Source organism: Luteibacter sp. OK325 (assembly GCF_003050935.1).
Classification (GTDB): Bacteria; Pseudomonadota; Gammaproteobacteria; order Xanthomonadales; family Rhodanobacteraceae; genus Luteibacter.
Map to the genome: position 1 here is coordinate 168,236 of NZ_QAOX01000007.1, position 57,435 is coordinate 225,670.

Consider the following 57,435-nt stretch of genomic DNA (forward strand, 5'->3'; position numbering starts at 1 on the left):
CTGGCTTGGTGGCGTCGCGCTGGCGGCGCTTGCGCTGGCCGGTTGTTCGTCGGTCTCGCGAGGTAGCCTGGAAACGGTTCGACTCGCTATCCAGGGCGAGAAAGTCGAAGCTACCGCCGCTTCGGTGGCGGCGATCCCCTACTTCCAGTTGCAAGTGAATGCACCCGGCGGCGAAGCGATCCTGATACTTGCCCGGGCAGAGCACGGACAACTGGGTTGGTATGGCAGCGGGCACGATATCGTGTACACCCGCGACGGGCTGGTGGTGAAAACCGTCGGTCTGCCACAGAACCTCGACGACTCGGCATTTCCTGCGGAGAACCCCTTCCGGAAGGGCCTGCAGCACCTGCGTACGCCCCTTGAGTACACGCGGCGCATGGACTGGTCGCCAGGATACCGTTACGGCGTCATCGTGAATGCGCGTCTGGAGCCGAAAGGCCTGGAAGACGTCGATATCCTCGGTACGGTGCGCAGCTTGCGGCGTGTGGATGAGGCACTCTCGGCGCCCGGGTTGGGTATCCACATGACCAACCGGTACTGGATCGATCCGGCCGATGGGTTCATCTGGAAGAGCAGGCAGTACGTGGCACCCGGCGTGCCGCTCGAGCTGATCCAGCTGCAGCCTTACCGGGAGACAGTTCCGTGAGCCGCGGCGGATACTGCGCGTTGGGTCTGCTGCTGTGCCTTCACGCACTGCATGCGATGGCGCAAGAACCAGAAGTGCTGCACGTGACTGCCGAGGGTGCCGTGGGCCGGCCCGGTCTGGCCGTCTATCCGTCCCGTGCCCGCTTGTCCGACGTCGCGCAGGCTGTTGATGTCGATCCTGAAGCGTATGTGCTGGGTGCCGCCTGGCTGCAGCCGGACCTGCAACGCGACCAGCTGCGCCTGCGCGCTGGCCTCGTCTACGAACTGGGTGCCATCCGCCGGCAGGCGATCGCCGCCGGGAACGATCCGCTGGCGGAGAACGCTGCCGCCTTCCAGGCATGGGTGTCCGCGCGCACCATCACCGGCCGCCGTCCCGGCGTGGCGCTCGATCCCGGGCGCCTGGACGTGACGCCCGCTGACAACTGGCCGGTGCACGAAGGCGACACGCTTTTCTATCCTCGGCGACCGTCCGATGTCCGCGTGGTCGGGGCCGTCGATAAAGCCTGCCGTCTGCCGCAGGTGCCGATGCAGGACGCGCGCCGTTATCTGGCGGCGTGCCCTGCGTCACGCGCCGCCGATCCCGATCTGATCTACGTCGTGCAGCCCGATGGTGCGGTGTTCGAGCAGAACATCGCGCTGTGGAACCGTGCCGCACCGCGTCCCCTGGCGCCTGGCGCCTGGATCTACGTGCCCTTCCGCCGGCGCGCGATCGCAGGTGCCGCCGACGAAGGATTCAATCGGGACGTAGCCGGTTTCATCGCGACCCTGTTGTTGAGCGACGAGGGGTGGCACTAATGCGTCGGCATCGCTGGTGCCGTGCGGGTCTCGCCTTGTGGGCCAGCGGCGCATCCGCCGTGTATGCGCAGGAAGCCTATACGCAGAGCGACTTCGGTGGCGTGGGTCTGTTGCAGACGCCGACGGCGCGCATGGCGCAGGAAGGCGAGTTCAGCTTCGTCCTCAGTCGCACCACGCCGTATACCAACTACAACGTATCGATCCAGCCACTGCCCTGGCTGGAGGCGTCCTTCCGTTACACCAACGTCAGCAACCGGCCGTACGGTCCGGTGGGCCTCAGCGGCAACCAGACCTACAAAGACAAGTCGATCGACGCCAAGATCCGTCTATGGGAAGAGAGCCGTTGGCTGCCGGCGCTGGCGGTGGGCGCACGCGACGTCGGCGGCACAGGCCTGTTCTCCAGCGAATATGTCGTGACCAGCAAGCGGGCAGGGCCGTTCGATTTCAGCCTGGGCCTGGCCTGGGGCTACATGGGCGCGCGTGGCGACATCGCCAATCCGCTGAATTTTCTCGACGAGCGGTTCAGCACGCGTCCCACCGGCGGCACGGGAACCGGCACGTTCAGCGTCAACAAGTTCTTTCGTGGCCGACCGGGCTTCTTCGGTGGCATCGAGTACCGGTCGCCGTTCGAGTGGCTCGTGCTGAAGGCTGAACTCGATGGCAACGATTACAAGCATCAGCCCCAGAACAACAACCAGCCGCAGCGCTGGCCGGTCAATCTGGGCGCGGTGTTCCGCCTGAATCGCAATGTCGACCTCACGCTCGGTTACGAGCGTGGGAACGTCGCGACGGCGGCCGTGAACCTCCACACCAATCTCGCCAATCATGTCGATCCACCGAAGTCTTACGATCCCCCGCCTGAACCGGTTGCGTTCGAGACAACGCGGGTCGATACCGCACAGGCGGCAGCAGGCGCATCGGATGCGAATGCGGACACCGGCACGAGTGCCACGCGTCAGGCGCCCGAACAGGTGAACTGGACGGACGTCGCGCGGACCCTGCACGACAACGCTGGCATCAGCGTCAGCAGCATCGGTCGCCGCGGCTCCGAACTGGTCATCCATGGCCAGCAGGACCGGTTCTTCTACGCTGCCGAAGGCGTGGGGCGCGCCACCCGGATCATCGACAACCGGGTCGACGACAGCATCGGCTGGCTCACCGTGTCGAGTGAACGCAACGGCCTGAAGACGGTGGAAACCAGCGTACACCGCCCACGTTTCATCGAACTGCTCGATCACCGGATCGACCTGGACACCTTCCGCCGCAGTGTCGAACAGAACCCGGTGACCGCCCAGGAGGAAGAAATACTGTTCCGCGAACCGGTAAGGCGGTTCACTGGCGGTTTCTCACTGGGATACCAGCAGAACGTCGGCGGGCCGGATGCCTTTGTCCTCTACCAGGTTTACGGGGCTGCCTCAGGCACGTTCAATATCAACCGTAACCTGTGGGTCGATGGCGTCGTCGCGCTCAATCTCTTCAACAACTACGACAAATTCAAGTACGACGCACCGAGCAACCTGCCACGTGTGCGGACCGATGTTCGCCAGTACCTGACCAGTTCCGACCTCACCATGCCGAACCTGCAACTTACCGGTACGCATCGTTTTGGCCAGGACCTGTATGGACTGGCCTATGCCGGCATGCTTGAAAGCATGTACGGCGGTGCGGGCGGCGAGATGTTGTACCGGCCGTTTGGCGAGCGCTGGGCGGTCGGTGCGGACGTCAACTGGGTCAAGCAGCGAGGGTTCGACCAGGACTTCTCGCTACGCCGCTACCACGTGGTCACCGGTCAGGCGACCGGCTATCTGGACACCGGATTTCATGGGGTGACCGTGGCGGTCAGCGTGGGTCGTTACCTGGCGGGAGACTGGGGCACGACCATCGATGTATCGCGCGAGTTCTCCAATGGCGCGCGCATGGGCGCGTACGCTACGGTGACGAACAAGTCTGGCGGTGACGGCTATGGCGAGGGCAGCTTCGACAAGGGTATCTATGTGTCGATTCCGTTCGACATGCTCCTGCCGCACTCGTCGCGAAGCCGCGCAACGTTGTTGTGGCAACCGTTGCTTCGCGACGGTGGTGCTCGCCTGAACAAGCGTTACACGCTGTATACGATGACCAACGACCTGGACGGCGACCTGTTCGACAAGAACCTGGAGAAGATCGCTCAGTAACCGAACTTGCCTGCAGCGACAGGTCCGCGTCGGTTCCGTTGTAGAAGCCGATTCATCGGCGATAACCAGGTCGCCGAAGCGCCGGATCGCCGATGAATCGGCTCCTACATGGGGGCCTGGGGATTAGCGCTGCAGGGAGCGTCCCCGGCCGATGCCGTAGTAAGCGATGCCAGCTTCCTCGACGACGCGCGGATCGTAGAGATTGCGACCATCGAAGATCGCGGGTGTCGTCAAGGCCGCCTTGATGCGGCCGAAGTCCGGACTGCGAAAGGCCTTCCATTCGGTCACCAGCGCAAGCACGTCGGCGCCGGTCAACGCGTCGTACGCGTGGTCGCAGAGGACCAGATCATCGCGCTCGCCATAGATGCGTGCGGTTTCTGTGCGGGCTTCCGGGTCGTATGCGCGGACCCTGGCGCCGGCGTCCCACAGGGCTTCGATCAGGCGACGGCTGGGCGCCTCGCGCATGTCGTCGGTGTTGGGTTTGAACGCCAGGCCCCACAGGGCTACGGTCTTGCCTGCGAGATCGCCATCGAAGTGGCGCTGGATCTGCGCGAAGAGCCGAGTTTTCTGATCGGCGTTGACCGCTTCGACCATGCCCAGTAGTCGCGCGTCGTAGCCATGGCCGCGCGCGATGCGTTCAAGTGCCTGCACGTCCTTCGGGAAGCACGATCCGCCGTACCCCGCGCCCGGATAGATGAAGTGGTAGCCGATGCGTGGATCCGCACCGATACCCTGGCGTACCAGCTCCACGTCGGCGCCCACGCGCTCGGCGATGTTCGCGATCTCGTTCATGAAGCTGATCTTGGTCGCGAGCATCGCGTTGGCCGCGTACTTGGTCAGCTCGGCGGAACGCGGGTCCATCACGACCATGCGATCGTGATTGCGGTTGAACGGCGCGTAGAGCTTGCGCAGGTGTAACACCGCCCGTTCGCTGGAGGATCCAACCACGATGCGGTCGGGACGCAGGCAGTCTTCGACGGCGTCGCCTTCCTTGAGGAACTCCGGGTTGGAGACTACATCGAAATCGATGGCAGCACCGCGTTCATTCAGTACTTCCCCCACCGCATCACGCACGCGATCGGCGGTACCCACTGGAACGGTCGATTTGTTGACGATCACCGCGTAACGATCCAGGTGCTTGCCGATGGTGCGCGCGACACTCAGCACGTACTTCAGGTCGGCGCTGCCGTCTTCGTCCGGTGGCGTACCCACCGCGATGAAGATAATTTCGCCATGGGCAATCGCCGGGGCGGGGTCGGTGGTGAAATTCAGCTGCCCCGACGCGTGGTTGCGTTTGACGATGGATTCCAGGCCGGGTTCGAAGATCGGGATTACACCATTGCAAAGCCCATCGACCTTGGCCTGGTCGACGTCGACGCAGACAACATCGTTGCCCATTTCCGCGAGGCAGGCACCCGTGACCAGTCCGACATAACCGGTGCCAAAAATAGTGACCTTCATCTGTATCGCCTGTTTAGCATGGATGAGTGAAGCCAGTCGCTTCGGCTATAGCTGGCGATCGCGGTCCAGGCTGTATTGCGCGTTAGCCGCGTTGCTGATCAGGCCGGACAGGGGAAGCAGCTGGCTGATGAAGCGGTTCCAGCGGGTGATGCCCGCAGGTCCGACGAAGACGACGTCGCCCGGTTTGACCGAGAACTGAGCGGCTACCGCGAAGGACGACGGCGAAGTGTTATCGAGCTGGTAGATCGACGCCGGTTTCTTCTCCATGTCTTCGACACCACGGATCACATAGACCGACTTGCCGCTGGAGCTGGTCTGGTTAAGGCCGCCGGAGCGCCCCAATACCTGCGTCAGGCTGAGATCGCTGGTCTTGAACGAGATGGCCTGGGGGCGGAGCACTTCGCCCAGTACATACGCTTCGTGGCGATCGTTGTACGGAAGGTAGACGTTATCGCCGCCCTTGAGGTAGATCTCTTTGGAGCCCTCTGGCGAACGCGACAGGGCGTCCAGGTCGATGTGGTACTCGTGATTGTCACGGCGCAGTACCACGTCGGACAGATCGGCCAGCTGCGCGTTGACGCCCGCGGTGCCGATGGCCTGCGCAAGGGTCAGTGGTGTCACCGTGATGTTCTGCGGATCGGTCTTCACGAATGCGCCGCCGAGGGTCACCCGTTGGCTGGCATAGCTGACGATGCTGATGTCGACCTGCGGCTTCTCGATATACCTGGTCAGGCGGTCGGTGATCGCCAGGCGCAGTTCTTCGACCGTCATGCCCGATGCATTCAGCAGGCCGACATACGGATAGAACAGCGTTCCGTCAGGGCGCACCAGGCGGCCATTGGCAGCGGTCTGTTGCTGCGAACCTGCCGGTGAGGTGAGTTCCGGATGCTCCCAGACGGTGATGTAGAGCGAGTCGCCAGGTCCTATGCGGTACGAATCGGGCCGATAAGCGGTGAGACCGGGGTCTACACCGGGCGCGATCGCACTGGCGCGGTCCATCGCGATCAGCTTCGGCGTGATGGGGATGAGCTGGTATCGGCTTCCCGTCGCGCTCTGCTTGTCATTCAACTCGCCGGTTTTCATGTGCTGGCCGGGCGCCAGGATGCATGCATGCAATAACAAACTGCACCCGGCCAGACCGAGAGTCGGCAGGAACTTCATCGTGTTCAGGATCCTTCAGTCACAGCGCCCTTTGTCTACGGGGCATCGACGTACTTAAACCGATCAAACATTAACGACTCGGGAATGTGATTGGACATTTAGACGTCCGTGGCTTCGTTCAGGATTGTCAATGCGTGCCGCTGGTACCGCCCGTTCCTCCTGTTCCGCCCGTGCCACCGGTGCCGCCCGTACCACCCGTGCCATCGTTTCCCGTGCCGTTGGTGTCATTCGCGGTAGCGCCTGTTGCAGCTGCCATCGCGGCGGTTCCGGCACCGACGCGAGCTGGTGCAAGGGCGCCTTTCGATGCTTGCCGTGCCTGTTCAGGATTCGCAATACGAGGCTTCTGCTGGCTGTTCTGCGCCGCATCGGATGGGTTCGCAGGTGTCGAAGCGCGCTGGCTCTGTGCCCATACCGGCGCGGCGATGGCGAGGATGATGCTCGCAACGATCAGACGTCTCATGGTGGTCGTCTCCTGTTGGATAAAAAAGATTCTCGACGCGCATGCGTGGATCGGATTCGTGCGCATGCAACGTGTGTTCATTCACTGCCTTCTATCGTCGATGGTCAAGGAAATGAGCTGAACAAAGAATGTTCGAACTTCTTTTTGTGACGCGACTCGCAGATTCCGCGTCGTTGGATTGCCCGCATTTACGTGGCGGCGCAGCATCGGTCCAGTAAGAAGCAAATGCGGTCGTTATGTGAGTCGAAACCGGCGCGACGCCAGTTTCCGTCGAAAGCGTGTTGAGCCGGATGGTGTCCCAGGAAAAGGACATGCCGGCTCTACAGGGGGCACGTACCTGGGCACTCCGGCATCACCGGAAGTTGTCGCGTTGGCAGAAGGTACATGTCATGCAACTGACAAAATTCAATGCATTACTGGATATCGAGCTCCGTGTGAGCGATCCGATTAGTGCGACCGGCGCGGGCTACCTTGCCTACTTCATCTGGTTCGATACGTTCCGGATGAGCACCTTTTACGCCGTGGCACTGGTCATTCTGTTGCTTGTGACATTCACCGCATCCATCGCTCTTCGGGTTTATGAACAGCCATTGGGTGAGCGTCCTCTAAGCCAGTATTGCTGCATTGCCGCATCGTGGGCGGCCGGCTTCGCAGGCTTGATTGCGCTGGCCTATCTTCTGAAAGTCGGCGAGTTTTACTCGCGCGGATGGGTGTCATTGACGTTCATCCTGGGCCTTGTATTCATGGCGCTTACACGACTTATCGTTCTCACGGCTTTGCGTTACCTGCGTCGTCAGGGTATCGGCATGGGACGCTGCCTGTTGGTCGGCGCTACCGATGCCGGGATCCATATGGTGGATCAGCTTGAGTCCAACCTCGGCCTCGGCATGAAGATCACCGCGTACGTCAAGACCAGCTACGACCATGGCGTTCCGGCGGGCATACCGATGGCTGGTTCGTTGCAGAACATCGATGAAATCCTCGACCGCGGTGAATGGGACCAGGTGCTTGTCGCGTTGCCCGTCAGTGCCAATCGCGCTATCAGCTATACGCTGGATCGCGTGGAGGAGCGCGTGATGACGGTGAAGTTCGTGCCTGACCTGCTGGGTCGGCAATTGATCAACCACCGTACGGAAGACTGCGCCGGCGTACCTATCGTCACGCTTCGCGAAAGCCCCTTGCTCGGCCATGCGTGGATACTGAAGGGCTTCGAGGACCGGTTGATCGCCGGCGCAATTCTTCTCCTCATTGCCCCGGTCATGCTCATGCTGGCTCTCGGCGTGAAGCTTTCCAGCCCGGGCCCCGTGCTCTATCGCCAACGCCGCGTGGGACTGGATGGCAAGGAGTTCGAAATGCTGAAGTTCCGCTCCATGCCGGTGGATATGGAGAAGAACAAGGCCGTTCAGTGGGGCAGTGCGCAGACCAAGACCACCACGCGCTTCGGCCGTTTCATCCGGCAAAGCAGCCTGGACGAGTTGCCCCAGTTCATCAACGTGCTGCGGGGTGACATGTCGATCGTGGGCCCGCGCCCTGAACGCCCCATGTTCGTGGAGAAGTTCAAGGGCGAGATCTCCGGCTACATGCACAAGCACCTGGTCAAGGCGGGTATCACCGGCTGGGCGCAGATCAATGGCTGGCGTGGCGACACGGACCTGGTCAAGCGCATCGAACACGACCTCTACTACATCAACCATTGGTCGCTCGGGTTCGACCTGCGCATCATTCTGCTGACGATCTTCAAGGGCTTCGTGCATAGCGAGGCGCCGACGCCGGCGGCCCAGCCTGCCAACGCGACGGCAGCGGTGGCGGCCGCCGCGAACTCAGCCAACGAGAAGTCGATCTAGGTCGGTCCGGTACAGGGCGACCGCGATCCAATTATTCCTGGTGAACTGGGGCAATCGTTTGAAGTTTCTGATCTGTGGCGGTGCGGGATACGTGGGTTCGCACATGGTGCGTTACCTGGACTCGAAGCAGCACGAGGTGGTGGTTTATGACGACCTGTCGACGGGCCATCGTGAGGCGGTGAGCCCGGACGTGGCTTTCGTTCAGGGTGATATTGGTGACGCCGCCGCGTTATCGCGATTGTTCGCGGCGCATCGGTTCGATGCGGTGATTCACTTCTGTGCGCGATCGCTCGTCGGCGAGTCCGTGGTCAAACCCTATCTGTATTACGGCAACAACGTGGCAAATACGCTGGTGCTACTGGCTGCCATGCGCGATGCCGGTGTCGACCGGTTGGTGTTTTCGTCGACGGCGGCGGTTTTCGGTCATCCGCAGGCCGATGCGATCGATGAAACGCATCCGACCGAGCCGATCAACCCTTACGGCCAGAGCAAGCTGATGGTAGAGCGGATTCTGGCTGATGCCGCACGGGCTTATGGCCTGCGTTCCGTGGCCCTGCGTTACTTCAACGCGGCGGGAGCCGATCCCTCAGGCTCGATCGGCGAGGGGCACGACCCGGAGACGCACCTGATTCCCAACGTACTGAAGGCCGTGCTGGGGCAGGGCGCAGCGTTGAAGGTGTTCGGCGCCGATTACGACACGCGCGATGGGACCTGCGTTCGCGACTATATTCACGTGAATGACCTCGCCTCGGCGCACTTGCTCGCGATCGAGTATCTGGCTGACCACGCGGGGGCATTCACGTTCAATCTGGGTAATGGCGAAGGGTTCAGCGTGCGCGAGGTGATCGCCGCGGCTGAGCGCGTGACCGGACGCCCGGTGCCGCATGAGCTCGCGCCGCGGCGCGCAGGCGACCCAGCCACGCTGGTGGCGTCCAGCCTCAAGGCGCGCGAGCGCCTCGGCTGGCAGCCGCGAATCACGCAACTGGACGAGATCCTCGCCAGCGCGTGGCGGTGGCATCTGCAGCCTGGCTATTGATCGTGCAGGCCAGACCCCGGATCCAGCTCGATTTCATCGATGCCCTTCGCGGGGTCGCGATTATCGGCGTGCTTCTCAGCCACGCGCAGCGCAACGTGGAGATCTACCAGGCGATGGGTCGTCCGGCGTTGATGTCGCCGTGGCTCAGTCGCTATGCGGAACAGGGCGCGCGCGGTGTCCAGCTGTTCTTCGCGATCAGTGCGTTGACTTTGTTTCTCTCCGCGGGCAAGCGCGTCGGTGAGTCGGAGCCGTGGGTGAACTTCTACGTGCGGCGCATCTTTCGCATCGCGCCGATGTTCTACCTCGCCTTCGGCGTGTACTGCGTGGCGCCGGCCTTGCTGAAAGGGCAGCAGTGGCCACCGCTGGCGACGATACTCGGAACCCTGAGCTTTACCAACGGCTGGAATCCGACCTGGTTGCTGGGTGCCAACGACGTCGTGCCCGGTGGCTGGTCGATCGGGGTCGAGATGTCGTTCTACATCGTCTTCCCGCTGGTATTCCTGGCACTGCGGAATCTCCCACGAGCCCTCGCTGCACTGCTGTTGGTTCTGGTTCTGGACGTCATCGCATGGCCGCTGTGGCTGCGGCATGCGCCGATCGAGGATGCGGGGCTGTGGGCGCGCTACGTGTTCGTCTGGCTGCCTAACCAACTGCCGATCTTCCTGTTCGGCATCTGTGCCTATTTCGTCCTTTTTGGCCACGTGGGGCGGCTGACGGCCTTCTTCCACGAGGGCGATCGACGGCAGAATGCGTGCTTGTTCATGCTCGCTGTGGCCGTCCTGTTGATCGCGCCGCAGTGTCTCGACGATCCACGTGCCGTTTTCCTGTATGGCGCCGCCTTCGCCCTGCTGGCCTTGTGCCTCTACCGGCAGCCGTATCGCTGGCTGGTGAACCGGCCGCTGCAGCACATCGGGAAGATCAGCTTCAGCGGTTACCTCACGCATTTCTTCATGCTGCAGGTAGCGCGCAAGCTGCTGGCGAAGATCCATGCGGGCGATCGTTTCAGTCCCGATCTGTATTTCCTCGCCACCGTGCTGCTGGCACTGGTGGGTACGGTGCTTGTTTCGAGCGTGACCTATCGCCTCGTGGAGGTGCCCGGTCAGGCGCTCGGCAAGCGCCTGATCCAGGGCCTGGCGTCACGTCGGGCAACGACGAAAGTCGATGCCGTGGAGCGCGGCGAGGGTGAGCGGAGCGCCGGTTAAGTCAGCTTTGCGATGAGTTCCAGGGCATTGGAAACCGGCTTGCCGTTGGCAAAGCATGCCTTGGCCAGGGCGTTGACTTCGGCCAACGAGGGGCGGTGTTTCCTGAACTGCTGGAGTGTCCGTGGATTGGCACGCGAGGCCAGGGCCTTGTCGTTGTCCGCATAGATCCGGTTCTCACCCAGTTGCGTCCGGGTAGCCAGCTGCATGTCCACACCAGGCGATTGTGGTGATACGACGATATTGTCGTGGATGGCCGTGTTGCTCGGCACGCCTTTCCAACTGGTCGCTTTGAACACCGTGACCTGGCTGTCGGCAATGGGCTTTTCAGGAATGATGATGATGTTGTTGTATATCTGGCTGCCGTCCACGGGCCCGGAGATGCGCAGCGATGCCGTACCTGTCTTGCGCAGCGCGTCGTTGATGCTGACGTTGAAGCGCACGATCGTACCGGTGTTGCCGATATCGCCACCACTGCGCCCGTCGTTACACACCAGTGCCATGCCGCCGGCGTTATCGTGGCTGTAGTTGTACTGGATGATCGTATGCCGGCAGCGGAAATCGGCATCGTACGCCTGGCCGTCGGCATAGGCCTCGTGGTCGCTGACTTCGTTGTACTGGATCAGGGTGTTGTCGCAGTCGAAGGGCCAGATACCGGCGGCCGCCTCACCACGTGGCAGCACGCCACATCGGCTGACCGTATTGCGTTCGATGAGCGCGCCATCGCAGCCCCTGACCAGGATGCAGTCGCCAGGAACTTCGCTGATGCGGTTGCCTCGCACGATCACGCCCGTGGCCAGGCCAGCGGTGCGGTTACCCGCGCCCAGGAACAGGATGCCGTCGCGCTGGCTACGCTCGATCGTGTTGTCGGCGATCATCAGGTCCTGGTATCGCGTGGGTCGCGCGCTGCTCTTCGCCTCGATCAGGATCGCGCTGCCGCCACCCTGCTGCTTGACCGGGACGCCGTTGACGTCGTGGATGTGCAGCCCCTGCAGCACGATGCCATGGGCGATGCCGAAATCCTGGTGGAACAGGTGCACACCGGCACGCCGCGAACCAGGCTGTGGTCCGCGGTTGGAGACTTCCAGGTTGCGCAAAGTCCAGTACTCGACGTTCTGCAGGCGCACGGTGGACGGGCTCCTGCCATCGGCATGCAGGTGGGGCAGCCTGCCCTCGCCGTAGGCGTCGACCACAACCGGCGCACCCGCCGCGCCGGAGCCCTTCGGCAGGAACGCGCCGGCGTAGTCGCCATCGCGCTTGAAGAAGATGCGGTCGCCCGGGCCGAACGTCACCTGGTTGAGTCTGTCCAGGCTTCGCCAGGCCTGGCTCGCGCTGCTGCCGTCATGCTGATCGTCGCCCGACTTGCTGTCGAGGTAGTACTGCTTGCCGCCCGTTGCGGCGCGGGCCATGTCGAGGGGCAGGGCGGCGAGAATGCCCAGTGCCAGGAGGGATTGCTTGAGAAAAATGCGACGTTGCACGGAATGCCTCCGTTATCGGCGCCGTTCGCTCAGGGAGTAGCGATAGACGCCCCCATGCTTCTTCAGCATATACGCGAAACCGGCGAGGTGCTTGATGGTCAGCCTCGAGAACTTGCGTGTGCGCCGCTTGTAGTCGTGCACGACGGAAATCTTTCGGCAGTAATAGTTGCGTAGGCCCAGCTTGCGGGTGCGTACACAGAACTCGGCATCTTCGGGGCCGAAGAAGATGCGGTCGTCGTAGCCCATCAACAGCGCGGCGACCTCCTTGGTGAAGGTCTGGTTCGCACCCAGCACGTAGTCCACCTCGAGCGGATCGTCGCTGGCGTCGAACTGGGTGTCGAGCATCAGGTGCCTGTCCAGCTCGCGCTTGACGAAGCCGAGCTTGCGGCTGGCCGGGATGCGCGCCGCGATGGGTTGGTAGAAGCGGGGAAAGCGCCGGGTGGAGTCCTGGCGACTACGGTCGACATTGAGTAGCTCGAAGCCGACCACGCCGGCATCGGGATGCGCCTGGAAGAATCCCTCGACGATGGAGCCAGGATCGGTGGTCAGGAAGATGGTGTCGTTGTCGAGCGTCATGCAGTACTTGCCGCGCGCCAGGAACAGGCCACGATTGCGCGCAGGGCCCACGCCGTAATTACGGTCGAGCGGAAAATAGCGAACCTGGGGAAGGGTGGCGACGAACTCGGCACTGCCGTCGCGTGAGCCGTTGTCGACGACGATCACTTCGTCGCGATCGAAGTCGACCTTGTCCATCAGGGACAGCAGGCAGCGCTCGAGATTCTCTCGCTCGTTCCAGGTGATGATGATGATCGACAATCTCACGTCTGCCTCGCTCATGGCGATGCTCCAGGGGGGGATGAGGGGGTGATGACCGCGTTGGCCTTCACCACGAAGTTGTCCGGTATGACCACGGGCCCGAAGATGCAGGCACCCGTGCCGATGGTGACGTTGTCGCCGATGACCGGCGTGCCGTCGCCAGGCCAGCGGTTGCCTATGCAGACCCGGGCGTACAGGGTGCAGTTGGCGCCGATCGTCGTCTTGCCGTTCACGATGATTCCGAAGGCGTGATAGATGACCAGCCCGGGGCCGATCGTCGCTGTCGTGGGCAGGTAGCACTTGAAGACGAACTCGGCGACTTTCTCCAGGACGCGAAGCGGCGTATGCAGCCAACTGCCGCGAGCGGTTGTGATCAGCCGATAGCTGAGGATCACCCAGAACGACTGGTCGAGCATCCACCACACCATGCCATGAAAGCCGGGTAGCGATCGAAGGCGACGGACGTCGGCACGGAAATCGTCAAGCATGGGTCGCATCCGGTTCGGGCTGGGCAGGCTTCGGTTGTAGCCATCGGGTTCGTGCCGTCCGTGCTTTCTCGGAAGCGGCATGTCGGATCTGGACGCGACGGATGTCATTCCGGGCATAGAACATGCCGACGAAGAACCAGAAATAGGCTTCGTATCCGCTGAACTCGATGAAGGCCAGCATCAGATAGCACAGCAGGAAGGCCTTGATGTTGCGTTGCTGGCCTTCGGCGGGAGTGAACACGATGTGCGCCGCCATTACCAGGAACAGCAGCAGCGACTGGACGCCGCCTTCGAGAAGGAACTGCAGATAGATATTGTGGACGTTGTTCTCGACGAAGGTCAGCCCGGAGATCTGTTCCATCACGGGCACGCCATTGCCGACGCCATAACCCAGCAGGTTCCGCGTCAGGGCGGTGCCGGCACTGGTCCACAGCGCGAGGCGGCCGACGTTCTTGTGTTCGAGTTGGGTCTCCGCCTGCAGGTTGAAGCGGTCCAGTACCGGGATGTCGATGACCGAAGACAACACCAGGCCGCCCAGGAGAACCACCATGGCCACCGCGAGGAAGCTGTAGAGGTAGTAGTGACGTGTCTTGCGCGTGCGGTACGCGGCGATGCCGATCGATACCGCCGCGCCGACCAGCCCGGCACGGGAGAGCATGGTGGCGCTGGTCAACACGGCTATCGCGGCGGCGATGGGATACACGCGCGTGCCGAGCAGAAGGATAGACAGCAATGCCAGCAGGCTGGCCTCGATATTGCGTCCGCCGGTGGACATGTAGAGCACGCCGGAGGCACCTTCGCTGCGCGCGTACACCGCGCCGAGCTGGCCGGCGTAGACGATATCGCGCAGGATGACGAAGGTGAGGCAGCACCCCAGCATCCAGATGAATATCCTGCGCAGCTCCATGTCGGCCAGCTTGCGTCCGAAGACGACGCCGAGGAAGTACGACGTCGCGACGAAAAGTATCAGTGTCGAACGGAGACCTCCGCCGTACGTCGCGGCCGCCGCGAGTGAGGTTGCGATCATGGCCGCGATGAAGGCCGTGCCCGGGTTGAGCTTCAGGTACCGGGCTACCGGCAGGTAGAGCACGGGCATCAGGAGCAGGAGGATGTGATAGACATTGACGTGCGACTTGCTCGTCGTGCTGTGTCCCAGGGGAATCTGGACGAACAGCATCGCCATGAGCGTGAGGGCGGCGGCACGTGTCTTGTTGATCAGCATCGGATCAACCTATCGCCACGCCGAAGAACTTGTGCAGGAGCACCTTCAGCGTCGACTTATAGCCTCTCACCGAGATGTTGCGGGCGATATCGCCCAGCGGTGGCCTCTCCCGGTTCATCACATACTGGATATTGCGGTGGTTGCGCTGCTGGTCGGCGCTCATCAGGCCTGTGTGCTTGGCGATGAAGCGCTCGCTGCCCTCGGCGCGCTTGCTCGAATTGCGGATGCGCGCGCGTGAGCGGTCGTCATCGACGAAGGAGAGCAGCGGGCGCGTCCGCACAGCGGGGCCGTAGCGGTCGGCGAGGCGGATCCACATGTCGTAGTCCTGCCAGGAAGGCATCGATTCGTCGAAGCCGCCCAGTGCGCGCATCCGCGACAGTTCGGTGAGTACCTGGTTTCCCGCCAGGTTCGCATATAACAGCGCAGGCAACGTAAGCGTGTCGACCCGTGCCAGTTCCGACTCGGCGTACCGACGCTCGTACAGCGACGCCATCTGCGCATCGGTCTGGAAGTACCGGAAACGACTGCAGGCGAAGGAGGGCGAGTAACGGCGATAGGTGTCGACCAGGGTCTGGATTCGCTGCGGGTGGAACAGGTCGTCGTCGTCCAGCCCGGTAACGTAGGTGCCCACCGCCTCCTCGATGCAACGATTACGGGCGCGGCACGCGCCCTGCGGCGTGTCGTTACGAAGGTAGGTGAACTTGCCGGGATAGCGGCTGGCATACCCGGCCACGACATCCGCTGTATCGTCGGTCGAGGCCTCGTCGCAGATCAGTACCTCGATCTCCGGGTAGGTCTGTGCCAGTACGGAGTCGACCGCCCGTCGCAACAGCGCCGAGCGATTGCGGGTGGGAATGTAAACGCTCACCAGGGGCATCGCTTTCTCCATCTCAGGCGCCCACCGTGTTCACTTGCCGGTTGAGCAACGTATGCCGACTACGCCAGATCACCCATAGCAGTGGCGGTGTAGCCACGGCGAAACGCACGACGCTGACCTTCCAGTCGTCGCCGGGGTACAGCGCGACGGCAAGCATCAGGAAGGTATAGGGCACGAAACTTTCGACCGTCCAGGAGCTGAAGAACTCGCCAGCGGTGAGGGTGATGATCTTCGAGGAGAAAAAGTAGTACGACAGGATCGTGGCCAGGACCTGGCTGATCGCCAGCGCAACCGCCATGATTTCGAGCGAGCGCGACAACGCGCCGGCGACGCTGACCAGCAAGGTCACGCCACAGATCTTGAGGTTCCAGCCGAATTCGACATCCGAGCGGCCCAGGCTCTGGCTCAGCGCACCGATCAGCGAGCCGAGCGGACGCAGCATGCCGAACAGCAGCATCAGCGGTATGAGTTCCGCCACGCCGGTGTAGCGGTGCCCATACAGGATCGTCACCGCCGGTGGCGCGAACACCGCCAGCATGATGAACACGCTGCTGCTGAAGACCGAAACGCTGCGCAGGCCGACCAGGTAGATCCGGCGTAGCGCCTGCGGATCATCCTGGAGCGTCGCCAGGCGAGGCAAGGCAAGGCGCTGCACCACCGGCATGATCAGCTTGGTCGGTTGCAGCACCAGTTCCTTGGCAAGCGAGTACACGCCGAGGGACGCGAGCCCGAGAAATTTGCCCAGGATGATCTGGTCGGCCTGGCTGCGCAGCTGGTTGATGACTTGCGAGCCGAGCTGGAATGCGCCGTAGCGCAGTGCCTGTCCGATGATGCCGCGATCGAAGGCGCGCCCGGGATGCCAGTCTCGTTGCGCGACGGCAACAAAGCACGCCAGGCGCACCAGGCTGTTGACGATCATCGCGTACACGGCCGCTTCGATCGATGCGCCAAAGGCGAGCACCAGCACCAGCAAAGTGACTAATCCGGACAGGCGTCCGATGACCTCGATGCGCGAGAGCCTGGGCAACTGGAAGGTCTTGATCAGGCTGGCCTGATACTGCGCGGCCAGCCCCAGCAGCGCGAAGTTGACCGTGGACAGCCGCAACAGGTGACCCAGTACGTCCGAACCGTAGAAATAGGCGACCCCGTAGGACGCGCCGAACAGCACCAGGGCGGACACCAGGCCCAGCCCGGCGCTGATCATGAACAGTGAGGTGCGCTCAGGGCGGCTGATGTTCTGACGATGGATGAGGTAGCTGCTCAGGCCCATGTCCTGCAGCAGCATGGCGATCGAATTGACCACGTTGACGATCGCCAGCGCGCCCAGCAGGTGCGCATCGACATGGTGGGCGAGCACCGCGATCTGCAGGAGCTGACTCGCTGCGCTGACCATGGCCGAGCCGGCGGTCCACAAGGCATCGCGTCGGGCGGAGGGCATCGTGGCGTCCTCCTAGGTCAGCTGGGCGGCGAGCTGGTCGTGCAACCGGCTCTGGTTGAAATGGGTTTCCACGGTGGTGCGGGCACACTGAGCGATCGCGGCGAGGTCGTAGTCGCCGCGCTGGATGCGCGCGAGCTTGTCCGCCAGTGCGTCGACATCGCGCTCGGGTACCAGCCAGCCCGAGCGGCCGTCGTCGATCAGCTCGGGAATACCGCTGTGTACGGTGGACAGGCAGGGCACGCCGCTGGCCATGGCCTCCATCAACGATACCGGGATGCCTTCCTGGTCGCCATCCGCCGCGGTGACGCTGGGCAAGGCGAACACGTCCGCACGCCCGAGCGCGGATTGCACATAGGCCTTGTCGCGTCGACCACGGATGACGATATGCTCGCCGAGCGCCTGTTCGGCGACGAAGCGCTCGAGTCCTGCCTGCAACGGGCCATCACCGATGACCTCCAGCTCGACCAGGATCTGCCGTTGGGCCAGTCGCGCTATGGCCTGGCACAGATAGAGCACACCTTTCTTCTCGACCAGCCGAGCCACGGTGACCACTCGCAGCGTTCTTCCTTGTGCGGGCGCGCCGGCCGTCGGCGGCACGAAGCGGAAGCTGTCCAGATCGACGCCCATGCGGTGTACGTGGATCTTGTCGGGCGCACAGCCGAGCGCTTCGAGCCTGAGCCCCCAGCACGTGCTGATCGGCAGCATGCGTTCCCCGCTGGCAAACAACCGCTGGTAGTCGCCGGCGTGCCGTGCGAGCACGCTGTGTTGAGACAGGTCGTAGCCGTGGAACACCGTGAAGATCGGTCCCTCCAACAAGCCCAGGGCGCGCAGGTTCGCGGCCAGTACGCCGGTCGGCCCGAAGTGGGCGACGATGGCGTGCGCCTTGAGCGGCTGGTTCAGCCGTCGCGCCGCGCCCGCGAGCGCCAGGGTCTTCGCGGAGTGGCCGTAGCGGCGGACGGACAGCGCACGCCGCACCCGGCCCCGGAGCAGGCCGGGCAGCACCTGGCGCAGGCGTTGCAGCAGGATCTGCCGGCCGGTCGATGCACTGGCGGCGTGATCGAAGATGAAGGTGGCGCGATCCATCAAGCCGCGCGTGGCCACCACGTCCCCGGGAGCAGGCACCGGCCCCCGGCTGATCGCCAGGATCCGTACGTCGAAGCCGCGGTCGAGCAGGCCCACGATCTGGTCGATGACGAACGTTTCCGAATACTTGGGAAACTCGGGAAGGACGAACAGGATCGACATGGTCAGGGTCCGATCGCGAGCGTGGCGAGCAGGGACTCCCGCGCGAACGCCTTCTCGCGTGCCACGGCGGCCGCGACCCTGCCGCGCAACGTTTCGTCCTTGAGCAGTTCCAGCACCTTGATGCGCAGGCTGCCATCGAGCAGGGAAGGGACCGGCATGGCCAGATCGTCCGCGCCAAGTCGCTTCATGATGCCCTCGGACTTGTGCTCGTAGTTGATCGCCACCGAAGGAGTGCCGAAGTTCATCGAGATGATCGCGCTGTGCAGGCGCGTCCCGATCGTCAGGACGCAGGCTCCCAGCCGCTGGCCCAGCTCGACATCGTTGAGTTCGTTCATCTCGACATGGAAAGCTTCCGGACGGCGCAGGCGCGCACGTACCTTGAGCGCGATCATGCGGTCGTCCTTGGGATAGCCATCGATCGCGGTGCATGTGGAGAAGGCGGCGATCCGGTAGCCGGCGTCGATCACGGCGTCGAGCAATTCGGCGAAAGCGCTTTCGTACTGTGCCTGGGTCACGCCGAGGCGTTTGTCGAACGGCGCCAGCTCGCGGAATGTCACGGCAACCGTCGGTTGCGCGGTATCGACTGCCACCGGTATCCCTGGATGTACCAGCCACGCTGTATCGGACGTCCAGCAGACCTTGTCCTGTGGGATGGCGCTTTCCCGCATATAGCGCGCGCTCACTTCTTCGCGCAACGCGAGGGCGTCGACCCGTGCCATCACGTCCTGCGATACCTTGCGGAAGAACGCTTGCTCGAAAGGACCCACGCTGTGGCCGATCAGGTACGTCGGCCGTCCCGCCAGCAGGGCACAGCTGGCCTGGTCGTACTGGGTCGCGCCGTAGAGGTCGACAAAGAATGAACCGCCGACCTGGACCACCAGGTCGTATGCCTTCAGCGATTCGATGTACTCGCGATGACGACGCGGAAGACGCAGGAATCGGGTCCACCATCGTCGGCGCAGGTGTCCATGCAGCAACCGCGGCACCAGTCTTCGCAACAGCAGCGAGCGAATCATGCCGAAGCGGTGCCGGGCCGCATTCTGGTAGTAGCCGTTCAGCGTATCGGGCAGCAGCGCGCGGCCGAGCAGGTATTCGGAACTGGTCGGGAAACGACTGGTCACATCGATCCGGCTTCCCGGGAGCGCGTCCTCGAGGCATTCCAGCAGGCCGCGCAGGATGGCGCAGTCACCGCGGTTACCGCAGGTATGATTTCCGACGATCAGGATGCGCGACATAGAGCTCGATTCATGCATTGCCTCGGTACTCATGAGGCGGTTCAGGCCGGGTCGGCTTTGTACTTGTAGTAGGCGTATGTGGAGTAGCCGGACGTGCGGCGTTCCACGGCATTGAAGATCGCACCCTTCAGTTCGACGCCATTCTGTTCGAAGCGCTGTTTTGCCAGGGCCAGTTCGCGCGCCTTGTTCAGGCCAAAGCGGGCGACAAGAAGGCTCGTGCCGGCGTGGTGGCCGATCACGGCCGCGTCGGTCACCGCGAGGATGGGCGGGGTATCGATGATGATCAGGTCGTAAGCCGGCACGATTTCCTGGATGAGCCTGGTGAAGTTCTCATGCATCAGCAACTCGGACGGGTTGGGTGGTACCTGTCCACGGCTGACGAAATCGACGTTCGGCACCGGACCCGCCTGCACGACCTCCGCAAGCTCCGCGCCGCCCACCAGGATGTCGGACAGACCCCGTCCGGCCCTGATGCCCAGGAGCTGGTGCAATGTTCCGCGACGCATGTCGCCATCAAGCAGCAAGACGCGACGTCCGGCTTGCGCGATCACCGTGGCAAGGTTCGCCGAGACGAAGGTCTTGCCGGCGAAGGGGCTGGAGCCCGTGATCATCAGGATGTTGTTCTTTGCCTCGAGACTGGCGAAATGCAGGCTGGTACGCAGGCTGCGAATCGCTTCGATGGCGAGGTCGGCGGGATCGCCAACCGCAAGCACGGGGCCGCGACCGCCGTGACCGTGACGGCTCTTGGTCGAGCGGACGCTCTGGCCGGAGCTCAGTGGGATCGACGCGTACACGGGCAGACCGAGGTCTTCGATCAGCGCGGGGTCTTCGATACCGCGATTGAGGATCTGCTTGAGGAACACGAAGGCCAATGCAAGGAAGCCGCCCAGGAAGGTCGCGATGATGACGATCAGGGCCTTGCGGGGTTGCACGGGTTGGGTCTTGTCCACCGCGGAGGTGTCGACGATGCGGACATTGCCGACCGTGCCGGCACGTGCGATGTCCAGCTGCTGCGCCTGGTTGAGCAGGCTGGTGTAGGTGGTGCTGCTTACCTGCACGTCGCGATTGAGCTTGAGCAGCTGTTGCTGGGTGTCGGGAAGGTCACCGACCTGCTTCTGCATCTGGTCCTTCTGCGACTGCAACTGTCCCATCTGTTGCTGGAGCGCCTTGTACGCCGGGTGATCGTGGGTGAACCGGCGATCGATATCGGCTTCCTGCAGATGTAGCTGCTGCATGTTGTTCTCGACCGCGACGATCTGGTCGAGCAAGCCCTTGGTCTGCATGCTGAGATCGACCGAGTGCGATTTGGTCTGGAACACGTTCATCGCCGCCTGCGCCTTGTCCAGTTCCAGGCGCACCTTGGGCAACTGGTCCTTGACGAATTGCAGCTGGCTGGCCGCCTCGGCGGAATTGCGCTCGACGTTCTGGCGAACGTATGCGGCGGTGATGTGGTCGAGCACGTGCTGCGCGAGATCGGGGTCGGTGTTGTTGTAGGTCAGGCCGATGATGCCCGAATCGCTGCCTTGCTCGAGCGCCACGACGTCGGTCTGCAGGTGGCCGATCGTGGTCAGCGTGGGTTGTACGACGACATCGAAGCGAGTGCCCGGATGAGCCGTGAGCTGTTTTACCTGGATCGTCACGCCCCTGGCACTGACCAGTTCGCCGACTTTTCCATCGAGGATGCGCTTGCCGTCATCGTCGTACAGGCTGAACCTGTGATCGTCCTCGGCGCGCAGTTCCAGTTTTCGCGTGGTTGTCGTATCCGGTAGATCGAGCTTGAAGATGTCCAGTACCTCACCGCCCCATCCATAGCGGCTCAGCCCGAAACGCGTCGGTCCGAGCTGGCCGGGTTTATAGCTACGCGAGAGGTAGTCGCCCAGCACCGGCATGCGCTGCGGTTGCGTCTGGATGTCCAGGTGCAGGTCATCGACCGCCTGACCGATCACCAGGCGCGAGGTGATCAGCGCGATCTCCGTCACCGCCTGTGATGCGGTGGTTCCCAACGATTGGGTCAGATCGCTCAGACCCGGCAGGGTGGGTGTTTTCTGCTCAACCTGCACAACCGCCGTCGCCTGGTACACCGGCGCGGCAAGCAACGTGTACAGCACCCCGACCACAAAGAACGTCCCGGTAATAGCAACGATCATCCACTTGTGGTCGAGCAGTGTGCCGAGTAACGCGTTGAGATCGATGGTGTCGTCGTCATGCGCCTGATCAATCTTCGTCGTCATGCGGCAGCATTTTTCCTGAATATGAATGGACGTCTAAGTGTTTATAACGGGTCCACGATGAATGGGTGGAAAAGCAGGGAAACAGCTTGTTTTTCGCTCCGCTGATGTTGCGCGCAGCCGTACGTCCGCGCTCTTCGAGCACGCAACACGCCACGCATCGTTGAAGATGCGTCAACAAACCATGGGAGGCGGGTGGGAAACACGATGTCCATCGCCTGCATCGATCCGGGGGGTTGGGAATCGATGGCAAGGTCAGCATAGACGGCACGTCGTGCACCTAAAAGCGACGAGGGTCATTTCTGCGACCTGCATCAAGTTAACGATGCATCCATGGCGAGAATGAGGCGGAAAGGTAATCAAAGCGTTATTTTCGACACTGATTTTGTCGACAGGACGCTAATAACTCATTCACTTTTCAGTTAGCTTTGCTGCGTCGCAAGGCCGGTGAAACGCACGCATAGATTGGAAAAAGGCGCAATTTCCACGGATGAGGTGCAAAGTGTGCTGCACCGCGACCACGATCCCGCCGACGAGCAGGCGTCAATCGACCCGGCGTGGCTGGATGCGCCCCCGGCTCAGGTCGATCACCCTCGCCGCGATGGCATCGAGGCGATCGAGAGGGGCCAGGACGGTCAGTTCGGCACCGTCGGCGACGAAGGCTTCCTGCTCGATCGTGCCTTCCATGTCGCGGATTCGCGCAGTGACCAAGGCGAGTTCGGCGAAGTCGCAGTGAATGAACAGGCGGCCCATGGCGACGATCGCCACGCGCGGCGCGAGGCGAAGGCATTCCGCAGCCGTGCCGCCGTAGGCCCGGGCAAGTCCACCGGCACCGAGCTTGATGCCGCCATACCAGCGCGTGACGACGACGACCACGCGATCACAGCCCTGGCCATCGATGGCTTGCAGTATCGGCCGCCCGGCCGTTCCGCCGGGCTCGCCATCGTCGTTGAAACGGTAGGCGTCGCCGACGCGGTAGGCCCAGCAATTGTGCGTGGCTGTCACATCACCCACGGTGTCGACGAAGGCGAGCGCCTCGGCGGTGCTGCCGACTGGAGTGGCCTGGGCGAGGAAACGGCTCTTGCGAATGTCTTCCTCGTGCCGCCATGGCGACGCGAGGGTTTCAAGCGACGCGCTCAATGATTCAGGTCGCGCAGGTCTTGGGGCAGGTCGTAGTGCGGATAGCGTCGACGCAGGTCGTTCAGTTCACGCAGGGCCTGTGCGCGATTGCCGCTGCCCAGGAGGCGACGGATTTCCCCGACACGGTCGTCCGGACCGAGGTTGCCGGGGACGATCGCGTCGGTCGCTATCTTGGCTGCGATGTTCTCGCGAAGCATGCCTGACGGGGCCGGTGCGGCCGCCTCGTATTGCTGCGGCGACGGGGCGGGAGCGGAGGTTACCTGCGCTGAGACACTGGGGGCGGTGCGGTATGCCTGTGCCCGCTGCGCGGGCTTCGCCGCTGAAGCGGCTCCCACATTCGCCGCTGGAGCGGCTCCTACATTCGGTGCTGGAGCGGCTCCTACATAGGCAGGAGACGTCTTGCGCAGGTCTCGTGTGGGAGCCGCTTCAGCGGCGATGCTTTCCACTGTGCGAGGCGCGCGCATGTCCGCCGCGGCAGGCATGGCAGCGGAAGGTGCTGTTGGGGCCGGTACGACAGGGGGCGGTACCGAAGCTGTCGGGAGCGCGGAAGGTGCCGGCTGCAGCTCGCGCACCTGCCAGGCGACACCGACGGCGAGCACCAGCACGGCCGCCGAGGCCAGTGCGACGGGCCAGCGGGGACGGCGGCTCACCTGTACCGCGCGCGTGGCCTCGGCGAGCACCGCCGCGTCGAGGGACGCGTCTGGCTCGACCTTCGGCAGGCGTGCGTACAGCGCGGCGAGCTCGCGCTCGTCGGGCAGGTCGTCGTCGCTGGTCGGGGGCGTGGTCTGGGTCATGTCATTCGGCAACGAGTTCGCGGATCCGGGTCATGGCGTAGCGAAGCCTCGATTTTGCGGTTTCGCGTCCTACGCCGGTCACGGCGGCGATGTCCTCCAGGGAAAGTTCGTTCTCCATGCGCAGCACGAAGGTGGTGCGCTGTTCGTCGGGCAGGCTCTCGATCGCGCGCTGCATGCGTCGACGTAGTTCGAAGTCCGACAGTGCGTGTTCGGGTTGATCGCGTTCGGGCGCGGCCTGCGCGGCGAACGCGGCTTCGGTCTCCTCGGCACCCGCCTGAGGACGTTGTTTGCGGAAGCTGTCGATGGCCAGGTTATGGGCGATCTGCAGCAGCCACGTGCTGAACTTCGCCTCGACACGATACCGCTGACGGGCCGCGATCACACGGCTCCAGGTTTCCTGGAAGAGCTCATCGGCGACGGCGCGATCCTTCACTGTCTTCATCAGGAACCGGTAAAGCGGGCCCTTGTGGCGTGCATAGAGCTCGGTGAAGGCAGCCGCGTCCCCGCCCGCCCAGGCGAGCATCAGTCCGCCATCGTCGGCCAGGGGTGCATCCATGGCGGGGGAGGTTAAGGCATTCAATGGGGTTTGGGCGATGGGCAGGGTCGTGATTCCATTGATCGCCGATGAATCGGCTCCTACACAGAGCAAGCCGGCCTGTTCCTGTAGGAGCCGATTCATCGGCGAAGGGTGCTCGCCTCAACGAATGAACGCACCAGCCACAGGCTGCTCAGTCTGCATCCCCCCAGCCAGGGCGGCCAACCTCGCCATACCCGCACGATAGCCACCCTCGTCCTTCCCAACGGACCCGCGTGCCAACGTCGTGACTTGGTCGTAACCAAAGCCGTCGATATACTTCCCACCGCGCAGGTTCTCGGCGAAGGCTGCCACCGCGGCAGCGAAGCGCAGGCGTTCGCTGGGCGCCGCGGCCGCGCGTGCCGACAGTGGCTCTTCGATCAGCTTGCTCGCGCCACCGTCGGGTGCCTTGTAGCGGAGGCGAAGGAAGGCCAGCTCGCCGCCTTTGGATGCTGCCGCGTCACTGCCGTAACGAAGCGGATCGATTCGTGCGCCCGGTGCGCCCTTGAGCGTGATCTCGTAGAGGGCGGTGACATTCGCGCCGGCACCGATCTCACCGGCGTCGACCGCGTCGTTGTTGAAGTCCTCACGAGCCAGCACACGTTTCTCGTAGCCGATCAGGCGGTATTCGGCGACCACGCCCGGATTGAACTCGACCTGGATCTTCACATCCTTCGCGATCGTCATCAGCGTTGCCGACATCTCGTCGACCAGGACGCGCCTGCCTTCGTCGAGGCTGTCGATGTAATGATGGCTGCCGTTGCCGACGTCGGCCAGTTCAACGGCCATCTCGTCGTTGTAGTTACCTTCGCCGAAGCCGAGCGTGGTCAGCGCAACACCGCTCTTGCGCTTCTCGACGATACGATCCTTGAGTGCCTGCACGCCGGTCATGCCGACGTTGAAGTCGCCATCGGTCGCGAGGATCACTCGATTCACGCCACCCTTGATGTAACCCTTCGCCGCCTGCGCATAGGCCAGATCGATGCCCGCCGCGCCGTTGGTGGAACCGCCGGCGCCCAGCGCGTCGATAGCCGCGGTGATGGTTGCGTGCTGGTCACCGGGCGTCGATGGCAACGCAACGCAGGTCGCGCCCGCATAGGTCACCAGTGAAACGCGGTCCTGCGCGCGAAGCTTCGGCACGACCTGTTTCAGCGACGCCTTCAGCAAGGGCAGCTTGTCTGGCTCATCCATCGACCCGGACACATCGACGAGGAAGACCAGGTTGGCGGCGGGAATGTCGCTGGCCGGCACCTTGTAGCCCTGGATGCCCACCATCAACAGCTGGCGGCTGGGATTCCACGGTGCGGGTGCGAGTTCGGTGGTCACGCTGAAGGGGCGCGAGCGATCGGTCGGCGGTGCATAGCCGTAGTCGAAGTAGTTGATGAACTCCTCGGTGCGCACCGCATCGGCGGGCGGCAGGCGTCCTTCATTGAGCATGTGGCGCACGTTGGTATACGAGCCGGTGTCCACGTCGATACTGAAGGTCGAGACCGGGTCGTTGGTGGCAAGGTGTACCGCGTTGGCATCGCGGTGCTTGTAGTTGTCACGGTCCATCGGCTGCGCTGGCATCGTCGCGACGATCATGCCCCCCATCGACGCCGGCGAACGCTGCACTTTGGCCATCATCGGCGCGGCCGGCGCCGGTGCCGCTGTGGCTCTCAGGGCGTCGGCTTCGGCAACGGGCATCGCCATCGGCATCGGCATCGGCAGGGGGCGCCCGGGCGCGTAGCCACGCACGGCCCGCTCGCAGGAAGCGTCGTTGGGTACCGGTAACGCTGGCTCAGGCGCCACACGCGGGCGGGGCAAGCCGTTGGAAGCGGCGCTTCCCGCGGCGGCAACCAGGCCGGCGAACAGCAGGGGTAGGGTGATGCGTAGCGTATTCATCGTGCGTGGCCTCGTGGGGGACATGCAGATGAAACGTGGCCCTGGCGAAAAGGGGTTAAACGATCAGGCGCGCGAGGGCTCGAGGCGCGCGTCGCCGAGGGCGCCGATGCGGTTACGCCCGGCGTTCTTCGCGCGGTAGAGCGCGCGGTCGGCGGCATTGAGCAGGTCCAGCGGGCCGCCGTTGGCATTGGCCAGGAGCGTCGCCACGCCGATCGTGATGGTCAACACGCCGCACGGACTCAGGGGATGCACGATGCCTTGCGCTTCGACTTGTGCACGGAGGTCTTCGGCCAGCGCCACCGCTTCGGGCAGGCGCGTGCCCGGAGCGATCACCGCGAATTCCTCGCCGCCGAAGCGGGCGATGAAGTCGCCGGCACGCAGGCCGCGTCCGGAGAGTACCGAGGCCAGGGCGCGCAGGCAGTCGTCGCCGGCGAGATGGCCGTAGCGGTCGTTGTATTCCTTGAAGAAGTCCACGTCGATCATCAGCAAGGCGATCGGCTCGCGCTGCGCGGGCCGGTGCCATTCACGCAGGAGGCGTTCGTCCAGTGCGCGGCGGTTGGCCAGCCCGGTCATGCTGTCGATGAACACCAGTCCCTGAAGCTCATCGCGGCTGCGCGAGAGGCGGTACTCCTCCTCGACCAGGTCGACCTGGGCCAGCGTCCCGCGCAGGCCGATACCGATGACCGCGGCGATGGCGCCACAGATACCCAGCGACGGATACACCGGGATCACCATCAGACCAAAACCCAGCACGCTCATGGCCAGGAAGGTGGGACTCGCGCTCTGCACGAAGCGAATCAGGTACACCGGCGGGTGCCAGTGACGCTGGGGCTGGCGGGTCATGGTGACGACGAACAGTGAAAGGAAAGGCAGGTCGAGCAGGACGTCCCACGATGAGCTGCCGAAGTCGGGATGACCGTTGAGGGCAACGTAGTGGTTGTACGAGAAGCCGGAAATCGCATAGACGACGAAGAACGCCATCACCCCGCGGAAGAACGCGTGATCGTCCGCCCGGTCGGTGGCGACGAAACGCAGCAAGGCGGCCACCGCCAGGCATACGTTCTCGAAGTCGAGCATGTAAGCGACGTCGACCGCCTGCTGTCGACCGATCGCACCTTCCACGGTCACGATGGAGAACGTGCGCAGGTAGAACAACACGCCGAGCAGACCGGCCAGCACAAGGTCGATCGACAGCGCCCATTTCTTTCGCGCAGCGACGGGCGCGGAGGAAACAGCGACCAGTACCGGCAACACGTACAGGATGTAGAAGAACATGCTGTCGCCGGGCGCGGGGTTGGAATTGTCGAGCACGTAGTTCTGTCGTGCCGACAGCGACATGCCGATCGTCCACAGCCCGAGGCTCGCCAGCAGCAACCACCAGCGGTGGTCGCGCGGCGTGCCCGAGCGCAACCACGATCGCCACGTACCGATCATCGCCAGCGCGGCAACCGAAAAGAAAAAGGTGTAAGAGATCGCCATGCCAGTCGCCGGCAGGAGTGCCAGCGCGACCGCGTGGGCCGCGACGATGGCCGCCGCGGCGATGAATGCTTTCATGGCGTGCCTCCCCCGACCTGCAACGCACTCATCATATCGGCCGGAGAGGCAGGAAGTTGAGGGCAACCCTTCAAATTTTACGTTTCGCAGAACGACAAATGTGAAGGTCAGTTGGCCCGCCGCGCCACCTCCTCGATGTCCCGGGTTTCGAGAACGGTCTTCGGGTAACCGTGCCGCGCCAACTCGAGCAGGGCACGTCCGACTGTCTCGGTCGTCGCCACCGCATGGGGCATGAGCGCGCGGAACAGGGGAAACAGCGGGGCCATCAGCGGGTAGAGCATCCGGTACGCCCGCGTGCGCGAACGGGCTCCGTGCATGGGCCGGATGGCTCCCGGCCGGATCGCATGCACGCGTTTGAACGGAAGTCGCGCGAGGGTGTTTTCGGTTCGCCCGCGCACACGAGCCCACATGATTTTGCCGGATTCGCTGCTATCGGCACCCGCCCCGGAGACATACACGAAGGACATCGCCGGATTCAGGCGGGCGAGGGTAGACGCCGCCGCGAGGGTCATGTCGTAGGTGAGATGCGTGTAGGTTGCTTCGTCCATGCGGAACGAGGTCACGCCGATGCAGAAGAAGCAGGCGTCGAAGCCACCGAGCCGGTCTTCGACGGCACGGTAGTCGAAGAGGTCGGCCTGGACCAGGTCTTTCAGCTTCGGGTGGCTGGCACCACTGGGCGTGCGCCCGATCGCGACGACCTCGTCGACATCGGGGGCGAGCAGGCACTCGCGAAGCACGCCCTGGCCCACCATGCCGGTGGCGCCGAACAGCAGGATCCTCATGCGGGTGTCCTCAGTAGGCCGGGAAGGCGGGAAGGGCGGCGGCGCCGACGTCGGTCGCGCGGCTGATCTCGACCCAGCGCTGGTCGGTTTCACGGCGCGCCTGCTCGGCGGCGCCCGCGTAAGCCACCGCGTCGCTGCCCAGGAGGAGTCGTACGGGTGGACGCGGATGCGCGGCAAGGCGGAGCACCACCTCGGCAACACGAACCGGGTCGCCTGCCTCGTTGCCGGCGTAGCTGGAAAGCATGTCGCGAAGCGGGCCCACGCTGCTTTCGTAGTCGGCCAGCAAAGTTGGCACGTCGGCGCCTGCACGACGAACCCAGTCGGTGCGCATGCCGCCGGGCTCGATCGCCGTGACGTGCACGCCCAGCGCACCGAGTTCGGTCGCGAGCACTTCGGAAAGACCGCCCACCGCCCACTTTGCAGCCTGATAGGCCGACATGCCGGGCATTCCGATGCGGCCACCGACGGAGGAGACATTGATGACACGGCCGCTACGGCGCTCGCGCATCGGACCGACGGCGGCGCGCGTGAGGTTCACCACGCCGAACAGGTTGGTCTCGATCTGTGCACGATAGTCAGCCGATGACATCTGCTCGAACGGGGCGAGCTGACCGTAGCCAGCGTTGTTGACGAGCACGTCGAGCTGGCCGAATGCTTCCAGGGCGACCCGCACGGCTTTGATGCACGCAGCCTCGTCCGTGACATCGAGCGGGGTGACGCGGAGGGTGTCCGGGTAGCGCGCGACCAGATCGTCGAGCACCTCGACGCGCCGTGCCGTGGCGACGACACGATGGCCGGCGGCAAGTGCCGCCTGGGCGATATCGCGACCGAGACCAGCGCCGCTTCCTGAAATGAGCCAGACCTGTGACATGAAAAATCCTCGCTATAGTGAGTGAGTACACACTCGGTTATGTGGGTAAAAAAAGGGCGTGCTTCAGGCGGACCCGATGGCTCGCCAGATGGCCTCGAAACCGGCCCGACGGTAAACACCCGCCTCGGCGGCGTTCTTCGCCATGAACTGCATCGTGGTTTCGGCGATGGCGGTGATGATCCCCGCCATGAAGCCAATGGGTTGCCCCTGGCTGAGCACGCCGGCGGCGATGCCGTCGTCGAACAAGCCCGCGATGTCGCCGAAGACACGTTCGCCCTCGACGCGGGTAGCCGGAGTGATGCGCTCGGACACCATCAGCTGCGCCATGGCCGCGCGCAGGGCAGGCTGCTCCATACCCCAGTCGAGGTAACGATTCCATACGTGCTCGAAGCGCTCGATGATCGGGGCGCGCGAGGGGTAACCGTCGACCATGGCTTCGCGAAGGCTGCTCTTCGCACTCAGGTAGAGTTCGTTGAGCAGCAGGTCCTTGTCGGCGAAGTAGGTGAAGATCGAGCCCTCGGCCACGCCAGCCAGCTTCGCGATGAGCGAGGTCGGCGCACCCACGCCACGCTCGGCCACGGCCTGGGCTGCGGCGGCAAGGATGGCGTTGCGTTTTTCTTCGCTCTTGAGGCGGGCCATGGGGTTCTGATAATAGGTGAGTGCTCACTCATTATTGGGCACTCCGGGAGCCATTGCAAGATCCCAATCCCCTGCAGGAGCCGATTCATCGGCGATCCCGCGGCAGCGGGCAAGGTCATGGCAAGCACCCTATCGCCGATGAATCGGCTCCCACAAGGGCGGGGTGCCGCACGATCACGCGGCGCGGATGGCGCCCTTGGCGATGACCGGGCCGGTCGGTTGGCCGGTGGGCGAGCCGCCGAGCGGTTCCAGCGACACGGCGAGTGCCGCAGTCGGGCCGAGGCGATCGAGGAGGGCCTTGTCGAGATGGAAGCGCTTGGGATCGCCGGGCGGGAAGACGCCGACCGAGATGGGGGCGCCGCCGGCGGGAATAAGCCATAGCTCGGTATTGCGATCGGCAGCGACGGCGGCGGGGCTGGCCGGAACGACGAGCAGTTCGGAGCGGTCGATGTCCATGGTGGCGGTCCAGCCGGCGACGCCGTTCTCACCGGCGATGGTCGAGACCATGAGGACGGAAGTGTGCGCCGCGCTGGGCGGCGCCACGGGACGGGTCATGGTGATCACAAGCAGGCAGGCGGCAAGCGCCGTGGCACCCACACCGATCCAGCGCCAAAGACCGAGGCTGTCCCAGACGCTCTCGCGTCCCTTGGAAGACGATGGCGCGGCAGCATCGAAGGCGAGACGACGACGGATGCCGGCCCAGACATGCGCGGGCGGCTCGACGTCGGTGATTTCCATGGCGAGCGGCGTGAAGTGACGCTGCCACAGCGCGACCGCCGCGGCGGCTTCGGCGTTTGTCTCGACCTCCCGCGCCACCGCGGCTCGCGCGTCGGCGTCGAGCAGGCCGAGCGCGTACTCGGCGTAGCGCAGGTTGTCCTTGTCCGATTCGAAAGTGCTGTTCATGGATTGAGGCACGCCCTGAGCTGCAGGAGACCGCGGCGAATCCAGCTTTTCATGGTGCCAAGGGGCACCTTTGCGCGTTCCGCCAACTCGTTATACGTCGCGCCGCCGAAAAAGGCTTCACGGATGGAGCGACGTTGCTGGGCTTCCAGTTCGCCCAGGCAAGCCTGCAAATGGCGGTACTCCTCGTCGCTCTCGGCGCCGTGCGCGGGACCGGGGCCATCGTCGACAAGGGTTTCCCAATCCACCTCGACCGGGCGCAGGTCGGGGCGCTGGCGAAGGCGGTCGATGGCTTTGTTACGGGCGACGGTCACCAGCCAGGTGATGGCGCTGGAGAGCTTCGCGTCGAAGCTGCGGGCACGCTTCCACACCGTGACGAAGGCTTCCTGGAGGACTTCCTCGGCCTCGTCGCGATCGCCCATCAACCGCACGCAGACGCCGAACAAGCGCGATGAGGTGCGCCGGTACAGCTCCTCGAAGGCGCGCTGGTCTTCGTCAGCGGTACGTTGCAACAGTCGATTCAGCTCGTCGCGCTCGGCGGGGCTGGTGGCTGACATGCGTGGGATCCTTATTCGGGCCGGCGGTCGCTCGATGCGGGCCGATCTATAACATGACCTTGGTCGGCACGGCGCGACGCGCATCCGTTCTTCACATACTCTCGTATCCACTGTCCGGCATTCCCGTCGAGGACGAGTACCCGTGAGGCTTCTTTCATCTGCCCCGATCGTCCCCTTTGCTGCTGCCGCGTGCCTCGCCAGCGGCATCGCGCCTGCCGCCACCGAGCGTTTCGTCGGCGACGCCTATGCGCCGGATAACGGCCAGCTGCTCTATCGCGAAGTCCATACGGTGGGCCCCGAGCGACAGGTGGTGCAGTACCAGTGTCCCGATGGCAAGGCGTTCGCGCGCAAGGTACTGGAGGGCGGCGACAAGGTGATCGGGCCGGACTTCAGTTTCGTCGACGCGCGTAACGGCTATGCCGAAGGAGTGCGCTCGCAGGGTGGTGCCCGCAGCGTTTACGCCAAGCGTGGCGCAGCCCCCGAAGTGGTCAAGCCACTGCCGGAGAAGAAGGACGGCGTGATCGACGCCGGTTTCGACGTGTACGTACGCACTCACTGGGACGCCGTCGGCAAGCGTGGCGACGGTATTCCTTTCCTCTTGCCCGGACGCTTTGCCTACTACGACGTGCGGCTGGTCGACGGCCAGACGAGCGGCGGCGTGCGACGCATGACGATGAGACTCGACGCCTGGTACGCCTTCGCGGCACCCACGGTGGTGCTCAGCTACACCATGGCCGATCGCACGCTTCGTCGCTTCGAGGGCATGGGCTCGATCCGCGGCGAGAACGGCAAGCTGCGCCCCGTGCGCATCGAGTTCCCGCCCGACAAACGTGAAGGCAATGTAGCCGACGCCGCCGTGGATGAGGCGCTGGCCACGAAGCTGGACGGTCGCTGCACCATCTAGGCCATGTTCGTGCATCCGTGAGGCGTCCGACCCCGTATAGGTAAGGGAACGCCACGGGAGTCCGCATGAACGTCCGCCCCAATGCCTCGTCCGATACACCGCCGGGGGCACTTCGCGTCGGTACCGTACGCCGGTGGTTCGACACCTCCACCGCCGCGCCGGCCGACGACGCGAAGGGCGACCGTGTCGACTGGCTCCGGGCCTCGCCCTTCGTCGCCATGCACCTGGCATGCATCGGCGCGTTCTGGACCGGCGTGTCGCCGGTGGCGATCGGAGTCACGGTGACGCTCTATGCGGTGAGGATGTTTGCCCTGACGGCTTTCTACCACCGCTACTTTTCGCACCGCACGTTCCGTACCTCTCGTGCGGTGCAGTTCTTCTTTGCCGTGATCGGCGCGAGCTGCGTGCAGCGTGGACCCCTGTGGTGGGCCGCGCATCATCGTCATCATCACCGGCATACCGACACGCCGCTCGATCCGCATTCGCCGGGCGTCCATGGCTTCCTCTGGAGTCACGTGGGCTGGTTCCTCACCCCGAATGGCTTCCGCACCGAGGTCGAGCGTGTGCCGGACCTGGCCAAGTATCCAGAGCTGCGTTGGCTGGATCGTTACGATACGGCCATCCCGGTGCTGCTGGCGGTGGCCTTGTTCGGCCTGGGCAAGCTTCTCCAGCATGCGGCGCCGGGCCTTGGCACGACGGGCTGGCAGATGCTGGTGTGGGGCTTCTTCATTTCCACCACCGTGCTGTTCCACGCCACCGTGACGATCAATTCGCTGGCACACCGTTTCGGCCGCCGTCGATTCGACACGAACGACGATAGCCGCAATAACGTCTGGCTTGCGCTGCTGACCTTCGGCGAAGGTTGGCATAACAACCATCACTTCTTCCCCGGAACCGTGCGGCAGGGCTTCCGCTGGTGGGAAATCGACGTGACCTGGTACGGCCTCCGCCTGATGTCGTGGCTGGGTCTGGTGCATGACCTCAAGCCGATTCCGGCCTGGGTCGCGGCCAGGGCGAGGTGCTGAGCATGCGCGTTGCCGTCATCGGTTCGGGCATCGCCGGGCTCGCTTCTGCCTGGTTGCTGTCGCGAAGGCACGCAGTAACCCTGTTCGAAGCCAACGACTATCCCGGTGGGCATACGCATACGCACGATATCCATCTCGACGGCCGCCAGTACACGGTCGACACGGGATTCATCGTGCACAACCGTGCGCATTACCCGTTGCTGTCGGCCTTGTTCGATGAACTCGGCGTGGCGACCCAGCCGACCACCATGAGCTTCTCGGTACGCAACCAGGCCAGCGGCCTCGAATACAACGCGGCCACCCTGGACACGCTGTTCTGCCAGCGCCGTAACCTGCTGTCGCCACGTTTCCTGGGCATGATTCGCGACCTGATGCGCTTCTACCGCGAGGCCCCGGCCTTGCTGGACGAGGCAAGCCAGGATTCCACCCTCGGCGAATACCTGGCGCATGGCGGCTATGGCGCGGCATTTCGCGACGAGCACCTCGTGCCGATGGCCTCGGCGCTCTGGTCGTCGCCGCCGACCGCGGTGCTCGGCTTCCCCGCGCGCTACCTCGTGCAGTTCATGGCCAACCACCAGATGCTCAGCCTGTCCGGTCGACCGGAATGGCGCGTGGTAAGCGGTGGGTCGCGCCACTACATCGATGCGATGCGCGCCCGTTGGTCGGTGCACGAACGCCTGAACACGCCGGTCGTCGCGGTGCGGCGTCATCACGACACCGTGGATGTGGTCACGCACGCTGGTACCGAGCCTTTCGACGACGTGGTGCTCGCCTGCCACAGTGACCAGTCCCTGGCACTGCTGACCGATGCCGACGCAGCCGAACGCTCCATTCTCGGCGCGATGACGTACCAGACCAATGACACCGTGCTGCATACCGACGCGTCCTTGCTGCCACGTTCGCGTAAGGCATGGGCGGCATGGAACGCATTCATTCCAGCCGATCCTGGCGATGCCTGCACGGTCAGTTACTGCATGAACCTGCTGCAGGGATTCACCTCGCCCGATCCCTTCGTCGTCACCCTCAACCGCAGCCACGCCATCGACCCGCGGCGGGTCCTTCGCCGCATGAGTTACGAGCACCCGGTGTACACGCGCGAATCCGTCGCCGCGCAGATGCGCAAGACCGAGATCCAGGGGCGTCGCCGCGTGTGGTTCGCCGGGGCGTACTGGGGCTGGGGATTCCATGAGGACGGCATGCGCAGCGCTGTCGAACTGGCACGAGACTTCGAGGGCGTCGTGGCCACGCGTACGCCGGCGTTGGCATGAGCGATCGCTTCGCCAGCGCCGTCTACGAAGGCATCGTGACGCATCATCGTCACGCGCCGCGCGAGCACGCTTTCAGCTACCGCATGGCCCAGCTCTATCTGGACCTGGACGAGATTGACCAGGTCTTCGCTGATCGTTGGCTGTGGTCGGCGAAGGGGCGCAGCTTTGCCGAGTTCCGGCGAGCCGACTACCTCGGTGCGCCGGACCTGCCGTTAGTCGAGGCTGTTCGCGAACGCGTGAAAGCTTCGCTTGGCTATCGGCCGGTCGGCCCCGTACGCGTGCTCACGCACCTGCGCTACGCGGGTGTCGTGTTCAATCCGGTGACGTTCTATTACTGCTTCAAAGCGGATGGCATCACGCTCGACTGCGTGGTCGCCGAGATCACCAACACGCCGTGGCGTGAACGACATAGTTATGTGCTTCGCGTGGACGACAGTGCCGAAGGGCATGTCATCGACGCATCCTTCCCCAAAGCCTTCCACGTGTCGCCGTTCATGCCCATGGATCGCGCGTATCGATGGCGCTTCACCTGTCCGGATAAGCAGCTCCGCGTGCACATGGACGTGCTCCGCGAGGGCGTGCGTGAGTTCGACGCGCACCTGTCGCTTCACCGCCGCGAGCTCACCGGTGCCTCGCTGGCGCGTGTCCTATGGCGCTACCCGTTGATGACGGCGAAGGTCGTCGGATCGATTCATTTCGAAGCGCTTCGGCTCTGGCTCAAGCGCAACCCCATTCACGACCACCCGACGAGAAACCCATGAACGCCATCGTTCGCAACGAAGACGCTGTGCCGGCCTCGCGAGGCCTGCGCTTTCTCCGCCGCCTGTTGCTGGCGCGGATGGAAGGGATGCGTCACGGCCGCCTGGTGATCGACGATCCATTGGGACGTGTCACGCTGGGCCAGTCGATGGACATTCCAACGGACCTGGTCGTGCATGTGCGGGTGGACGACCTTGCGTTCTACCGGGCGGTCGCCGCCAATGGCAGCGTCGGTGCGGGCGAGGCCTTCATGGATGGGCTTTGGCGCTGTGACGATCTGGTTGGACTGATTCGTCTGCTGGTGCGTAACCGCGATCGCCTCGACAGCATGGAATCGGGACTGGCGAGGCTCGGCGGTCTTGCCATGAAGAGCTGGCATGCGCTGCGCCGGAACACGCGTGAAGGCAGCCGTCGCAACATTGCCGCTCATTACGACCTGGGCAACGATTTCTTCGGTCTCTTCCTCTCGCCGGACCTGATGTATTCGTCGGCTTTCTGGGAAGGTGACGACGACACGCTGGAAATGGCCTCGACGCGCAAGCTCGACCGTGTCTGCCAGTGGCTGGACCTGAAACCCGGTGACCGGGTGATCGAGATCGGCACCGGCTGGGGCGGATTCGCGGTGCATGCCGCCCGGTACTACGGCTGCCACGTGACCACCACGACCATCTCCCGTGAACAGCACGCGCTTGCCGCCATGCATGTGGAGGAAGCCGGCATAGGTGATCGCGTCAGCCTGTTGCTCGAGGACTATCGCGACCTGACCGGCACCTACGACAAGCTGGTGTCGATCGAGATGATCGAGGCCATCGGTGCAAGCTACCTCGACGTGTATTTCGCCAAGCTCGGCAGCCTGCTGCGGCCAGGGGGCAGGGCGCTGGTGCAGGCGATCACCATCGAAGACCACCGTTATGCCCAGGCGCTGGCCTCGGTCGACTTCATCAAGCGCCACGTCTTCCCGGGCAGCTTCATTCCGTCGATCCACGCGATGCTTGCGGCGAAGACACGCGTCACGGACCTCGCGCTGATTCGTCTTCACGACTTCGGACTCTCATATGCGCGCACGCTCGAAGCATGGCGCGAGCGGTTCCTCGCCGGCCTGGGGCAGGTGCGGGAGCAGGGCTTTGACGAGCGCTTCATCCGTTCGTGGGAGTTCTACATGGCGTATTGCGAGGGCGGTTTCCGCGAACGATCGATCGGGGTGTCGCACCTGTTGATGGAGAAGCCGCTGCACGGGAGTACGACGGGATGATGGCTGCGTGGGCCAGTTTCATTGGCTATGAAGTGGTCTGGTTCGTCGCGGTGGTCTTCGCTGGTCGTGGCGAGCCGTGGCCGGGGGTGATCGCCGCGGTGCTGTTCGTGGGCTGGCAGCTCGGGGTTTTGCCGCATCGTCGGGCCGCCTTGCAGGTGCTGGTGATCGCCGTCCTGTGCGGCGTCGTCATCGACGGTCTCGTGCATGGCCTGCATCTGGCCGACTACGCGGCGGCCGCACCGGCGCTGCCGACCGGCGGCGCGCCCTTGTGGATTCTCTGTCTCTGGGCCTGTTTCTCGTTGACGCTGGGCGGACCATTGCGAGCCCTGGGTACGCGCCCCTTGCTCGCCGTGGTGCTCGGCGGCATCGGTGGCCCGCTCGCGTATGCGGGAGCCGCGCACGGCTGGGAAGCGCTGACGTTTCGCGCCCCGGAATGGCAGGCGCTCGCTTTGCTTGGCATCGGCTGGGGCGTGGCGATGCCCTTGCTCGCGGCGCTGACCCATCGGTGGTCCATGACGAGGGCGACGGCATGAGCACGACGAACACCTTGCTGGTGATCTGGCTGGCCGCCGCCTGGTTGATGACGGCGGGATGGGCCTGGCAACGGCGCAAGAAGAACGCAGGCATCGTCGATGTGCTCTGGTCGACCGGTGTCGGCGGTGCGGCGGTGCTGGCGGGCTTGATCGGCTCAGGTGCGCTGGGGACGCGTTTCGCGGTGGCGATACTCGGTGGCCTTTGGGGTGTTCGCCTGGCATGGCACCTGTGGCGTCGCGTGGCCGGTGAAGCGGAAGACGGCCGCTATCGCGCCCTTCGCGAACACTGGCGCGGCAGCCAGACAAAGTTCTTCGGTTTCTTCCAGTTCCAGGCTTTCCTCGTCGGTGTTTTCGCCGTGCCATTTCTGGCAGTGGCTGCGAATCCGAACGCATCGTTCTCCGCCATCGTGGCGGCCGTCGTGATCTGGCTTGTCAGCGTCGGCGGTGAATCCATCGCGGATCGACAACTGGCCGACTTTCGCGCCGCCCCCGCTAACCAGGGTAAAACGTGCCGCGCCGGGCTGTGGCGTTACTCGCGCCACCCGAATTACTTCTTCGAGTGGTTGCACTGGTTCGCCTACGTGGTACTGGCGATCGGTTCGCCGCTGTGGTGGCTGGCCTGGAGCGGTCCGGTGGTGATGTTCCTGTTCCTGCGCTTCGTCAGTGGCGTGCCTTACACCGAGACGCAAGCGTTGCGCTCGCGCGGCGACGAATACCGTCGCTACCAACGCGACACCCCGATGTTCTTTCCGTGGTTTCCGAAACATGAGAGCGATAACGCATGAACACCGCCGTCCGTCCCGCTGCATATGCCCGTGAAGATCGCGCCGCGTCCGGCTTGCTCGGCCTCGCGGAGCGTGGGCTTGTCCCCGATATCCTGCTGCGTGCCGGTATTCGACGGCTGTGCGCCAAACGGCTTGCGGACGAGGAGGCCGGCGGACTCGCGGCCGTGGCGGCTCGGTATCAGAAGCGCATCGAAGGGCTGAAGCAGAGCGAGGTCGCCATTCACACGGACGCCGCGAACGGCCAGCACTACGAGCTGCCGGCACGCTTCTTCGAACTGTGCCTTGGCCCGCGTCTGAAGTATTCGGGTTGCTACTACACAACTGGAGCCGAGTCGCTGGCCGATGCAGAGGAGGCGATGCTGTCGCTTTACGGCGCACGTGCCGAGCTGGCCGACGACCAGTCGATTCTCGAGCTGGGCTGCGGGTGGGGCTCGCTCACCTTGTGGATGGCCCAGCGCTATCCGCGTTCGCGCATCACGGCCGTCTCCAATTCGGGTAGCCAGCGTCGCCACATCGAGGCCAGTTGCACGGCGCGTGGCATCCACAATGTCAACGTGATCACCGCGGATGCGAACACGCTCGAACTGGGTGCCAGCCAGTTCGACCGCTGCGTATCGGTGGAGATGTTCGAGCACATGCGCAACTACGAAACCCTCCTCTCGCGCATTAGCCTGTGGTTGCGCCCGGGCGGCAAGCTCTTCGTCCATATTTTTGCCCACCGGACCCTGATGTACCCGTTCGAGACAGAAGGCAAGGACGACTGGATGGGCCAGCATTTCTTCACCGGCGGCCTGATGCCGGCCTCGGATACCCTGCTCTGGTTCCAGAACGACCTGACCATCGAGCGCCGCTGGCATGTGGACGGCACGCACTATCAGCGCACGGCCAATCACTGGCTGGCGAACCAGGATCTGGCCCGTGAGGAAATCATGAAAGTGCTGAAGGGGACGTACGGCGACGCGGCGGGGCTCTGGTTCCAGCGCTGGCGGATGTTCTGGATGGCCTGTGCCGGGTTGTTCGGTTACGCAGACGGGCAGGAATGGCTCGTGGCCCACTACCGCTTCGTCAAACCGCGCTAGGGCGCGGCCTGCGCGGCATGCGGGGTTAAGACAAGGCGGTCACAAACGTCCAATCCGGCCAGCTTTGCCTGCAGGTAATGTCACCTATTCCGGATTGTCGCCTTGGAAACGACGACCGGTGGTCGCACGATGTGTGGCTTGCACCACACCTGCCTGAAGGAGAGAGCCATGTCCTCGCGCCCTGTTCGTATTCCCGGCCCGGACCACCCGATCACCGTTATCCCCTCTGGCGGCCGCGTGGTCGTGCGTGACGGCGACCGCGTGATCGCCGATACCCGCAACGCGTTGACCCTGCAGGAGTCCACGTACCCGGCGGTGTTCTACATTCCCCGCGCCGACGCCGACATGGCCGCGCTGACGAAGACCGAGCACCACTCGTACTGCCCATACAAGGGTGAGGCGTCGTATTTCAGTTTGCCGGGAAACACCGAGAAGGCGATCAACGCCATCTGGACCTATGAGACGCCTTACGACGCGGTGACGTCGATTCGCGAACATCTCGCCTTTTACCCCGACCGGGTCAGCATCGAGCACACGCCGGCCTGACCCGCCAGCGCAGGGAACCTGACACATGCAAGCTATCGTCGATACCACCTGGGCGCCTGGCGCCGCCGGCCTTCGTTCCAGCGAAGGCACGGCGGCGATCCGATGTAACGCCGACGAATCGCTCCTCGCCCGCTATAATGCCGTTCGTGCGCGCACCGAAGCGCTGGTCGCCTCGCTCGACGCCGAAGACATGGTCGTCCAGTCCATGCCGGACGCCAGCCCTGCGAAATGGCACCTCGCGCATACCACCTGGTTTTTCGAGACCTTCGTGCTCGGGCCCAACGTACCGGGTTACGAGGTGTTCGATGCCGACTTCGGTTACCTCTTCAATTCCTACTACGAGGCCGTCGGTCCGCGGCATCCGCGACCGTTGCGTGGCTTGCTCACGCGTCCCTCCGTGGCTCAGGTGATCGCCTATCGCCATCACGTGGACTCGCACATGCGTGCCTTCCTGGGCGAATGGCCCTCGGCGGAACTGGAGGCGTTGTTGCGCCTGGGCTTCGCGCATGAGGAGCAGCACCAGGAACTGCTGGTGATGGACATGCAACACCTGTTCGCGCAGTCCCCGCTCAAACCGGCCATCGATGCGGCGTGGCCCGCGCCGGCACCTGGCCCGAGCGGACGCTTCCGTCGTATCGGTGGCGGGCCGGTGCGTATCGGTGCCGTGGACGAGCGCTTCGCCTTCGACAACGAAGGCCCGCGGCATACGGCGTGGCTGGAACCGTTCGAAATGTCGGACCGGCTCGTGACCAACGGTCAATGGCTGGCCTTCATGGCGCTGGGCGGCTATCGCCGCGCGGACCTGTGGCTCTCCGACGGCTGGGCCCAGCGGCAGGAGGAAGGCTGGGAGGCGCCGCTGTACTGGCGGCGCGAGGACGACGTCTGGTCGCACATGACGCCGGGTGGCTGGAAGCCGGTCGACCCGGATGCCGCCGTGACCCATGTCAGCTATTACGAGGCCGAGGCTTTCGCACGCTGGGCCGGCGCACGTCTGCCGACCGAAGCCGAGTGGGAACATGCCGTGCGCACGCGCAACGACCTGGACCAGGTCGACGACGTGGCCTGGCAGTGGACGGCGAGTGCCTATTCGCCGTATCCCGGCTTCCGTGCCACCGACGATGCCGTCGGTGAATACAACGGCAAATTCATGATCGGGCAGATGGTGCTGCGTGGTGGCGCCAGCGTCACGCCGCCGCATCATGTTCGCCCTTCGTACCGCAACTTCTACCGCCCGGGGCAGCGCTGGATGTTCTCCGGCTTGCGTCTGGCGAGGGATGTAGGCAGCTCGCCCGATGACGATCGCCTGACCTTCCTGCGCGACACGCTGGCTGGTTTGTCCGCGTCGCCGAAGGCGTTCTCACCGAAGTACTTCTACGATGCCGCCGGATCGGCCTTGTTCGAAGCCATTTGCGTCACGCCGGAGTATTATCCCACGCGTACGGAAACGGCTTTGTTGCATGACATCGCACCTGCGCTGGCGGCAACCATTCCCGACGGTGCCGTGCTGCTCGAACTGGGCAGCGGCGCGAGCGACAAGACGCGTGTGCTCCTGGATGCGGCGCCGCAGATCTCGGCTTACGTACCGGTGGATATCAGCGTCGATGCTCTCAACGGCGCGGTGGACCGGTTGCGCTCCGCGTATCCCGGGCTGGCCGTGCATCCCGTGGTGGGCGATTTCACCCGCGCGATCGACGTGCCCGAGGCCCTTGCAGGCCGGCCGATCGTGGCATTCTTCCCGGGTTCCACGATCGGTAACTTCGTTCCCGAAGAAGCGATCGCGTTGTTGCGTTCGGTACGCGAGCGGCTCGGTGCCGCGGCGCACTTCATCGTCGGTGCCGATCAGGTCAAGTCGGTCGATACGCTCATCGCTGCTTACGACGATGCCGAGGGCGTGACCGCCGCCTTCAATCGCAACGTGCTGGTGCGGATCAACCGGGAACTGGGCGGCGACTTCGACCCGCAGGCTTTCGAGCATCGCGCGGTATGGAACGCGGAGCTCGAGCGCATCGAGATGCATCTGGTGAGTCGGGTAGCGCAGCAGGTCACGGTGGCGGGGCAGACGTTCCGTTTCGCCGTCGGCGAGTCTATCCACACCGAGAACTCGCACAAGTTCACGAGCGCGTCGTTTGCGCATCTGGCCGGGGCAGGCGGGTGGCGGGTAGACCGGGAGTGGATTTCGCCAGATCCCGCCTTCGGCGTCTTCGCCCTCGTCGTATAAGCGCGCTCCGTGTAGGAGCCGCTTCAGCGGCGAAAGCCAGGTTGCCTCGGCCCCCATCGCCGGCATAGCCGGCTCCTACAAGAGCCCCATGTGGGAGCCGCTTCAGCGGCGAAAGCCAGGTTGCGGCGACGCCATCGCCGGCATAGCCGGCTCCTACAAGAGCCCCATGTGGGAGCCGCTTCAGCGGCGATAGCCAGGCTGCCTCGGTCCCCATCGCCGGCATAGCCGGCTCCTACAAGAGCTTAGCGGACGTCGTCGACGGTCATGTAGCCGGCGTCGCTCACACTGACCACGGCGCGGCGATGGGCCTGGATGTTCACGGCATCCTCGGTGCTCGCGCCGATCACACGGGCCGTGGCTTCCACGCCCACCGGATGGTTGCCGCGCCGCTTCTGCCTGCCGGCGAACCGTGCACGGTTATAGCCGGCCCAGGCGCTGAAAATCAGCGCACAGACGATTGCGGCAATCAGCACGACGTTGAGGTCGCCTTCCTTGTGTGACGGTTCCAGCACATATAGCTGCAACCAGGCGCTGCGCACCCCGAAGGCCCAGGCGCCCAGGGTAATCAGCGGTAGCCAGAGAAACGCCCAGAACATCCAGGCGATGATGGTGACGACGCTGAACATCGCTTTCTGCACCGACGACTGACGTTCGGGTCGCTGGATCAGGATGGCTTCGGCTTTCATCGCAGTCCCCGGTCCGGGCTGACCCACACCGCACGCGTGCCCTTGCGCTTCATCAGTGCCTTGGGCATCGCGACAATGGAGGTGGCCGTGTTGAGGATCCAGTACACCAGCGGGTACCAGATCATCCAGTAGTAGTTCCGGCCGATGCGCGTTTCATAGCGGCGATCGACCAGCAGGCTGATCAGGAACTGCAGCAGGCAGATCGCACCGAGCACCACGCCGTGCCACTGCGGAAGCAGTGTTTCGATATACAGCGAACGCGGCAAATCGATGAAATGCCCGAGTACCCACAGCGTGACGATGACGGCCATGGTGTACGACCAGACCAGGCTCGTGACGTATTCGAGCGCCACCGGCCACATGCGTCGCTGGCGCCACTTGAACAACTGCTTCGTATAACGCAGCAACACCTCCGAGCCGCCCTGGGCCCAGCGCAGACGCTGCTTCCACAGGCCGCGGAGTGTTTCGGGCATCAGGATCCAGCACAGCGCATTCGGCTCGTAGCGGATTTCCCAGTGACGCATCTGCAGCCGCCAGCTGATGTCGATATCCTCGGTGACCATGTCGGTGTTCCAGTAACCGACATCGTGCAGGGCGCTCTTGCGGAAGCCCGCAATCACTCCGGACACCGTGAAGATGCGCCCGTAGACGCGCTGGGCACGCTTAATCAGGCCGATGATCGAGGAGAACTCGCCCACCTGCAGTTTGCCCAGCAGGGTGGAACGGTTGCGTATGCGCGGGTTGCCGGTGACCGCGGCCACACGCGGGCTATCCAGCATGTGTGACAGCAGCCAGTGCGTGGCGTAGTCGTCGAGCAGGGCGTCGCCGTCGACGCAGACCAGGAAGTCGGCGTTGGACGCCAGCGCGGCGGCACGCAGGCCCATCGCCTTGCCCTGGTTGCTCGACATGTGGATCACCCGCAGCTTTGGGTACTGCTCGAGCAACTGGTCAAGCTGGGCGCCGGTGTCGTCGATCGAACCATCGTTGATCGCGATGATCTCGAAGTTCGGGTACTGCTGCGAGGCGAGGTGCGCGATGGTCTCTCGGACTTGCTCGCCCTCGTTGTGGCAGGGCACCACGAGGGTGACCATCGGGTATTCCGGCAATTCGGGAGGCTTTACGCGCAGTGGCTCGTTGCGCTCCCAGCGCATGAAATAGATCACCCCGCCGGTCATCCAGATGAGCGACATCACCAGTGGATAGAAGAACGCGAATTCCAGCAGTACGTGGAGCCATCCGCCGTTCATCGGGTGGGCTCCGGATAGGGATAGTCGGATGCCGAAATATAAGGCCGGATGGCTTCCAGGTTCGGACGATCGTGCAGGAAGTCGTCCGGGTAGTAACCGATATGCCACGCACCTTCGGCCTGCATCGTGCGCATGCGCAGGCCGAGCTCCCGGTCTTCGATCGGCTTGTGGGTGCGCCAATCCTGCGTGGCGAACTCGAACAACGTCCGCTCGAAGCCGTTCGGAATCGTGGCCACCTGCGCGGCAAGGTGCTTGTACCAGCCGAGACGGTCTGACTGCTGGTCCAGCTGCGGCATCGCCATCACGGCTGTCATGTCATAGGCCTTGATGAAGGCAGGCAGGCTCTGCGCTGTCCAGGCTTCCGCATTTGGCTGCAGGATGGGCCGGGCGTACAGGTTGCGCGCGGTGCGCAGCTGCGGGCGCCACTTCTGCATACGTTGCGAGAGCTCCAGCGTGAAGTCGATCAGTGCCTGGGTGTTCTGCGCCGGTGTGTTTTTCGCCCATGGACCCAGGTTGTCGGTGTCGCGGATATAGGCATCGTCGGAGAACAACACGCCAGCCGCGTCGGCGTGCATGGCGAGATCCTCGTAGACGTCGCCGATCAGGCTGCGCACCTTCGGGTCGTAGGGCGCCAGGCGATAGTGATCGCCACCGGGCTTGGGTTCGCCGGCCAGGGAGGGCAGGTCCTTGCCGTCCGGGAAACGGAAGGCGAGCACGGGCATCCATGCGTACACGCGCACGCCGGCGCGCGTGCGCAGCTGCCACGACACGCGTGAGAACAGGTCCGCGCGCATCGGCAGGTGACGATTCGGGAAGTACACCGCGTCGGCGACACCGTCGCCATCGGGATCCGCATAGGCCTGCAGCCAGACCTGGCTCGGGTGCAGGCGCTTGATGCGGTCGAGAAGTTTCGAGAGGTTGCGGTCCTGCTGGGCCGGATCCGGGTCGTACACGTAATCGAGGTCCACCTGCACGGCGCGCGTGGGTTCGACACGGTCCAGGTGGCGCATCAGCCAGCCGAGCCGGTTCGCGGTGATGTTGCCGCTGACCAGCAAGCGTGGAATGGTCTTGCCGACCTCGAGGGTGGGCAGCCGGTCGCCCAGGCTAAAGGTCACCGGCATGCCGTGGGCTGCCGCGACTTCGCGGCCGACCCGTGTGTAAGCACCATAGGGCCACGCGACGGCGCGCGGACGCACGCCCGTGTGCTCGGCGATCTCGTCGGCGCTGTGCTGGAGGTCGGCGCCGACGCGGGCGCGGTACTGCGCTTCGTCTTCATACGCGTGCGCCTTGTCGTCGTAATGCAACGACGCGGCAGCCGGCAACAGGTTGCCTTGCGGATTGGCGTTGGTCCCTTCGTGCATGCCCCAGGAGTGTGAGGCGAATTCCACCAGCCCGCCCTTGTGCATCTCGGTCACCTGGTCCCAGGTGAGGAAGCAGTCGCGATCGCAGTCCGAGCCATTGTATGGCATGCGCTTGCCGGCGGGCATGTCCATCCAGGAACCGACGATGGCGGCCACGGCGGGATAGTTGTAAGCGCGCAGCAGGGGATAGGCGCGGGTGTAGAAGCTCTCCAGGCCATCGTCGAACGTGAGCAGCACGGCGTTTGGCGGAAGCGCGGCTCCGCCGTGGCTGGCATCGACGACCTGCTGCAGGCTGACGATGTGGTAGCCGTTGGCCTTAAGCCAGTCGAAGTGCGAGATCAGGTGATCGGTGCTGGTGGCATCCGGATCGCGGTCGGCCTGAAGGCCGACATCGTCGCGGACATCGTGATAGGCGAGCACGATCAGCGAGGGTCGCGTGGGGATCGCGGTCTGTGCGAATAGGGGAAGCGTCACCCCGAGCAGGGCTAGCAGGAACAACAGCGGACGCATGACTCTCATTCTCCCCAGTGCAGGGTCAGATCGAGGACGACGCGATGTTCGCGGCGGCCATCGTAGGGTTGGTTGTGCCAGCCGATGCCCCAGCCCAGGCGGATGCCTGCGCGTGGCTGGAAGATCTGGCCGTAGCGCACGCTGGCCATCCAGTCGGTGGCGTAGCCTTGTTCGTCGTACTCACCGACGGCGACATCCACGCGCTGGGTGACCTGGCGCTCATAGAACTGGCCGAGCAGGTTCTGCAGACGGCCAGTGAGCGCGTAGCTGTTGTCGCGGCGAGGATTGAAGTAGGGGCGGTCGGTCTGCGTGTTCATCGAGCCGCCCACTTCCACGCCACCGTCGAGCGCGAGGTTGGGCGCGGTGTACACGCGCTGGGTGAAGGCGGCCAGCCAGCTCGTGCGCTTGTTGCCGTCGCTGAAGTTGTCGCGGGCCACGCCCAGTCGCGCATGCGTGAGCTCACTCGCCCGCCACGTCACGGCGGTTTCGAGGGTCTTTGCCGAGATACCGTAATACTGAGCGCGCAACGGCGTGTCTTCCCCGGCCGTGCTGAAGTCGGTGGCAATCGCCCAGTGGTCGCTTATGGCCCAGTTTACGCCGGCTTCCAGAGCGGTCTTGCCCACGTACCTGTCCGCGGCGGGCAGCGCCTGTACATAGGCTTCGAGGCCACGCGCGTAGCCACGAACACCGAAGCCGAACCGTGTCCGGCGGACGTCGCCTTCGGGCAGGTCGGCGGTGGAATAGCGGCCCAGCGCGACGACGCGCCAGTGATCGTCGATCAGCGGGCTTTCGATGGTCGCCAGGGTGGCGCTGTCGCGGTCGCCATAGTCGGGGCTGGAACCCTTGCCGTTTTCCTGGCTGATATCGAACTGCCAGCCTCGCTCGCGATCCCACGACTGCACGGCGCGGCCCACGCGATCGGTACGGTTGCCCAGGACCCGTGCCTGGGCGAGGTTTTCATCGATGCCTTCGTAATCGTGGAGCGCACGCTGGGTGTCCGCCGCATCGAGATAGGAATCGACGTCCCGGGGATTCAAGGTATCGGCGATGGCGAGGTCTTCCTGGGCGCGACGCGGCCAGCCGCGCGCCAACTCCACCATGCCAAGTTGGCGGCGGATATCCGAATCAGCCGGTGCCTCGCGGCTCAACGGGACGATGCGCGCATAAGCGTCAGCCTGCATATCCACGATGCTGCGCGCCGAGATCGCGGCGGACTCGGCATCGAATTTCCGGGGATTCTGGATCGGCAGGCGAATACCGGGCACGTGAACCCAGGGCTGTTCCTTGGCCGCGAGGGTGTCGATCATGGTGATCGCCTTGCTCGTCTGGCCCGACTCCAGATAGGCGTACATGAGGCCGATACGCGGGTCGAGATCGGCGGCGTCGTAAGGGCCTGGCTCCTTTGCGATGCTGTCTTCGTAAACCTGCGCAGCTTCCGCGGGACGACGCTTGGCGAGGAGGGCATCCGCGGCGTTGCGCTCCGCATACGCGGGCAGGGTGACGCCCTGCTTGCGCAGGGCATCGTAACGCTGCACCGCTTCATCCATGAGGCCTGCCTGGTCCAGCGCGACGATGAGGTCGAACTGTGCCCGCTGGCGCATATCCGCGGGAAGCAGGGGATCGTCGGCAAGGCGCCGCGCATCGGTGGCGGCGCGATCCGCTTCGGCGTACGGCGTGCGCGGATCTGCCGGTTCGCCCACCGCCCAGCGGGTTTCCCGAGCGACATGGTCGGCCTCCAGACGCGACCGGTCGACCTGGCTTTGCGGCGGATGCAGCGTCACCGCCAGTTCCATGGCGCGGGTCGTGGCGCCCAGTTCCGTCAACAAAGTGACGTTGAGCGCCTGTGCTTCGCGGTCGTCGGGCCAGCGATCGAGGATCGCCTGGCAATGCGCCAGGGCGTCTACCCGGTGCCCCTGTTCTCGCTCCTGGCGAACCCTGGTCATGAGCGCATCGCGCTCAGGCGGTGCCGCAGCCCATGTCACGGCCCCGTGCAGAGCCAGAAGCAGCGCCAGGCACAGCCTCGCGCGTGGCATGCGGATGTCCCGCCGAAAAATCATCAAAGTCGATCCCATCCCCACAACATGACCCGTATCAGCCGCGCGGTATGTCCATTCCCGGCAACGGCGGCTAAAAAGAAGCGTGGAATAGTAAAGGCAAGCCCCGTGCCAGCTATGTCAACGCGACACCTTCACGCCCTGGGCCCGACGCTTCGCGTTCAGCTCACTGATACGGGCCGGCAGCGGTTCTGGATGCAGCGGGCATCGCGGTCTATGCCATTCCTCCGATTCACGTCGGGAGCGGAAGGCGCTACAACGGGCGGGTTGGGTCTGAATCCCGAGGTGACCGGCGATGGTGGAACCGCATGCTTCTAACGCAGCCGTGGCCTCGACGGCGCCCCTGCCGCGCCTGGACTTCATCGACGCCCTGCGCGGGCTGGTCATCGCGCTCATGGTCCTTGACCACACGCGTGACTTCGTCAACCAGCAGGCCTTCCTGTTCGATCCTCTGGACCTGGACAAGACCTCGGTCGCGCTGTTCCTCACCCGTTGGGTGACTCATCTGTGCGCACCGACGTTCGTCATGCTGTCGGGCGTATCTATCTTCCTGCAGGCCAATCGTGGCAAGACGGGATGGGCGCTCTCGCGATTCCTGCTCACCCGCGGTCTCTGGCTGATCGTCCTCGAAGTCACCGTGGTCGATTTTGGCTTCGACTTCCGTCCGGCAATCTTCCTGCAAGTGATTTATGCGATCGGCCTGAGCATGGTGCTGATGTCCGCCGCGGTGCACCTGCCGCGCCGTGGGGTGCTTGCCCTGGGCATCGTATTGGTTGCCGGCCATAACCTGTTCGATGGTGTCGACGCCGCCACCCTGGGTGCCTGGGGCCTGCCGTGGCAGCTGCTCATGCAACCCGGTCCGCTGCCGTTCGGTTTCATTGCGTATCCGGTGCTGCCGTGGTTCGGCCTGATGTGCGTGGGTTACGGTATCGGCGGGGTCTATCTGCTCGAGTCCTCACGGCGGACCCGTACGCTTGCGTTAATGGCGATTGCCATGCTGCTGCTCTTCTTCGTGTTGCGCCTGCCGAACCTCTATGGCGATCCAAGGCCGTGGACGGTTCCGGCCGATCACGAGCTGACGCCGCTCGCGATCATGTCGGTAGCGAAGTACCCACCTTCGCTCGACTACGTGCTCGTTACGCTGGGTATTTCGACACTGCTGGGGCTCGCGTTGGGTCGCGCGCCGGCGTGGTTGCTCAAGCCGTTCCTGGCGTTCGGCCGTACGCCGATGCTCTCGTACCTGTTGCACATCTATCTTGCGCACACCTTCGCAGTGGTCATCGCGCAGTTCTACGGCGTGCCGGCCAGGCACTTCATCGGCACGTTGAGCGATCCGTCGCGGCTTCGTGCCGATGGGTGGGGTTTGTCACTCTGGGGTACGTACGCCGTGTGGCTGGCGGTGCTCGTGGTGCTGTATCCCATCGCCACTGCTTATGCGCGATACCGGGCCACGCATAAGAAGTGGTGGTTGAGCTATTTGTGACTATTACAACGTACCGACCACGGCCGGGAATACCGACTCATACGCCTCACCGTACGTCATCGGCGTACCGGAATTGCGGCCGCCCTGAACACCGCGCTGCAAGGCCACCCGCGTGTAGTACTCCCACAGGTGCTCCTGCCCCTGCATGCACTCGATGGCGGCCCGCTTCTTGTCCCAGGCATCGGTAATGTTGAGGATCGTGTCGGGTTTCCAGCCGCATTGTTCCGGCTGATGCGGTTCGAAGAGATAAACCTGCGGGGCACCGATCACCGGCGTCTCGGGGTTGTGGCCATGTGCCTGGGCGACGATGCGCGCTTCCTGGGCGAACGCGCTGACCGCGACATGGTCGGCGTTGTACGGGTCCAGACGCGAGTGGGTCATGGCCCAGGCGGGGCGAACGGCGCGGTACAGGTCCGCCAGGCGGAATAGCGACTCCTGGGCCAGCGTGATCGGGTAGTCGCCGAGGTCCCAGAACTGGATGTCGGAAACGCCCAGGTGCGCCGCGGCGTTCTCGGCTTCCTCGCGACGTCCGGACTTCACGTTGTCCAGCGTCATGCCGGGCTTGCGCCAGAGCTTGGCCGACTCACCGCGCTCGCCATACGACAGGCAGACGACCGTGACATCCCAGCCGGCCGCCGCGTGCAGGGCGATGGCGCCGCCGGCGCGCCACACGAAGTCGGCCGAGTGCGCGCTGACTACCAATGCTGTTTTCTTCGTCATGAGGGAATCCGTTTACAGGGGAGGGGTCAGTCGCCGCCGCCGGTCTTGTCGAAGCCGAGCATGTAGCCCAGATCCATCTTCAGGCTCACGCCGTAGACGAACATGTTCTTCGGGAAGATGGCGGTATTGGTGATGCTCGAGTTATCGGGATGCACGATGTACTGCAGGCTGGGCATCAGTTCGAGGCCGCGTGCGACGTGCCAGCCGTAAGTCAGTTCGTAAGCAGTCTGGTGCGCGGCGTTGGTGCCGTGGCCGCCCTTCTTGGCGCGCGCGTCGCGAAGGAATTCGCGCTCGCGCGGCGTGAGCTCGAACTCGGAGATCGAGAAGTTGAGCGTATCGGTCGGTCGGCTGGCGAAGGGCGCCGTCCAGACGAACCCCGCATAGACCTGCTGGCGCATGATCTCGGCCTCATCGAGCTGTTGCACGATGCCGCCGAAAACGTTGAAGCTCTGTGCGCTGGCATCGTTCGGACGCCAGATGACGCGGTCGCCCATGATGTACACGCCATCGCGGCTACTGTTGACCGTGCGTGCAGTGCCGCCGAACAGCGCCTTCGATCGACCCGCCGTATTGAAGTACGGGTCGGTAAGCGGTGCGGTGCTCACGAACGCGCCGACCTTCAGTTCAAAGGGATAACGCGTCTTCGTCGGGTCGGCGTTCTGCCAGGCCCATTCCACCGGAACCGTGACGCCGGTGGCACTGCCGACCGAGAAATCAAGGCCATTGCTCGCCGATGTCGTGGGGTTGACCTCGAAGACACCGGTTTCGATGTACGTATGCGGCGTCGGTTTGACTTTGACGTTCAGACCCCACGTGGCCGACGGAAGCAGGCTGAAGCCGGCTTCGGAAACCAGGATGCGCGGCTCGCCGCAGGTATCGGCGGACTCGAACTGGCAGTTGGTCACGAGGTGACCGTAGTACGTGGTGGTGCCGAGACGTCCCGCCGTGATGTCGAGTTTGTCGTCGAACAGTTTCTGCTCGTAGGCAAACAGGCCGAGATGCCAGCGATAGAATTCGTTCTTGTAAATGTACTGCTGCTTGGTGAACGTACCGGTGACGTACTTGTTCAGGCTCTCGCCATAGTCGCGATACACGGTGAAGTGGAACGATCCACCACTCACGCCCATCATCTTGTCGAGGTCGAAGTCGGCACCGATGTTGAACTGGCCGACGTTGGAATGACCCTGGTAGATGCCGCCGGTGGTGTTGTTGGCGTACTGGTCGATCAGCGCACTACGGAGCTTGATGCCTTTGTCCCTCAGGGACTTTGCCACGTCCGAGAACGGTCCCTTCGACGCCTGGCCCGTCGTCGGCGACGTTTCCGTCGTGTCGGACTCGCTCGGGGCGGCCGTGGACGAACTCGAAGCGGGCACGATTGATCCGGCGCTCTGGGCCAACGCCATGGTCGGCGCGAGGGCGGTGACCAGGCTACATAGGACGATGGCGATGTAAGTCTTGCGATTCATTGAGCAAATCCCTCCCCGATCGCGGAGTCGAGGGACTTCGCGAGGCTTGTAAAGCGGACGATGTGAGGATCAGGCGGGTCGGTAACCCGTATCCAGTTCCTGCTTGAGTTTTGCGTGGTCGACGGCTTTCTCCCACTTACCGACGACCACGGTGGCTACGCAATTGCCTGCGATGTTGGTGAACACGAACATGGCCGAGAGAATCCGATGGATACCGAGAATCAGGGCGATGCTGTTCACCGGAATGGTCTTGGTCGCAGCCAGTGTCAGGGTCAGTACGGCGATGGCGGAGCCGGAAACGCCGGCGCCTCCTTTGGACGTGAGCAACAGGATGGCGAGCAACCCCAGCTGTTGCTCCCATCCCAACGCGGTGCCCGTAGCCTGGGCCAGGAACACTGCGACGGCGGCGAAGTACAGGCACGTGCCGTCATGATTGAAGCTGTAGGCAGTGGGCAGGACCATGCCGACCACCGATTCGTTGACGCCGAGTTTCGTGAGCTTGGCCGTGAGCTGCGGAAAGACGCTTTCGGACGAACTCGTACCAAGTACCAGCACCAGCTCTTCGCGGAAGTAACGCATCAGCTTGAGCAGGTTGAAGCCGGCATAGGCCGATATCGGCGCGAGCACCAGCGCAAAGAACAATGCGCAGGTGAACAGGAACTCGAGAATCAACGCGCCCAGTGGCAGCAGCGTGGCGAGGCCGAACTGCGCGACGGTGAAGGCGATAGCGCCGAACGCGGCGATGGGGGCAATCTTCATCACCAGGCGAATGATCCAGAACAGCGCGGACTGCACGGTATCGACCACATGCAGGACCGGCTCGGCCTTCTCGCCGAGCGATGCCAGCCCGCAGGCAAAGAGCACCGAGAACACCAGGATCTGCAGGATGTCGCCCTTGGCGAAGGCCTCAAGCGCGGAGTTCGGCACCAGGTTGACCAGGAACTCGCCCGCACCGGTCGGCACCGCGGCTGCTCCGTCCCTGGCGACAGTCGTTCCCGTATGCAGCATGGCCGGATCGATATGCATGCCCACGCCGGGCTTGAGCAGGTTGATCGTGACCAGGCCGATAACCAGCGCGATGCTGGTCACCACCTCGAAATACATCATGGCCTTGATGGCAATGCGCGCCACCTTGCCCAGGTCGCGCACGCTGGCGATGCCATGGGTGACGGTGCAGAAGATAATCAGCCCAACGACCATCTGGATCAGGCGGATGAAGATGTCGCCGAGCGGCTTCATCTGCTTGCCGATGTCCGGCGCCAGTGCGCCCAGCAGGACGCCCAGCACCATGCCCGTCACGACCTGGAAGGTGAGGTCCTGATAGAACGGGCGTCGCGCCTTGAGCGGTGCCGGTGCGGTGTTGGTGGTCAGCTTGCTCATTACCGGGGCGATTCCACGTGGCGGCCTTCGGGCCTCGTACGGTCTTGCGAGTGTCCCACCATGGCGAGGACGGCGTTCATGCGGCGGTTCCGTCGAGTATGTCCTGCGCCGGACCGAAGACCTCGTCGACACTCAGGCGGCGGGGCAGCAGGCCCTGCTCGACGCAGGCGTCGATGATGTATTCGACCGGTTCGCGCAGCGTTGCATAGCCGAAAGCGTAGGGCGATGGGGCGTCGGACGGGCTTTGGAGCCGGGCATTCGACTCGAGAAGGAGCCGGTAGATCGCCCGGACGGCGGACGGATCGCGCTTGCCGACGGCTGAGCTGACCGACACGACGTGGTTGATCGGCACGAAGCCATGCTGGTCGTACCAGGCGCGGTCGCGGGCCGCGGCATCGGCGATCACCGGGACGAATTCCTCATCCTTCGGCAGGTCGTTGCCAAGGATGGCCGCGTCGATCACGCCTTCGCGAAGCAGGTCTACGAGGCTCCGGTCGTCCTCGCTGTGTTCGACGAAGGCCGGGTCGCGGTACTGCTCCACATGGGCGGCATCCCGCGTCACCCAGTGCATGCTGTCCGTGGCCAGACCATAGTCCTCGGTGAGGTGTGCACGCACCCACATGCCGGTCGTCTGCGTATAAGCACGCACGCCGACACGCTTGCCGACGAGGCTTTCGGGCGTCGTCACGCCACCGGTGCGCCGTGTGATCAGGCAGCCGCGCTGGAAGCGCGAGGCGACCACAGCGGGAAGCAGGATGATGGGCTGGCCATATGCGATGGCCTGCAGGCCGGTCACGATCGCCAGCTCCGAGATATCGAAGGTCTGATCGCGCACCATCGGCGCGAAGGCCTTGTGCACCGGTGAGACGTCGACGAAATCGAAGGTGGCGTGCGCGCTGCCCAGCACGCCACTTTTTATCGGCGCAGACAACGGCGAGGCGGCCAGGACGATACGCAGGGTAGGGGAATTAGCCATGCTTGCCGCTCTCCGACAAGCCGGGATAAATCGTTGCCGCGGTGCCGTTGAAGATCATGGCCTGGTCGTCGGACGAAAGACTGGAAAGTGCCTCGTGCGCCGCGGCGACAAGCGCAGGCAGTGCACCTTCGGCGGCCGGGAAGTTCGAACCCCAGGCGATACGACCCGCGCCGAACGTTTCGATCACCCGCGCAAGGAAGTCCTGCGGTGTCGACTTGCCAGCGGTGGCCGCGGTGAGTGTGCGGTTGGTCAGCTTGAGGTACACACCCGGGAAGGCGGCCATGTCGAACAGCGCCTGCGATGCGGCGAAGGGTGTGCCATCGGACAGATCCGGGCGCGCGCAATGGTCGAGCAGCACACGCACGGCGGGGAAGCGCTCGAGTAGTGCGCGCAGGGCAGGAAGGCCTTCCATCGTCATCTGCAGGCAGACCGGAATACCGAGCTTCTCGGCGTGCGCCCAGGCGGGATAGGAATCCTTATGGCCGAGCCAGTCCGACTGCCCGGGCATGGTGCTGCCCGTGGTGAACAGTCGGAAGCCGGCGAGACCCTGAGCCTGCCAGTAGTCGATCCGCTCGACGGCGTCCGGCGCGAGCGCGTCGATCGAGTAGACGCCGACGAAGCGCGACGGATGGGTACGTACCGTCTCGACGACGTACCGGTTGTCATGTCCGTACACGGTCGACGCCTGCACGACGACGGCTTTGGTGATGCTTGCCTCGTCGATGGCCTTGAGCAGGCCGCCGGCATCCACGGGGCGCGTCTGCGACCACTCGGACTGATGGCCACCGATGGGGTTGGTCGGATACGTCGCGGTATCGGGGGAGATCACATGCGTGTGGGTGTCGAAGATCTTCATTGGATTCTTATGGGTCGTGAGGTAGGGGAGTAGTTGTCGTAGCTGTCGCCGTTAGCGGTAAACGAGACCCTTCGCCGCCAGGCGCTCGCGCATGGCGTAGATGTCGAGTCCGAGTTCGCCCTTCTTCAGGCGATCGCGCACCTGCTCCTCGCGGGCTTCACGTTCCAGGCTTTTCGCGAGCACCTCGTCCGCCTCCTCACGGAGGACCACGCATACGCCGTCGTCATCCGCCACGACGATGTCGCCCGGGCGCACATAGGCGCCACCGCACACCAGCGGGACGTTCACCGAGCCCAGCGTTTCCTTGACCGTGCCTTGCGCGGAGATCGCCTTCGACCACACGGGAAAGCCCATGGCGGTGAGTTCGCGAACGTCGCGGACGCCGGCGTCGATCACCAGGCCCCGGCAGCCGCGTGCCATGGCCGATGTGGCCAGCAGGTCGCCGAAGTAGCCGTCGGTGCAATCGCTCGTGGGCGCTACGACGAGGATGTCGCCATCCTGAAGTTGCTCGATGGCGACATGGAGCATCCAGTTGTCGCCCGGCGGAACGGACACCGTTACCGCCGATCCTGCAACGCGGGCACCCGCATAGATGGGGCGCAGGGTCGGCGCGGCCAGGCCCTTACGGCCCTGGGCCTCGTGGATCGTGGCCACGCCGAGTGCTGCCAGCCGGTCGATAATCGCCCTGCCGGGCCTTTCGAGTTTGGTATTGACTGTGGGCATGCGCGTTTTCGGTAGCCTTCGATGACCCAACGGTGCGCGTCAGCTAGGCGCCTTGCCAAATTCGTTTTATGATCGAGCCATAAGCAAATGCGATTGATTGCTCGTGAACGAGATCTTCCAGCTGAACCTGAGACACCTGGATGCGCTACTGGTCACCGGCCGCTCCGGCAGCATGAGCGCGGCCGCACGAGAGGTGAGCCTTTCCCAGCCCGCGCTTGCGCAGGCCATGGCCAAGATGGAGCGGGTGCTCGGCGAGCGTCTCTTCGACCGGCAACCGGGTGGCGTTTCAGCGACCGCGGCGGGCCGGATCATGATGCTTCGCATCGATCGTGCACTGCACTACCTCGCACATGGCGGGCGACTGGTCAGAAGGTCTGCGCGGCTTGCGCCCCTGCCGCATATCGAACGGCGCGTCACCATGGTGCAGCTGCGTGCGCTCATCGCCGTGGAAGGCAACAGCAGTTACGTGCAGGCGTCGGAGCTGACCGGCCTGTCGCAGCCGGCCGTACATCGCGCGGTTCGCGAGCTGCAGGACATCCTCGGCACGGATCTGTTCGTGCGCGTCGGGCGCATCGTGCGGCCGACGGACGTGGCGAGTCGATTCGTCCGCTTTGCCCGTCTCATGCTCTCGGAGCTGCGTGCAGGGTTCGAGGAAATCCGTGCGATGAATACCGACGATGCCGGTCGCGTCACGGTGGGCATCCTGCCCAGCGCACGCGCTATCTTCTTCTCCGATCTGCTCGCGCGGTTCACCACGGCGCACGTATCGGCGGCGGTCAAAGTGGTCGAGGCGCCGTATCGTGACTTGCTTGCCGGCCTTCGCCAGGGCGACCTGGATCTGATCATCGGCGCTCGTCGCGATCCAGCGCCGCACCGCGATGTGGTGCAGGAAGAGCTGTTCGACGACGACCCCGTGGTCGTCGGTCGCGCGGACCATCCGCTGCGCGACAAGAAACAGCTGGAGCTGTCGGACCTGCTCGCCTATCCGTGGGTCGCCTCGGCGCCCGGTATACCGTTGCGGAACAAGTGGGAACAGATATTCACCAGCCGCGGCGTGGAACCGCCGAAGTTACGTATCGAGTGCGGCTCGGTGCTGGTGACGCGCGGCCTGCTACTGCAGGGCGACTGGCTCACCCTGGTGTCGCGGGACCAGTTTCTTTTCGAGTACCGCGCCGGGACGCTCACCGAGATCGGTGACCTCGGCAAGGAGTTGCGCCGGCGCATCGCACTCACGCGTCGACGTGACTGGATGCCGACGCCGTTGCAGGCGGACTTTGTCGAGCGCACGCATGCGTTGGCGAGGGAACGCGACGAGCGCTGAGGTTGTCCGTCAGCCAACCGCTGAGTGTGGCGGCTTGTGCTCGGCCACGAGATCGGTCGGCACATGCACGCCGCGCCGGGCGATCTTCTCCGTCATGATCGTGTGCTGCATCATCAGTCCGGAGACCAGGTAGGCCGCGACACTCGCTGCAAGTAAGGGCAGCAAGGCGTGCGGTTGCATCGTGGTCTCGAAGACGAACACGGCAGCGGTCAGCATCGCGCGCGAGGCGCTCGCGAACAGGGCAGCCATGCCGACGAGAGCGGCCATGCGAGGGTCGACCTGCGTGATCGGCCAATGCGCGAGGGCGAGGCCAAGCAGACCGCCCAACGCACCGCCGATTGTGAACAGCGGAGCGAGCGTGCCGCCTGACGTGCCGCTGCCCAGCGCGATCGACCACGACACCAGTTTCGCGAAGGCGAGGACCGCCAGTGCGCCCATGGTCAGGTGGCCACCGATGACGGCGACGATGTTCTCGTATCCGACGCCCAGCGTCGAAGGCACCACATAGCCGACGAGGCCGACGGCGAGACCGCCAATCGCGGGCCACCACATCCAGTGAATCGGGAGTTTCTCGAAGGCGTCTTCCAGGCCGTAGACCAGGCGCGTTACCGCCACGCCAGCGACGCCGAAGACCAGACCCAACAACGTATAGAACGTGAGGGCCACGAACGAAGCCGGGCCCAGGGCCAGCATGGGGAACACCGGCCCCGGCCCCTCGAGAGCGAAGCGCACCGCTGCTCCCGTCGCGGCAGCCATCGCCACTGGCACGAGCGATCGTGCGCGTCG

Annotated in this window: 51 protein-coding genes (2 of these 51 only partly in view); 18 read left to right on the forward strand and 33 right to left on the reverse strand. The window is 64.1% G+C overall.

Annotated elements, in window-relative coordinates:
* The 3 genes in view from C8J98_RS15810 to C8J98_RS15820 are tightly spaced (each overlapping or abutting the next) and all read left to right on the forward strand, a layout consistent with a single transcriptional unit that may run on beyond the window.
* A protein-coding gene (locus C8J98_RS15810) for a YjbF family lipoprotein (protein ID WP_158272734.1) crosses the window boundary here: on the forward strand, positions 1–646 show its 3' portion. It extends 47 nt beyond the left edge of the window; only the last 646 of its 693 coding nucleotides appear in the window; its start codon lies beyond the left edge, outside the window; the stop codon is at positions 644–646.
* Positions 643–1,440 carry a capsule biosynthesis GfcC family protein gene (locus tag C8J98_RS15815; RefSeq protein ID WP_146171656.1) on the forward strand — a complete coding sequence of 266 codons (798 nt, stop codon included), beginning with the start codon at positions 643–645 and terminating at the stop codon, positions 1,438–1,440. Before C8J98_RS15810 ends, C8J98_RS15815 begins: the two co-directional genes overlap by 4 nt.
* On the forward strand, positions 1,440–3,614 hold the full coding sequence (locus C8J98_RS15820) for a YjbH domain-containing protein (protein WP_107914148.1): 2,175 nt from the start codon (positions 1,440–1,442) through the stop codon (positions 3,612–3,614). The genes C8J98_RS15815 and C8J98_RS15820 overlap by 1 nt, the downstream gene beginning before the upstream one ends.
* Positions 3,615–3,737: 123 nt before the next feature.
* On the opposite strand, the gene C8J98_RS15825 is transcribed toward C8J98_RS15820, so the two are convergent.
* The 3 genes from C8J98_RS15825 to C8J98_RS22200 form a co-directional block, all read right to left on the reverse strand.
* Entirely contained in the window at positions 3,738–5,075 is a 1,338-nt protein-coding gene (locus C8J98_RS15825) for a UDP-glucose/GDP-mannose dehydrogenase family protein (RefSeq protein ID WP_107914149.1), read from the reverse strand.
* A 45-nt stretch (positions 5,076–5,120) separates the two neighbouring features.
* Positions 5,121–6,236: a polysaccharide biosynthesis/export family protein gene (locus tag C8J98_RS15830; RefSeq protein WP_107914150.1), complete on the reverse strand. Its 1,116-nt coding sequence runs from the start codon at positions 6,234–6,236 to the stop codon at positions 5,121–5,123.
* A gap of 127 nt (positions 6,237–6,363) precedes the next feature.
* A complete protein-coding gene (locus tag C8J98_RS22200) occupies positions 6,364–6,696 on the reverse strand; it encodes a hypothetical protein (protein ID WP_199229935.1) in 333 nt (110 codons plus the stop codon).
* Positions 6,697–7,085: 389 nt separating this feature from the next.
* Here C8J98_RS22200 and C8J98_RS15840 point away from each other — a divergent pair, with 389 nt between their 5' ends.
* From C8J98_RS15840 to C8J98_RS15850, 3 genes are read left to right on the forward strand one after another with little or no spacing between them, the layout of a single operon-like run.
* On the forward strand, positions 7,086–8,540 hold the full coding sequence (locus C8J98_RS15840) for an undecaprenyl-phosphate glucose phosphotransferase (protein ID WP_158272735.1): 1,455 nt from the start codon (positions 7,086–7,088) through the stop codon (positions 8,538–8,540).
* Between the two features lie 58 nt (positions 8,541–8,598).
* Positions 8,599–9,576 carry a UDP-glucose 4-epimerase GalE gene (gene galE / locus C8J98_RS15845; RefSeq protein ID WP_107914153.1) on the forward strand — a complete coding sequence of 326 codons (978 nt, stop codon included), beginning with the start codon at positions 8,599–8,601 and terminating at the stop codon, positions 9,574–9,576.
* Positions 9,577–9,578: 2 nt separating this feature from the next.
* Positions 9,579–10,778: an acyltransferase gene (locus C8J98_RS15850; RefSeq protein WP_158272736.1), complete on the forward strand. Its 1,200-nt coding sequence runs from the start codon at positions 9,579–9,581 to the stop codon at positions 10,776–10,778.
* Here C8J98_RS15850 and C8J98_RS15855 read toward each other — a convergent pair.
* The 19 genes from C8J98_RS15855 to C8J98_RS15945 form a co-directional block, all read right to left on the reverse strand.
* The gene (locus C8J98_RS15855; RefSeq protein ID WP_107914155.1) at positions 10,775–12,253 is read right to left on the reverse strand and encodes a right-handed parallel beta-helix repeat-containing protein; all 1,479 of its coding nucleotides are present in this window, start codon (positions 12,251–12,253) and stop codon (positions 10,775–10,777) included. The genes C8J98_RS15850 and C8J98_RS15855 overlap by 4 nt on opposite strands.
* A gap of 12 nt (positions 12,254–12,265) precedes the next feature.
* A complete protein-coding gene (locus C8J98_RS15860; RefSeq protein WP_107914156.1) occupies positions 12,266–13,090 on the reverse strand; it encodes a glycosyltransferase in 825 nt (274 codons plus the stop codon).
* Positions 13,087–13,557, reverse strand: coding sequence for a DapH/DapD/GlmU-related protein (locus tag C8J98_RS15865; protein WP_158272737.1), 471 nt, complete (start codon positions 13,555–13,557; stop codon positions 13,087–13,089). Before C8J98_RS15865 ends, C8J98_RS15860 begins: the two co-directional genes overlap by 4 nt.
* On the reverse strand, positions 13,550–14,779 hold the full coding sequence (locus tag C8J98_RS15870) for an O-antigen ligase family protein (protein ID WP_107914158.1): 1,230 nt from the start codon (positions 14,777–14,779) through the stop codon (positions 13,550–13,552). Before C8J98_RS15870 ends, C8J98_RS15865 begins: the two co-directional genes overlap by 8 nt.
* Before the next feature lie 4 nt (positions 14,780–14,783).
* A complete protein-coding gene (locus C8J98_RS15875) occupies positions 14,784–15,656 on the reverse strand; it encodes a glycosyltransferase family 2 protein (RefSeq protein WP_158272738.1) in 873 nt (290 codons plus the stop codon).
* Positions 15,657–15,669: 13 nt separating this feature from the next.
* A complete protein-coding gene (locus tag C8J98_RS15880; RefSeq protein ID WP_107914160.1) occupies positions 15,670–17,094 on the reverse strand; it encodes an oligosaccharide flippase family protein in 1,425 nt (474 codons plus the stop codon).
* 12 nt (positions 17,095–17,106) lie between these two features.
* Positions 17,107–18,339 carry a glycosyltransferase gene (locus C8J98_RS15885; RefSeq protein WP_107914161.1) on the reverse strand — a complete coding sequence of 411 codons (1,233 nt, stop codon included), beginning with the start codon at positions 18,337–18,339 and terminating at the stop codon, positions 17,107–17,109.
* A gap of 2 nt (positions 18,340–18,341) precedes the next feature.
* The gene (wcaK, locus tag C8J98_RS15890) at positions 18,342–19,574 is read right to left on the reverse strand and encodes a colanic acid biosynthesis pyruvyl transferase WcaK (RefSeq protein ID WP_107914162.1); all 1,233 of its coding nucleotides are present in this window, start codon (positions 19,572–19,574) and stop codon (positions 18,342–18,344) included.
* Between the two features lie 41 nt (positions 19,575–19,615).
* Complete coding sequence (locus C8J98_RS15895) at positions 19,616–21,805, reverse strand: polysaccharide biosynthesis tyrosine autokinase (RefSeq protein WP_107914163.1); 2,190 nt, start codon at positions 21,803–21,805, stop codon at positions 19,616–19,618.
* A 540-nt stretch (positions 21,806–22,345) separates the two neighbouring features.
* Positions 22,346–22,942 carry a YigZ family protein gene (locus tag C8J98_RS15900; RefSeq protein ID WP_107914164.1) on the reverse strand — a complete coding sequence of 199 codons (597 nt, stop codon included), beginning with the start codon at positions 22,940–22,942 and terminating at the stop codon, positions 22,346–22,348.
* Positions 22,939–23,736, reverse strand: a complete 798-nt coding sequence (locus C8J98_RS15905; protein ID WP_107914165.1) for a hypothetical protein — start codon at positions 23,734–23,736, stop codon at positions 22,939–22,941. The genes C8J98_RS15900 and C8J98_RS15905 overlap by 4 nt, the downstream gene beginning before the upstream one ends.
* A 1-nt stretch (position 23,737) precedes the next feature.
* Positions 23,738–24,292: an RNA polymerase sigma factor gene (locus C8J98_RS15910; RefSeq protein ID WP_107914166.1), complete on the reverse strand. Its 555-nt coding sequence runs from the start codon at positions 24,290–24,292 to the stop codon at positions 23,738–23,740.
* A gap of 141 nt (positions 24,293–24,433) precedes the next feature.
* The gene (locus tag C8J98_RS15915) at positions 24,434–26,194 is read right to left on the reverse strand and encodes a VWA domain-containing protein (RefSeq protein ID WP_107914167.1); all 1,761 of its coding nucleotides are present in this window, start codon (positions 26,192–26,194) and stop codon (positions 24,434–24,436) included.
* Positions 26,195–26,257: 63 nt separating this feature from the next.
* A complete protein-coding gene (locus tag C8J98_RS15920) occupies positions 26,258–27,748 on the reverse strand; it encodes a GGDEF domain-containing protein (RefSeq protein WP_107914168.1) in 1,491 nt (496 codons plus the stop codon).
* Positions 27,749–27,855: 107 nt separating this feature from the next.
* Entirely contained in the window at positions 27,856–28,530 is a 675-nt protein-coding gene (locus tag C8J98_RS15925) for an NAD(P)H-binding protein (RefSeq protein ID WP_107914169.1), read from the reverse strand.
* Positions 28,531–28,540: 10 nt separating this feature from the next.
* Positions 28,541–29,401, reverse strand: coding sequence for an oxidoreductase (locus C8J98_RS15930; RefSeq protein ID WP_107914170.1), 861 nt, complete (start codon positions 29,399–29,401; stop codon positions 28,541–28,543).
* A gap of 63 nt (positions 29,402–29,464) precedes the next feature.
* Positions 29,465–30,040 carry a TetR/AcrR family transcriptional regulator gene (locus tag C8J98_RS15935; RefSeq protein ID WP_107914171.1) on the reverse strand — a complete coding sequence of 192 codons (576 nt, stop codon included), beginning with the start codon at positions 30,038–30,040 and terminating at the stop codon, positions 29,465–29,467.
* A 174-nt stretch (positions 30,041–30,214) separates the two neighbouring features.
* Positions 30,215–30,943, reverse strand: coding sequence for an anti-sigma factor (locus tag C8J98_RS15940; protein WP_107914172.1), 729 nt, complete (start codon positions 30,941–30,943; stop codon positions 30,215–30,217).
* Positions 30,940–31,497 (reverse strand): sigma-70 family RNA polymerase sigma factor, encoded by a 558-nt coding sequence (locus tag C8J98_RS15945; protein ID WP_107914173.1) that lies wholly within the window; start codon positions 31,495–31,497, stop codon positions 30,940–30,942. Before C8J98_RS15945 ends, C8J98_RS15940 begins: the two co-directional genes overlap by 4 nt.
* Before the next feature lie 142 nt (positions 31,498–31,639).
* Here C8J98_RS15945 and C8J98_RS15950 point away from each other — a divergent pair, with 142 nt between their 5' ends.
* From C8J98_RS15950 to egtB, 10 genes are all read left to right on the forward strand, one after another.
* Positions 31,640–32,401, forward strand: coding sequence for a hypothetical protein (locus tag C8J98_RS15950; protein WP_107914174.1), 762 nt, complete (start codon positions 31,640–31,642; stop codon positions 32,399–32,401).
* Positions 32,402–32,466: 65 nt separating this feature from the next.
* Positions 32,467–33,426: an acyl-CoA desaturase gene (locus C8J98_RS15955; protein WP_107914175.1), complete on the forward strand. Its 960-nt coding sequence runs from the start codon at positions 32,467–32,469 to the stop codon at positions 33,424–33,426.
* The gene (locus C8J98_RS15960) at positions 33,420–34,694 is read left to right on the forward strand and encodes an FAD-dependent oxidoreductase (protein WP_199229936.1); all 1,275 of its coding nucleotides are present in this window, start codon (positions 33,420–33,422) and stop codon (positions 34,692–34,694) included. The genes C8J98_RS15955 and C8J98_RS15960 overlap by 7 nt, the downstream gene beginning before the upstream one ends.
* Positions 34,691–35,455, forward strand: a complete 765-nt coding sequence (locus C8J98_RS15965; protein WP_107914177.1) for a DUF1365 domain-containing protein — start codon at positions 34,691–34,693, stop codon at positions 35,453–35,455. The genes C8J98_RS15960 and C8J98_RS15965 overlap by 4 nt, the downstream gene beginning before the upstream one ends.
* Positions 35,452–36,705: a cyclopropane-fatty-acyl-phospholipid synthase family protein gene (locus C8J98_RS15970; protein ID WP_107914178.1), complete on the forward strand. Its 1,254-nt coding sequence runs from the start codon at positions 35,452–35,454 to the stop codon at positions 36,703–36,705. Before C8J98_RS15965 ends, C8J98_RS15970 begins: the two co-directional genes overlap by 4 nt.
* A complete protein-coding gene (locus C8J98_RS15975; protein WP_107914179.1) occupies positions 36,702–37,238 on the forward strand; it encodes a DUF2878 domain-containing protein in 537 nt (178 codons plus the stop codon). Before C8J98_RS15970 ends, C8J98_RS15975 begins: the two co-directional genes overlap by 4 nt.
* Positions 37,235–38,023 (forward strand): DUF1295 domain-containing protein, encoded by a 789-nt coding sequence (locus C8J98_RS15980; protein WP_107914180.1) that lies wholly within the window; start codon positions 37,235–37,237, stop codon positions 38,021–38,023. The genes C8J98_RS15975 and C8J98_RS15980 overlap by 4 nt, the downstream gene beginning before the upstream one ends.
* A complete protein-coding gene (locus C8J98_RS15985; protein WP_107914181.1) occupies positions 38,020–39,102 on the forward strand; it encodes a cyclopropane-fatty-acyl-phospholipid synthase family protein in 1,083 nt (360 codons plus the stop codon). The genes C8J98_RS15980 and C8J98_RS15985 overlap by 4 nt, the downstream gene beginning before the upstream one ends.
* A 168-nt stretch (positions 39,103–39,270) precedes the next feature.
* A complete protein-coding gene (locus C8J98_RS15990) occupies positions 39,271–39,648 on the forward strand; it encodes a DUF427 domain-containing protein (protein ID WP_107914182.1) in 378 nt (125 codons plus the stop codon).
* Between the two features lie 25 nt (positions 39,649–39,673).
* Entirely contained in the window at positions 39,674–41,866 is a 2,193-nt protein-coding gene (egtB, locus tag C8J98_RS22570) for an ergothioneine biosynthesis protein EgtB (RefSeq protein ID WP_107914183.1), read from the forward strand.
* A 242-nt stretch (positions 41,867–42,108) separates the two neighbouring features.
* Here the strand turns inward: egtB and pgaD are convergent, their stop codons facing one another.
* Genes pgaD through pgaA form a run of 4 tightly spaced genes read right to left on the reverse strand, consistent with a single transcriptional unit; the run spans position 42,109 to position 47,703 of the window.
* Entirely contained in the window at positions 42,109–42,552 is a 444-nt protein-coding gene (pgaD, locus tag C8J98_RS16000) for a poly-beta-1,6-N-acetyl-D-glucosamine biosynthesis protein PgaD (RefSeq protein WP_107914184.1), read from the reverse strand.
* The gene (pgaC, locus tag C8J98_RS16005) at positions 42,549–43,799 is read right to left on the reverse strand and encodes a poly-beta-1,6-N-acetyl-D-glucosamine synthase (protein WP_107914185.1); all 1,251 of its coding nucleotides are present in this window, start codon (positions 43,797–43,799) and stop codon (positions 42,549–42,551) included. Before pgaC ends, pgaD begins: the two co-directional genes overlap by 4 nt.
* On the reverse strand, positions 43,796–45,670 hold the full coding sequence (pgaB, locus tag C8J98_RS16010) for a poly-beta-1,6-N-acetyl-D-glucosamine N-deacetylase PgaB (RefSeq protein WP_199229937.1): 1,875 nt from the start codon (positions 45,668–45,670) through the stop codon (positions 43,796–43,798). Before pgaB ends, pgaC begins: the two co-directional genes overlap by 4 nt.
* Positions 45,671–45,675: 5 nt before the next feature.
* Positions 45,676–47,703 carry a poly-beta-1,6 N-acetyl-D-glucosamine export porin PgaA gene (gene pgaA, locus C8J98_RS16015; RefSeq protein ID WP_158272739.1) on the reverse strand — a complete coding sequence of 676 codons (2,028 nt, stop codon included), beginning with the start codon at positions 47,701–47,703 and terminating at the stop codon, positions 45,676–45,678.
* A 316-nt stretch (positions 47,704–48,019) separates the two neighbouring features.
* Here pgaA and C8J98_RS16020 point away from each other — a divergent pair, with 316 nt between their 5' ends.
* Positions 48,020–49,207 (forward strand): heparan-alpha-glucosaminide N-acetyltransferase domain-containing protein, encoded by a 1,188-nt coding sequence (locus C8J98_RS16020; RefSeq protein ID WP_107914188.1) that lies wholly within the window; start codon positions 48,020–48,022, stop codon positions 49,205–49,207.
* A gap of 3 nt (positions 49,208–49,210) precedes the next feature.
* Here C8J98_RS16020 and C8J98_RS16025 read toward each other — a convergent pair whose 3' ends face one another.
* The 6 genes from C8J98_RS16025 to C8J98_RS16050 form a co-directional block, all read right to left on the reverse strand.
* Positions 49,211–49,927 (reverse strand): PIG-L deacetylase family protein, encoded by a 717-nt coding sequence (locus C8J98_RS16025; RefSeq protein WP_107914189.1) that lies wholly within the window; start codon positions 49,925–49,927, stop codon positions 49,211–49,213.
* Positions 49,928–49,953: 26 nt separating this feature from the next.
* Positions 49,954–51,393 (reverse strand): carbohydrate porin, encoded by a 1,440-nt coding sequence (locus tag C8J98_RS16030; RefSeq protein ID WP_107914190.1) that lies wholly within the window; start codon positions 51,391–51,393, stop codon positions 49,954–49,956.
* A gap of 69 nt (positions 51,394–51,462) precedes the next feature.
* Complete coding sequence (gene dctA, locus C8J98_RS16035; RefSeq protein WP_107914191.1) at positions 51,463–52,773, reverse strand: C4-dicarboxylate transporter DctA; 1,311 nt, start codon at positions 52,771–52,773, stop codon at positions 51,463–51,465.
* A 76-nt stretch (positions 52,774–52,849) separates the two neighbouring features.
* The gene (locus tag C8J98_RS16040) at positions 52,850–53,749 is read right to left on the reverse strand and encodes a hypothetical protein (protein WP_107914192.1); all 900 of its coding nucleotides are present in this window, start codon (positions 53,747–53,749) and stop codon (positions 52,850–52,852) included.
* On the reverse strand, positions 53,742–54,605 hold the full coding sequence (locus C8J98_RS16045; RefSeq protein WP_107914193.1) for an amidohydrolase family protein: 864 nt from the start codon (positions 54,603–54,605) through the stop codon (positions 53,742–53,744). Before C8J98_RS16045 ends, C8J98_RS16040 begins: the two co-directional genes overlap by 8 nt.
* A 51-nt stretch (positions 54,606–54,656) precedes the next feature.
* Positions 54,657–55,328 (reverse strand): 4-carboxy-4-hydroxy-2-oxoadipate aldolase/oxaloacetate decarboxylase, encoded by a 672-nt coding sequence (locus C8J98_RS16050; RefSeq protein ID WP_107914194.1) that lies wholly within the window; start codon positions 55,326–55,328, stop codon positions 54,657–54,659.
* Between the two features lie 103 nt (positions 55,329–55,431).
* On the opposite strand from C8J98_RS16050, the gene C8J98_RS16055 reads away from it, so the two are divergent.
* Positions 55,432–56,649 (forward strand): LysR family transcriptional regulator, encoded by a 1,218-nt coding sequence (locus C8J98_RS16055; RefSeq protein WP_146171658.1) that lies wholly within the window; start codon positions 55,432–55,434, stop codon positions 56,647–56,649.
* A 9-nt stretch (positions 56,650–56,658) separates the two neighbouring features.
* On the opposite strand, the gene C8J98_RS16060 is transcribed toward C8J98_RS16055, so the two are convergent.
* On the reverse strand, positions 56,659–57,435 hold the 3' portion of the coding sequence (locus C8J98_RS16060) for a chloride channel protein (RefSeq protein WP_343125728.1). It continues 510 nt past the right edge of the window; only the last 777 of its 1,287 coding nucleotides appear in the window; the start codon falls outside the window, past its right edge; its stop codon occupies positions 56,659–56,661.

Excerpts from the sequence above, each read along its gene's own strand:
- C8J98_RS15820 (WP_107914148.1), top strand. The coding sequence starts at position 1,440 with ATGCGTCGGCATCGCTGGTGCCGTGCGGGTCTCGCCTTGTGGGCCAGC.
- C8J98_RS15825 (WP_107914149.1), bottom strand. The coding sequence starts at position 5,075 with ATGAAGGTCACTATTTTTGGCACCGGTTATGTCGGACTGGTCACGGGT.
- C8J98_RS15830 (WP_107914150.1), bottom strand. The coding sequence starts at position 6,236 with ATGAAGTTCCTGCCGACTCTCGGTCTGGCCGGGTGCAGTTTGTTATTG.
- C8J98_RS22200 (WP_199229935.1), bottom strand. The coding sequence starts at position 6,696 with ATGAGACGTCTGATCGTTGCGAGCATCATCCTCGCCATCGCCGCGCCG.
- C8J98_RS15840 (WP_158272735.1), top strand. The coding sequence starts at position 7,086 with ATGCAACTGACAAAATTCAATGCATTACTGGATATCGAGCTCCGTGTG.
- C8J98_RS15860 (WP_107914156.1), bottom strand. The coding sequence starts at position 13,090 with ATGAGCGAGGCAGACGTGAGATTGTCGATCATCATCATCACCTGGAAC.
- C8J98_RS15865 (WP_158272737.1), bottom strand. The coding sequence starts at position 13,557 with ATGCTTGACGATTTCCGTGCCGACGTCCGTCGCCTTCGATCGCTACCC.
- C8J98_RS15870 (WP_107914158.1), bottom strand. The coding sequence starts at position 14,779 with ATGCTGATCAACAAGACACGTGCCGCCGCCCTCACGCTCATGGCGATG.
- C8J98_RS15875 (WP_158272738.1), bottom strand. The coding sequence starts at position 15,656 with ATGCCCCTGGTGAGCGTTTACATTCCCACCCGCAATCGCTCGGCGCTG.
- C8J98_RS15880 (WP_107914160.1), bottom strand. The coding sequence starts at position 17,094 with ATGCCCTCCGCCCGACGCGATGCCTTGTGGACCGCCGGCTCGGCCATG.
- C8J98_RS15885 (WP_107914161.1), bottom strand. The coding sequence starts at position 18,339 with ATGTCGATCCTGTTCGTCCTTCCCGAGTTTCCCAAGTATTCGGAAACG.
- wcaK (WP_107914162.1), bottom strand. The coding sequence starts at position 19,574 with ATGTCGCGCATCCTGATCGTCGGAAATCATACCTGCGGTAACCGCGGT.
- C8J98_RS15895 (WP_107914163.1), bottom strand. The coding sequence starts at position 21,805 with ATGACGACGAAGATTGATCAGGCGCATGACGACGACACCATCGATCTC.
- C8J98_RS15905 (WP_107914165.1), bottom strand. The coding sequence starts at position 23,736 with ATGACCCAGACCACGCCCCCGACCAGCGACGACGACCTGCCCGACGAG.
- C8J98_RS15910 (WP_107914166.1), bottom strand. The coding sequence starts at position 24,292 with ATGGATGCACCCCTGGCCGACGATGGCGGACTGATGCTCGCCTGGGCG.
- C8J98_RS15915 (WP_107914167.1), bottom strand. The coding sequence starts at position 26,194 with ATGAATACGCTACGCATCACCCTACCCCTGCTGTTCGCCGGCCTGGTT.
- C8J98_RS15920 (WP_107914168.1), bottom strand. The coding sequence starts at position 27,748 with ATGAAAGCATTCATCGCCGCGGCGGCCATCGTCGCGGCCCACGCGGTC.
- C8J98_RS15925 (WP_107914169.1), bottom strand. The coding sequence starts at position 28,530 with ATGAGGATCCTGCTGTTCGGCGCCACCGGCATGGTGGGCCAGGGCGTG.
- C8J98_RS15930 (WP_107914170.1), bottom strand. The coding sequence starts at position 29,401 with ATGTCACAGGTCTGGCTCATTTCAGGAAGCGGCGCTGGTCTCGGTCGC.
- C8J98_RS15935 (WP_107914171.1), bottom strand. The coding sequence starts at position 30,040 with ATGGCCCGCCTCAAGAGCGAAGAAAAACGCAACGCCATCCTTGCCGCC.
- C8J98_RS15940 (WP_107914172.1), bottom strand. The coding sequence starts at position 30,943 with ATGAACAGCACTTTCGAATCGGACAAGGACAACCTGCGCTACGCCGAG.
- C8J98_RS15945 (WP_107914173.1), bottom strand. The coding sequence starts at position 31,497 with ATGTCAGCCACCAGCCCCGCCGAGCGCGACGAGCTGAATCGACTGTTG.
- C8J98_RS15955 (WP_107914175.1), top strand. The coding sequence starts at position 32,467 with ATGAACGTCCGCCCCAATGCCTCGTCCGATACACCGCCGGGGGCACTT.
- C8J98_RS15965 (WP_107914177.1), top strand. The coding sequence starts at position 34,691 with ATGAGCGATCGCTTCGCCAGCGCCGTCTACGAAGGCATCGTGACGCAT.
- C8J98_RS15970 (WP_107914178.1), top strand. The coding sequence starts at position 35,452 with ATGAACGCCATCGTTCGCAACGAAGACGCTGTGCCGGCCTCGCGAGGC.
- C8J98_RS15975 (WP_107914179.1), top strand. The coding sequence starts at position 36,702 with ATGATGGCTGCGTGGGCCAGTTTCATTGGCTATGAAGTGGTCTGGTTC.
- C8J98_RS15980 (WP_107914180.1), top strand. The coding sequence starts at position 37,235 with ATGAGCACGACGAACACCTTGCTGGTGATCTGGCTGGCCGCCGCCTGG.
- C8J98_RS15985 (WP_107914181.1), top strand. The coding sequence starts at position 38,020 with ATGAACACCGCCGTCCGTCCCGCTGCATATGCCCGTGAAGATCGCGCC.
- C8J98_RS15990 (WP_107914182.1), top strand. The coding sequence starts at position 39,271 with ATGTCCTCGCGCCCTGTTCGTATTCCCGGCCCGGACCACCCGATCACC.
- egtB (WP_107914183.1), top strand. The coding sequence starts at position 39,674 with ATGCAAGCTATCGTCGATACCACCTGGGCGCCTGGCGCCGCCGGCCTT.
- pgaD (WP_107914184.1), bottom strand. The coding sequence starts at position 42,552 with ATGAAAGCCGAAGCCATCCTGATCCAGCGACCCGAACGTCAGTCGTCG.
- pgaC (WP_107914185.1), bottom strand. The coding sequence starts at position 43,799 with ATGAACGGCGGATGGCTCCACGTACTGCTGGAATTCGCGTTCTTCTAT.
- pgaB (WP_199229937.1), bottom strand. The coding sequence starts at position 45,670 with ATGCGTCCGCTGTTGTTCCTGCTAGCCCTGCTCGGGGTGACGCTTCCC.
- pgaA (WP_158272739.1), bottom strand. The coding sequence starts at position 47,703 with ATGCCACGCGCGAGGCTGTGCCTGGCGCTGCTTCTGGCTCTGCACGGG.
- C8J98_RS16020 (WP_107914188.1), top strand. The coding sequence starts at position 48,020 with ATGGTGGAACCGCATGCTTCTAACGCAGCCGTGGCCTCGACGGCGCCC.
- C8J98_RS16025 (WP_107914189.1), bottom strand. The coding sequence starts at position 49,927 with ATGACGAAGAAAACAGCATTGGTAGTCAGCGCGCACTCGGCCGACTTC.
- C8J98_RS16030 (WP_107914190.1), bottom strand. The coding sequence starts at position 51,393 with ATGAATCGCAAGACTTACATCGCCATCGTCCTATGTAGCCTGGTCACC.
- dctA (WP_107914191.1), bottom strand. The coding sequence starts at position 52,773 with ATGAGCAAGCTGACCACCAACACCGCACCGGCACCGCTCAAGGCGCGA.
- C8J98_RS16040 (WP_107914192.1), bottom strand. The coding sequence starts at position 53,749 with ATGGCTAATTCCCCTACCCTGCGTATCGTCCTGGCCGCCTCGCCGTTG.
- C8J98_RS16045 (WP_107914193.1), bottom strand. The coding sequence starts at position 54,605 with ATGAAGATCTTCGACACCCACACGCATGTGATCTCCCCCGATACCGCG.
- C8J98_RS16050 (WP_107914194.1), bottom strand. The coding sequence starts at position 55,328 with ATGCCCACAGTCAATACCAAACTCGAAAGGCCCGGCAGGGCGATTATC.